We start from the raw sequence: 57,671 nt of genomic DNA on the forward strand, positions 1-57,671 counted from the left end.
GTCAATGATTCTGCAAGGGCTATACACTTAATTATATGAAAAAATATAAGCCTTTAGACTGCCAAGAGACATCTCCCTCACATAAAAATGAGGGATACGCCTTAGTATATTCCATTTCAGCCGAAACTTACATGTGCATGCTTATCAATAACCCTTTTTGGAATCAATTAAATTGATATACTTTTTTCCTTCTCCCATATATTCGTGGAGGTTTTTTTCAAAAATGTCAAAGGATCTTGGCAGGTATTTGTCTGATTTGCTTGATAGATGTGGTGTCACTGTCACATTGTCCATTCTCCAGAAGTCATGATCCTCCGGAAGAGGTTCGGTGTTAAAAACATCAAGAATGCTATGGGCGATTTCTTTATTTTTCATAGCCTCTAAAAGAATATTGTCTTCCACAAGGTCACCGCGGCCTATGTTGATAAAAACGGCCGTTTCCTTCATCTTTCTGAAGTGCTCTTTCCCAAGCATTCCCTTTGTTTCGGGAGTGCTAGGCAAAATAGCCGTTATATAATCAGCACGCGCGATCACATTTAATAAGTCACTGTTTTTATAGAGCTCATCAATATAAGCAGCCTGTTTGCCTCCCCTGTTGATTCCCAGGGTCTTCATATAAAATGCTTTAGCCAGTCTGGCAATTTCCCCGCCTATCGCTCCTGTGCCCATGATGAGTATCGTTTTGCCGCTAAGCTCGCCAGTCATAATTCTGCGTTCCCATAATGCTTTTTCTTCCTGTTCCAGCAATAGCTTATTCTTTTTTTCATATTGAAGCAGCATCCCTATTGTATACTCTGCCATCGGAATGCTATGTATCCCCCTTGCATTTGTCACCATGATGTTTTTCCGGGTAATCTCCTGAAAGGGCATTTTCTCAAGTCCTGCAGACATGACCATTATCCACTTCAGCTGTTTGGCCGCTTCTATATGTTTTTCTGTTAAATCCTCACCATAGGTTATGAGGATTTCCGCGCGCTTTAAGTGATCATCGTTCACAGGCAATTTTGTTTTATAGGTGAATTCCAGAGCTGGAAACTTTTGTTCCATCTCCATTATGACGGCATCGTCCGGAGTAATCGTTGAGAGTACAAGCATATGCAAATCCTCCAAAGGTTTTTCAATTATTTTATCATGTTAAAAATCTTCCCGGCTGATATCCGGCACAAGAATTTTCTGCATTTTCATTCACAGGCAGCAAACCGCACCTTTTTCCGGGCATAAAAAAACGCGGATACTAGATCCGCGAAACAATCTTTGAGGAGGTATTCCCATGATTTATACTATTCTAAAACAGCATATTGGAGTTGGACAGTAGCCCTTGTCTAATAAAATAGGCTTTACATTACCACTTCAAGCTTTCAGGATTCAGCCCTGCAAGCTGCGGCAGGACAAACATGCCGTCTTTCCTGACTAAGACATCATCGAAATATATTTCTCCCCCGCCATATTCTGGACGCTGGATGAGAACCATATCCCAATGAATTGATGACCGGTTGCCATTGTCAGCTTCTTCATAGGCCTCTCCGGGAGTAAAATGCAGACTTCCGCATATTTTTTCATCGAATAATATATCGCCTATCGGTTCCGTAATCAGCGGGTTGACTCCAAGTGCAAACTCTCCGATAAAGCGTGAACCGCTGTCTGTATCGAGGATTGCATGGAGTTTTTCCAGCTGATCCGCAGTGCAGTCAGTAATTTTACCTTCTTTAAATGTTAATGAAACTCCCCTGAAAACCGATCCCTGATATGGGCATGGAGTATTGAAGGTTATGGTTCCGTTGACACTTTCTTTAACAGGAGCTGTGAAGACTTCACCATCCGGTACATTATTGGAGCCTGCACAGATTACTGCAGGTATGTCTTTGATGGAAAAGGATAAATCTGTTCCAGGCGAGACAATACGGACCTTATCTGTTGCTTCCATTAATTCTTTAAGCGGCTGCATGGCTTGTTCCATTTTTTCATAATCAACCGTGCAGACGTCAAGCAGGTAGTCTTCAAACCGGCTCAAGCTCATGCCAGCTTTTTGGGCAAGGCCGACTGTAGGATAGTTCAGCAATACCCATTTCCGGTTGTTCACATAAAAAAACGTTGAAGGTTTCATGGCTTCTCCGCGAAGCCGGTGCTTTTCTGCAGGCACTTCAGAAAACTCGGCATCATTTTCTTCACCATACACAATGATGACCGCATCTGTATCTTCATATTTCTTCATCATCCATGAAGAAAATGTATCAAGCTGTTCCTTTTCATACCCCATTAATAAATGCCGGCTGATTTCATCATCCATTAAATCAACATACGGATAACCGCCCATTTTATAGGTTTCATCAATCAGTTCTTTTAGCAAAGGCTTGCTGTTAACATGGCCTCGGATAAGCACTTTTTGTTTTTTCTGCAATTTAATTGAATGCTTCAGCAGCATTTTCGCCAGCCTGTTTAATCTCTCATCCCTCATGCCGTTGCCCCCAAATTATGCCTCTGTTTTCCTAAGATACTCTAATGCTTCTTCTGTATGTCCCTTTACCTTCACTTTTCTCCACTCTTTAATTAAAATTCCTTGTTTATCAATTAAAAAAGTAGAGCGTTCGATGCCCATATATTCTTTGCCGAAGTTTTTCTTCAGCTTCCATACATCATACGCTTCCGCTGCCTCATGATGTTCATCTGCCAGCAGCAGGAAAGGCAGGCCGTGCTTTTCGATAAATTTCATATGACGGTCAACCGGATCCGGGCTAACCCCCAAAATGACTGCATCCAGCTCCTTGAATTGTTCATGCTGATCACGAAAATCACACGCTTCCGTGGTACAGCCGGGTGTCATATCCTTAGGATAGAAATACAAAATGATATGTTTGCCTGCAAAATCTGATAAAGAAATAACTTCTCCATTACTCGCATTCAATTTAAAATCCGGAGCTTTTTCACCGATTTTCACTGTCAATGCACTCCCTCCATTTCTTGCCTTTGGAGTAAGAGTACCCAATTTTCTCCCCAATTACAAATTTCTCACTTTCTCCTATTAATCTGCTCAAAATCAAAAACAGTCCGGATTACGAATGCAGCCGGCAGAGTGTATCCGATAAAGGCCTGAACAGCTGCGATTGTACGGCCAACCCCAATTGGCGCTACATCGCCGTAGCCAACAGAAAACATCGTCATTGCACTGAAATAAAAGGAGGTTTCCAGATGACTGATATAATCCCCCTCCACCCGGAAACCGTTGTCCAAAAAAACTGCATGGTTATCCAGCTCAAACAGTAAATAAATAAGTGCAAATCCTATTAATATGGTTCCATAAAGGTTGGTCACCCAAATCAGGCTTTCTATGGAAAATCTTTTCTCACTGCTTTGTTCTATAAATAAAGTGCGGAGGCTCATAAACATGCAGACCAGGATGGCTGCAATCAACAGATAAAAGGTCATGGATCCTCCTCACCTCCTAAAATATAATATTAGATATTCTATTACTACTCCCTGTTTCCATGTTATATGTAAAGAATTCTATTTCTCTTTTATACAGGCAGTACAGAAGGTAAGGATGATCGGCTATTATAAACATTGGAACCAAAAGCTTCCTACTTAACTTCGGAGGACTGAGATAGAAAAAACAGCCGCTTTCCCGATTGGAAAAGCGGCTGTTTTTTAATTTCCTGCACCTCTATATTTCTTCACACCCTGGTTCCATAGCAGAACAGAAAGAGTGAAGAAGACAATGCCGATTACAGGAGTGGCAAATGAGAACATGTACCATTCTTTTTTGCCCAGAAAATAGGCGGCAGGATAGACGCCTACAAAGGCAAAGGGCAATACCCATGTCAATACAAACCGGATGGCTTTATTGTAAATATCGACCGGATAGCGGCCGTAATTTCCGATATTATACATCATCGGCATAATCGATGTTTTGGCATCCGACCAGAAGCCAATGCTTGCAAGGGCAATAAAAATAGCGGCATATGCAAGGGCACCCCCGATGGCAAACAGGATAAACAGCACGGGGTCATACCAGTGAATGTCAAGATGCAGGGATGATCCCGCATAAAAAATAACAATCAGGCCTGTTATCAGCCCGAATAGCGATTCCAGTTCCATCCTTTCCAGAATGACCTGAAAAAGGCTGTGAATCGGCCTTGTCAGAATTCTGTCCATCTCTCCTTTGACTATATAACGGTCATTAAAATCCCATATATTAAAGAATGAAGAAAATAGAGCAAACGGAATAAGGAAGAAGCCATAGATAAAAATGATTTCATCGCGGTTCCAGCCGCTCAACAGCTGAGTATGGCCGAATACAACGAAGATGAAGATCAAATTGACCGCTTGATTCAGCAGATCAGAAAAAATCTCAACAAATAAATCAGCCCTGTACTGAAGCCTTGTTTTCATATACTGGCTTACATATTGAAAAAACATATTTACATAAAACACTTGCTTTAGCCTCCCTGAATGATGAGCTGTTTTTTAGCGGTAACCCAGAGAAGCTGGATTGGCACCATTAATATCAGCACCCAGATTAATTGCTGCAGCATCGCCTGCAGGATTTCCCCGGTACTGAAGCCATTTGTGAAAATCATGCTCGGGATATAGCTAATGCCCTGAAAAGGAAGGTATTTCATGATGTCCTGTGCCCACAACGGATAAAAGCTGATAGGAAGAAGCAATCCGGAAAATAAATCAATGATCACTCTTTTTGCCCTGATCAGCCCAGCGTTGTTGTAAAAGAAAAATGTTGTGATTCCTGTGAGCAGATTGATTTGTGTATTGATAATAAAGCTAAGGATAAGAGATAAAACAAAATAACCCCAAACTGCAGCATCATGCGGAAGTTTGATTGGAAAAATTAAAGCTACTACTATCATGCCGGGTATCGAGAAGAAGAAGAAACGGAAGATCCCCTCACCAAGCCCCTGCATCGTTTTCATGCCAAGATAGCTGTATGGCCTTATCAATTCAATGGCCACTTTTCCCTCTTTGATTTCCTGGGATATTTCCCTGTCGATATTATTGAAGTAAAAAGCGCGTGCCATCCAGGCAATGGCCACATATGTAGTCATTTGTGTGCTAGTCAATCCCTGCATCGACCCTTTTCCGCCATAAATGGCATTCCAAAGGAAATAGTATGCCCCGATGTTGATGCTGTAAATTAAAATCCCAGTGTAATAATCAGATCTATAAGCCAGCATCATTAAAAATCTGATGCGTATCATTTCTGTGTACTTTCCCACCGTACTGCTCCTTTCCCGCCTTTTCCTGGTTTTATTTTTGTAATAACTGACGAGAAATCATACGATGCCTTTATCATAAATATTCCGGACGATTTCTTCTATCGATGTTTCATGAATCTTGATGTCCTTAATTTTATAATGAGCAATGACTGCCGCGATCAACTGTGAAATATGATCCTTTTCTTCTTTAATAAATGCAATATATGTTTGATCTTTTTCGTCATATTCCCAGGAAGCATCAAAAGGAAGCGGCAATGACTGCAGCTCATTAAGAGATACTTGCTCCATGAATTGAAAATGTATTTCCTTGCCTTCAGCCCAGTTGTTTTTCAGGCTGTTTAAAGCGCCATCATAAATGATCTGGCCTTCATCAAGCATAATCACCCGATCGCATAGTGCTTCAATATCTGCAAGATCATGGGTGGTCAATAAAATGGTCGTATTGTACTTTTGGTTGATCTCCTTTAAAAATTCCCGGATCTTGAGCTTTACAAGTACGTCAAGCCCGATTGTCGGCTCGTCAAGGAACAAAAGCGGCGGATTATGGATCAGTGCAGCCGCTAGCTCACACCTCATACGCTGGCCGAGCGATAGCTTACGGACCGGTTTGTCAAGCAAGGGTTCCAGGTCAAGCGTCTTAATGATGTGTCCCATATGCTCTTCGTATTGCTGATCAGACACCTTGTAAACCTTTTTCAATAGGCGGAAGGATTCCTGCACAGCGATATCCCACCAAAGCTGTGAGCGCTGGCCGAATACGACGCCAATTGTTGGCGTGAAACTCTCTCTTTCTTTATGAGGATTCATTCCATTCACACGAATATGCCCCGAGGTTGGGGTTAGGATGCCTGTCAGCATTTTGATTGTCGTTGACTTTCCTGCCCCATTCTCTCCGATGTAAGCCACCATTTCCCCCTGTTTCACATTGAAATTAATATCGTTCACAGCAGGAACAACTTTATAATTTCTAGTAAGCAGGTCACGAAAGGCCCCTTTTAACCCCGAACGGCTGGAATACGCCTTAAACTCTTTTCTAAGATGCTCCACTTCAATTGCAAAACTCATAACATCATTTCCTCCAATAGTCATCTTGCCCTAATGAGATAGTTTATCCAAACCAGCCCGCTAAAACAACAAAAATGCCCAAACAATGGGGTCAGACCCCATTTCCCGAACCTCCCACCCGCTGCAGGATGTGTGATACAAAGGCTTTCCTGTATATGCTGATGGGGGTCAGACCCCATTTCCCAAACCACAATTCCGGGTGGTTTTGTGCTAGAATAGATTGTTGTAGTTTGGTTTAGAGGAGGATATGTGATGAAGTTTACGAATTCAGAGAGTTTACATAGGGAAGCGCAGGAGCATATTGTCGGGGGTGTGAATAGCCCTTCACGTTCTTATAAGGCTGTTGGAGGCGGTTCTCCGGTTGTGATGGAACGGGGACAGGGTGCTTATTTTTGGGATGTTGACGGCAATAAGTATATTGATTATTTAGCCGCTTATGGCCCGATCATTACCGGCCATGCCCACCCCCATATAACGGAAGCCATCAAAAAGGCTGCAGAATCAGGGGTTTTGTTCGGTACACCAACTCCCTATGAAGTGAAATTTGCAAAGATGCTGAAAGAAGCCATGCCATACATGGACAAAGTCCGTTTCGTCAATTCCGGAACAGAAGCAGTCATGACAACGATCCGTGTAGCACGGGCATACACAGGAAGAGATAAAATCATTAAATTCGCAGGAAGCTATCATGGCCACTCCGATCTTGTGCTTGTAGCAGCGGGGTCTGGGCCTTCTACTCTCGGCACGCCAGATTCAGCCGGCGTCCCGAAAAGCATTGCACAAGAGGTTATTACTGTTCCATTCAATGATATTGAACCATTTAAAGAAGCCCTTGAAAAATGGGGAGATCAAATTGCCGGTGTTCTGGTCGAACCGATTGTAGGAAATTTCGGCATTGTCGAACCTAATCCAGGTTTCTTGGAAGCTGTCCTGGAACATAGCCACAATGCAGGTGCACTTGTTATCTTTGACGAAGTCATTACGGCTTTCCGCTTTATGTACGGCGGAGCCCAGGATCTTCTCGGCGTGCAGCCTGATTTAACTGCTCTAGGGAAAATCATCGGCGGCGGCCTTCCGATTGGCGCTTACGGCGGAAAGAAAGAAATCATGGAGACAGTCGCTCCCCTTGGACCTGCATATCAAGCTGGTACAATGGCAGGAAACCCCGCATCCATGCTTTCAGGAATCGCCTGTTTAGAGGTACTGAAGCAGGAGGGCCTTTATGAGAAGCTTGACCATCTTGGCGCTATACTCGAAAAAGGGATTCTTGCAGCAGCAAAACGCTATCAGGTCCCGATTACCATCAACCGCCTGAAAGGTGCACTTACAATTTTCTTCACCAAAGAAAAAGTGGAAAATTATGTCCAAGCAGAAAACACAGACGGCGAAATGTTTGCCAAGTTCTTTAAACTGATGCTTCATCAGGGCATCAACCTTGCTCCATCAAAATATGAAGCCTGGTTTTTAACAACCGAGCATACCGAAGAAGATATAACTTATACTTTAAAAGCTGTTGAACATGCATTTAAAACACTTGGTTCTTCTTCAGGAAACGAATAATTATTCATAAAACATACAATCCTGCAAAGAATTCGGCTTTGCAGGATTTTTTACATCCGCAAAAGAAATCATTTGCATATATGCTGAACAGTTTATTTTCCTTCCTTCTTGTAAAAAAACCATATCCACTGCCCTGTATAAAAAATTGATTTATCCTCTCTTGTTTAGTATCATTATAATAATATTCAGAAAATTATCCACTTTCCTTAGAGGCTTTGTTTATGCACCGGAACTGAAAGCGCGCCGAAGATGCTCCGAAGGCCGCGGTGCCTGAAGCAGAAATAGCTGGCAAAGCTAACAGAGCCCCTTTAAAAATCCCCTTTCTTATTAGAGCATCATTATATAAAACCAGGAGGTGAAGGCAAAATAAGGCTCCCCCTTATAGACGCCGAACTCATGAATCAAAAGCAATGGAATCCAGGGTTATTTAAAGAGTTTTACCGCGAGGAGCATGATGCCTGCGGAATTGTAGCAAGCATTGAGAAAAAAAGAATCCCTGCAAGGGAAAACATTTTCACCTGCATAGATGCCTTAGTAAAAATGAATCACCGGGCCGGCTTCATTAATGGTGAAGGAGACGGAGTTGGCATCCACATCGATATCCCAAGAGCCCTTTGGAAAAAAAAGCTTGAATCAGCAAATGCTGACGGCAATCTTGCTGATGACCCAAGCTTTGCAGTCGGGCATCTTTTCCTGAGCAGAAAGGGAGATATTTCCTCCCTAATGAGTGAAGTAAAGGAAAAGCTTAACACTGCCGGTTTGAGGCTTGTATTTGAAACAGATAAAGCCTGCAATCCATCCGCACTTGGTCCGATTGCAATTCAGGAAAATCCGGTGTTCTGGCAATTTGCCTGCCTTTCTTCCTTTACAGAGCAAACAGAGATAACCCAATCTCTATTTGAACTTACACACGATATAGAAAAAAATGATTTTATACATGTAGCTTCCCTAAGCCAATATCATGCAGTTTATAAGGTGATGGGCGCTGGTGATATTCTCCCAAACTATTATCCTGACCTTGCTGATCCGCTGGCTGCCTCCACCATGACACTTGGCCACAACCGTTTTTCAACAAATACTTTATCAAGCTTTTTCAGGGTTCAGCCATTCAGCATCCTGGGCCATAACGGAGAAATCAATACCATTGCCAAGCTTCGTGAAGAAGCACAAATGATCGGCGTCCCGCTCGTGAAGGAGGGCAGTGACTCTCAGGATCTGAACAGGACCATTGAAACGCTGATCTGCAGGCATGGCTTTTCACTATTCGAAGCTATTGATATGCTCTTCCCTCCTATCATTAATGAAATAAAGGCCTATCCCGGGCATTTGCAAAACTTATATACCTATCTCAGGGAGGCTTGGGGACACTTTGCACAAGGGCCTGCGGGAATTATCTCCAGGTTTGGGGATGAAGCTGTATTTTCCGTTGACTCATTAGGCTTGCGGCCTTTATGGAATTTAGAAACAGAAACTTCATACCTATTTTCATCAGAGCCTGGAATTATACCTTCCTCTGAATATACCGGTGACCCGAAGCCCCTCGGACCTGGTGAAAAAATTGGCCTAAAATGGGAGGGAGATTCAATTGTACTCTTGGATTATACCTCCTATCAGACTGAAGTCTATGAACGCTTTTCCAGTCGGCTCATCCTTTCCAGTGACAGCATCCGCCTCAAGCCCCCGGTGTTTGCAAGGCCGGCAGAGAGCACCCAATCCGCCGGTATCCAAAATGGGCAATATAAGGCATTTGGCTGGGAAAGGGATCATGTGCAGCTGGTTGAGCAAATGGCGGAAAAAGGGGCAGAGCCTATCCGTTCATTAGGCCATGATGCACCATTGGCAGCTCTCAATCCCCAGAGGAAAAATATAGCTGATTTTATAAAAGAAAGCGTAGCTGTTGTAACAAACCCAGCCATTGACCGGGACAGGGAAACCGAGCATTTTTCTACACGCACGATCATAGGGAAACGTCCCGCTTTATTCAAGGCTGAAAAAGCAGAAAAAGTAATGGAGCTTCTGACACCTATTTTTATAGAAGGAAAAAGCGGAATTGAATGTTCCGATATCCTGGATCAGCCAAGCTATGACAATTTCATCAACTACCATCAGGAGCAAAAATCCTGCAGCAGCATTTCCGCTGTTTTTATGCGGGATGAATCCATACCGTCCGCATTATCCCGAATAGCCGATGAAGCAGTCTCTGCTGTTAAAGATGGAAAAACACTGATCATATTGGATGACGCAGATGCCCATCATGATGAATATCTGTGGCTTGATCCCCATCTGGCGGTCTCTGCTGTTGACCAGGCTCTACTGAGTTCAGGCCAAAGAAGAAATTGCTCATTATTGGTCAGGTCTGCAGCAATCCGTTCCCTGCATGATATTATTACCGCATACGGACTAGGTGCCGATGCGATCAGCCCTTATTACATGTTTTTGACACTGCCTGCAGAAACACCGGAACCTGCCGTTAATTTGTACAATGCCCTGACAAAAGGGCTTGAGAAAGTGATTTCCACTATAGGGATACATGAGCTTCGGGGATATGGCCGCCTATTTTCAAGCATAGGGCTGAATGATGAAGTCGGTCAGCATTTAAACATCGTGAACTTCTTCGGTTCTTCTGAACTGCAATATAATTTTGACAGCATGAAAGAAGACGCTCTGCAAAGGGCTCAGGATTATCATAGCACCGACGGGCGAATAGGAAAAACCTTCCACCTGTTCCCCCGGATCTGGAAATCGATTGGAGATGTTGCGTCTACAGGAGATTATGAAGCGTACCGGGAGAAAATATCTGAACAGGAAGAAGCGAATCCAACAGCAATCAGGCATTTAACCTCCCTGATTCCAGGGAAAGAACCCCTTTCCCCTGAAGAAGTCAGCATATCTATCGGTGAGCATAGCCTTCCGTTTGTCATTGCCTCCATGTCATTCGGATCGCAAAACGAAATTGCCTTCAGGGCGTACGCTGAAGCGGCTGACCGTTTGAAGATGATCAGTATGAATGGCGAAGGCGGGGAAATCAAAGATATGCTCGGCAAATATCCGAAATCCCGCGGCCAGCAGATTGCTTCCGGCCGTTTCGGGGTGAATGCTGAGCTGCTTAATTCATCCAACCTGCTGGAAATTAAAATCGGCCAGGGAGCCAAACCAGGTGAAGGCGGCCATCTTCCAGGCTCTAAGGTAACAGCCAAGATTGCCCAGGCACGTAATGCAACCATCGGCTCCGATCTTATATCACCATCAAATAATCATGATATTTATTCAATTGAAGACCTTGCGCAAATGATACACGAGCTTAAAACAGCGAATGATAATGCAAAAGTGGCGGTAAAGGTTCCAGTCGTCCCTAATATCGGGACGATAGCGGTCGGGATAGCCAAATCCGGCGCAGACATCATTACACTTTCCGGTTTTGACGGAGGAACAGGCGCTGCCCGTATCCATGCCCTTCAGCATGTAGGGCTTCCTGTTGAGATTGGCGTCAAGGCCGCCCATAATGCCCTTTTGGAAGCAGGAATCAGGCAGAATGTAGAAATCTGGGCTGACGGAGGCTTAAAAAGCTCGCTGGATGTATTGAAAGTCATGCTCCTTGGAGCGAATCGGGTTGGATTTGGCACCCTTTCGATGATTGCCGTTGGATGCACTACCTGCAGGGGCTGCCATTTAGATACATGCCATGTGGGTATTGCCACCCAGATAGAATCTGAAGCAGAAGCAAAAGAACATGGGCTGCGCCGCTTTGTGCCACGCAAATTTGACTTGGCTGTACAGGGGCTGACCAATATGTTTACTGCTTTTGGAAATGAACTTAAAGCACTTACTGCTTCTCTTGGAGCAAGAAGCCTGCAGGATATTGTCGGCAGATCTGATCTGCTTCTGCAGGTCAAGGGGAAGGAACTTCTTGATTTAACATATTTGCTGAAAACTCTCGAAATCAGCCAGTTTCCCAGCCTGGAAACAGCAGCCAGCCTAAATGAAGGCGCACTGCAGGCCGCTGTAGGAGCAGAATATCTGGACTCAGCGGTGGATGACCTCAATGAATCCAGAGCGTATGACAGAATCACCTCCGACCAGCGCGTGCTCGGAAGCAGGGTTTCCTGCCATCGTGTCAGGGGAAGATTGGATGGATCATATAAATCACTCCCTTCTGTACAGCTCATTTACAAAAATGGTTCCATACCAGGAAATGGACTTGGCGCTTATAACACAGAGGGAATTGAGATACAGGTCAGCGGAGGAGCACAGGATGGCATCGGCAAGACTGCCATCGGCGGGAACATATGGATTTTCAAATCCCGCGGCAAGGATGGAAACTTCTATAATGGCTCTGTTGGAAAAGGTTTCGGATATGGTGCACAGCACGGGCTTCTTGTTGCACAGGGAGATGCAGATGCCAGGGCAGGAATCAGGCTTTCTGGAGCAGATATGATCATTGGCGGGCAGTTAAAGCAGCCAATTGGAAAAACGGAAAGCGGAAATATCTCAGTACATGCTAATATAAAAGGATTTGCCTTTGAGTACATGACAAATGGCAGGGGCTTGGTTCTTGGAGATCCAGGACCATGGATTTGTGCAGGCATGACAGGTGGTGTCGTTTATCTAAGGCTGCAGCCGCAGTCCGGCTTTACGAAGGAAGCAGCCGAAAGAAGGATTGCAAAGGGTGCGAACGTCACGATACAAACACTCTCCACAAAAGGAATCCAGGACATTTCCGAGCTTTTGGGGGCGTATACAGCCATGCTTAAAGAACAGGACCAGGAAGAAGAAGCATTATCCCTTTCCCCCCTTCTGTCTAATCCGGCTGAGCATTTTATTATGGTTGTCCCAGTCAAACAGCAAGCCGATCCCTCTGTTTCAACAGAATGATGTAATTGCACAGCAATGTTGAATTTGCAAAGAAGCCGGCACTGGATCCAGGGCCGGCTTTCTTAACCTGCAAAACTGGCTACCCTCTTTGCATTTTGACCATAAACCTTCTTATTATTATAGGTTTTTATAAACAATTGTAAAAACTGGCTATTTACCCTTGAAACTTAACGTTAAACCCTGTATATTACATTATTGTTTACTTAAATATGTTTTAGTGTAAAGTATTTAAAAGGGAGTTTTTATTTATCCGGAATTACATCGCAAACATTATAAAAAATTATACTCATAGCTGGATTTTACCCATGAGAAAGGAAAACGGACTTATATGAAGCTTGGTGCCCGCATTTTAAAAACGGGAATTGCAATTGTTTTAGCGCTTTATCTATCAAAGCTGCTTCACATGCCTGTACCGGTATTAGCAGGGATATCTGCCATATTTGCCATACAGCCTACCATTTACCGTTCGTACAGGACTATTGTGGAACAGCTTCAAGGAAACCTTATAGGAGCTTGTGTCGCTGTTGTATTCGTTCTCTTTTTTGGCAATCATATTTTTATTATCGGTTTAGCTGTTATCGTGGTCATTTCAATCAACCTTAAACTTAAGATGGGCAATACCATTACCCTATCAATCGTAACCACTTTATCGATTATGGAAGCGCAGCAGGGGAATTTCTACACCTTTGCCTTCATTCGTTTATCATCAGTGTTATTAGGTATCCTGAGCTCATTCCTGGTTAACCTTGTATTTATTCCTCCCAAATATGAAACAAAGCTGTATGTGCGGATTTCAAATGTCACGGAGGATATCCTCAAGTGGATCAGGATGAGCACACGCCATGTCTCGGAACGGACATTGTTAAAAAAGGACATCGGCGATCTAAAGAACGACCTTTCTCAAATCGAACAGCTTTATCATATGTTTAAAGAAGAACGCGGTTATTTACTGAAAGAAAACCATGTAAAGGCCAGAAAGAAAGTCGTGTACCGGCAAATGCTCATCACCACAAGAAAAGCTTTTGAAACACTTAAACGCATCCATAAATTTGAGCATGAAATAAGCATTATGCCTGAGGGTTTTCAGGTAAAGCTCCTTTATCAGCTGGACTGCCTGATCCGCAAGCATGAGCAATTGCTGTTAAAATATATTGGCAAGGTGAAATTCAGCGATGTATATTCCGACTGTGTTTCCGATGAATGTATAAGCCGCGAAGAACTGCTGGCACTATTTTACGGCAGTGATTCAGAAATTAACGATCAGGAATTAGCGGCACGACTTGTCCCTCTGCTCTCTGCCATTATGGAGTATGATGAGCAAATGGAGCACTTAGAAAAATTAATCAGCAGTTTTCAGACTTTCCATAAAGATGATAATGAAGTATATCTTCCTCCAGAAGATGAAGATTAATTGCTTGAACCTTGTCCAAATCCTTGTGATTTGGACTTGAAGAAGGGCCTTTCTCTTACTTAGAGAAAGGCCCTTTTTTATTTTTTCACCCGCCCGTCATGAAAGCGTTCCAATTTTATTTGGCATAAATAATTTTTTATTATTTATCAAATACTCATAATAATGGAATTCCCCTTTATTCATATCAAACATGAAATATTACATTTATTACCTGAAAAAATTAATGAAAAATAAAGGATTAAATTGATGACAATTCAAAAAATCTCTGTTAGAATAATTCCTTGTTAAGAAATATATTTACATTGGTTAACATTTAATGTTCTTAAATATTAGTATGATTGGGGAGTGAAGTGTTGAATGAAGAAAGCCGTATTATCGCTGCGGTAGAGCACATTCATGACAAATTATTACTGCTTGGGAAAATACGTACTTTGTTTCTTGAGAAAAGCATAGAACCTTATGACATCACTTTGCTTCAGGTTCATATTCTTTATAAAGTCGGACAAAACAGCAACATCCGGGTCAGCAAGCTGGCGGAAATGGTTCATATCCACCTAAGTTCCCTCACAAGGCTGATTGACCGTCTTGTAGAGCAAACTTTAATATGCCGTTTCAATGATGACAAAGACAGGCGTGTTGTCAGAGTACAACTGTCCGAAAAAGGATCTGAAGTTCTTGAATGTGTTACAAAGAGCTTTAAGGAATTAATCATCCAAACTATTAAACAAATGGATGAAACAGAACTGGAAGGCTTTTATCAGTTTTCAGCATTGCTGGATAAAATAACGGAACCAATTTCTATTGAAAATGACGACGTAAAAATTATCCGCCAATTTAATACTTCAAAAATATAAAATACTTCGCTGGATTGAAAGGAGAAAGATTAATGGGTAGAGGTCGTTTAGTCCTAGTTAATATCGTAGGAATTATCATTATTTTTGCATTAGTAGCCGGAGGTGCTTATTACTACTATCAAAGCACAAATTTCGTTAAGACAGACGAAGCAAAAGTAGCCGGAGATCTTAATACAATTGTTGCCCCAACAGCAGGCAAGCTAAAAGGCTGGAATCTGCAGGAAGGCGATAATGTTTCAAAAGGAAATACACTTGGCAAAATCTCTGATGGCAAACATTCTGTGACTGTTTCTTCTGCACAAGACGGAACAGTAGTTAAAAAACAAGTTTCATCTGATCAACTGGTTCAAGCAGGACAGGTATTGGCCCAAACAATCGATATGAGCAAAATTTATATTACAGCAAACATTAAAGAAACAGAATTAAGCGATATCGAAAAAGGCGATTCAGTTGATATCACAGTTGACGGAGATCCAGGCACTACTTTCGAAGGTACACTAGAAGATATCGGATATGCTACAAACTCAGTGTTCTCTATCATGCCAGCTCAAAATTCAAGCGGTAACTACACTAAAGTAACTCAAAAGGTTCCTGTTAAAATCTCAATTAAAGCACCATCTGATAAAGTACTTCCTGGTATGAACGCAGAAGTTAAGATTTCCACAAAATAATTTGATTTGTTTACTTTACAAGAAAGGAGGCTGGTTTAATGGCTGCCCAAGGTATCGAAAATAACGACCAGGGAGTAAGACAGCATGTTCCCCTGCTTGTTATATTAATGCTTGGCTTATTCTTAGTTATCTTAAACCAAACCCTTCTAAGCGTGGCTATGCCGCGCATGATGACAGAGTTTAACGTAACAGCCACAACCATCCAGTGGCTTTCCACAGGGTTCATGCTTGTCAATGGTGCGTTAATTCCTCTTTCAGCGTTCCTTATTGAGCGCTTTGGCACAAGGATACTTTTTATTTTGGCTATGATACTTTTCACTATTGGTACTTTCATTTGCGGAATTGCACCGACATTCTCCGTAATTTTGATTGGCCGCTTAATTCAGGCTGCAGGCGGGGGTGTTCTTCAGCCGCTTGTTATGACCATGATCATGTTTATTTTCCCGCCGCATATGCGCGGTAAAGGGATGGGAATCTTTGGTCTTGCGATGATGTTCGCACCGGCTATCGGCCCTACATTATCCGGTTTGATCATAGAACACTATACATGGCGTTTAATGTTCTACGGAATGGTTCCGCTTGGAGCGATTATTGTAATCGTCGCTTTCATCACATTGCGTAATGTAATTGAGCCAAAAAAAATCAAACTCGATGCATTCGGCGCGTTTCTTTCCCTTTTCGGTGTGGCTGCCCTTCTATATGGAGTCAGTGAAGCCGGTTCAAAAGGATGGTCAGACTCAATTGTCGTGGTTATGATTGTACTTGGCCTTCTGTCCATTGCCGGATTTGTTATTCAGCAGCTAAAGTCAGAAAAACCTTTGCTGGATTTCAGGGTTTTCAAGTATGATATATTCACACTATCCAATATCATTTCAGTTATCATCACTGTATCAATGTTCACAGGGCTGTTCCTTCTTCCGATTTATCTGCAGAACCTAAGAGGCTTTACGCCTGTTCAATCAGGTGTTCTAATGCTTCCAGGCGCCCTTGTTATGATGGTCATGTCCCCTATCTCAGGGATATTGTTTGATAAAATAGGACCTCGTCCGCTTGGTATAGTCGGATTGCTGGTCACTATTTTAACAACGTTTGAATTTACTAAAATTACGCCTGATACTGCTTATACAACATTATTAGGTGTTTACATGATCCGTTCATTCGGAATGTCGCTATTGATGATGCCGATTATGACAGCAGGCATGAACCAGCTGCCACGCCATTTAAATAGCCACGGAACCGCCATGACAAATACAATCCGCCAGGTAACCGGCGCAATCGGAACAAGCTTGGTCACTACCATTTATACAAACAGGACCATCTTCCATGCAACTACAATCGGAAACCAGATGAGCACAACTGATCCGGAATTCTCGCAAAATCTGCAAAATCTGGTTCAAAATATCATGGCTTCCACGCACCAAACAGCAGCATCAGCCCAGCAGACAGCCATATCGCTGCTGTCCGGCCAAATTCAGCTGCAATCCAATGTTATGGGAATCAATGATGCCTTCTTCTGGGCAACAGGATTTACTGTTATCGGATTAATACTAAGCTTCTTCCTGCGTGATGTAAGAAAAGATAAAAAGAGACAAGAAGCGAAAAAGAAAAACGAAATTCAGTTGCTTCCTTCTCCAGTGAATGAAACGAAATAAAGAAATAAGAAACCTCCCCTTATCGGGAGGTTTACTATTATCACAGAAGGCTACATTTAATTAACAGGAGGTTTTTCTTATGAAGATTTATGTTGTGTATGATAGCGAAGGAGAACATACTAAAGCTCTTGCGGAATCTATCGCAGAGGGAGCAGATGGAGTAAGCGGTGCTGAGGTATTTATTGATCATGTCAGCCAGGCAGATGTGTATAAGCTTTCTGAAATGGATGCCATTATCTGGGGCTGCCCAGGGCATTTCGGAACCATCAGTTCCGGATTGAAATCATGGATCGACAAATTGGGATATCTTTGGGCAGAAGGAAAGCTTCAGGATAAGATCGGTGCCGTCTTCTGTACTACAGCCACTGTCCACGGCGGACTTGAAGCAACCATGCTTAACTTAATCACCCCAATGCTGCACCAGGGAATGATTATTACTGGCATGCCAAGCAACATCCGTGAAAATGCCCTTTATGGCTCTTATTATGGAGTAGGTGTAACCTGTCCTCCTGATAGTCCAGAAGCAATTTCTGCAGATGGCCTTACACTCGGCAGGATATTAGGAGCACGTGTAGCGAATGTCGCAAAATCATTTAAAAATGAGCGATAAGGAGGACTGATATAAGATGGCAATGATTATTTTTATAATTGTAGCGATCTTGGTAGCAGCCGGCTTAGTTACCATGAATATAAGGTCATCATCCCGCAGCCGTGCACATGTTGAACAAGAACCGGCCCTTCATGAAGAAACGCCTTCTTCCATGCCTCCTGTTCCAGCTGAAGAAGCCCATGAAACTGCTGTACAGCCAATTCCTGATGTGCGGGCAGAAGAAGAAACGTTAAAAATGGATGATAATGCATACAGGAATGCCCTGCAAAGCATGAAAACCCATATCGAATCTCCTAAGGCAGAAACAGAAGAAGAAGAACCTTCTGTCCAGCCTAAAATGGATTCCAAAATGAACGATAACATGTTCCGTGAAACATTAAAATCCATGAGAAATCAGGATACAAATAAATAAACAAACGCCCCCAATTGACTTGGGGGCGTTTGTTTGCGGCTTTATGAATCAAGCTGCTGAACCTGAAACAGGTTATAATAGCCGCCCTGTTTTCTCATAAGCTCTTCGTGGCTTCCCATTTCTGTTATTTCTCCATGCTCGATAAGAATTATCCGGTCAGCATGCGTAATCGTGGACAGCCGATGGGCAACAATAAAGGTAGTCCTCTCTTTTGCAAGCTCCTCCAGTGCTTCCTGGATCAAGTGCTCACTTTCCAGATCAAGAGCTGAAGTTGCTTCGTCCAGCACGAGGATCGGAGGGTTTTTCAGGAACACCCTTGCAATGGCAACACGCTGTTTTTGCCCTCCGGATAATTTAACACCGCGCTCTCCTACCTTCGTTTCATAACCTTCTGACAGGTTTTCTATAAAGTCATGGGCATTTGCTGCCTTTGCTGCCTCTATTACCTCTTCCATGGATGCATCGGGCTTGCCCATCCTGATATTCGAGACAACCGACTCACTGAATAAGATGTTATCCTGCAGCACCATCCCAATTTTATCGCGCAGGCTGCGGACCTTGAAATCCCGCAAATCTATGCCGTCCAGTAAAATCCTTCCGCTGCTGACATCATAAAACCTTGGAATCAGGCTGACAAGCGAAGACTTTCCTCCTCCGCTCATCCCAACCAATGCAATGGTTTCACCCTTACGGACATGAAGGTTCAAATTCTTTAAAACTGGCTCTTCTGATTCATCATAAGCAAACGAAATATTCTCAAAATCAAGATTGCCTTCTACACGGTTCAGTGATATAGAATCTGGTTTATCCTCAATGTCATATTTTTCATCAATGAACTCAAACATACGGTCCATTGAGGCTAGTGTCTGTGTCATAGTAGTTGAGGAGTTGACTACCCTTCTCAAGGGATTATACAGTCTATCGATGAACCCTATGAAGGCCACCATCGTTCCTACTGACAGCGGGCCATTAATCACCTGATAACCTGCATAGCCAATAACCAGCAAAGGTGAAATATCGGTGATGGTATTAACAACAGCAAAAGACTTGGCATTCCAGCTTGTGTGCGCCAGCGCCTTGTCCAAAAAGTTCTGATTTTGTTTTTTAAACAGCTCTGATTCGTGATCTTCTATGGCAAAGCTCTTAATAACAGGCATTCCAGAAACACGTTCACCCAAATGGCTTTGAACATCTGCAAGAGCCTGCGAGCGCGTTCTTGTATAATCCCGGAGCTTTCCAAAGAAATGCTTAACGGAAAATGCGTAAAATGGAAGCATCACCAAGGAGACAATGGTGAGCTTCACATCCATGGTAAACATGATTATGATGGCGATAATAATGGTTGCTATATCAAGCCAGAGATTCATAAGCCCCGTGATTACAAAGTTCTTTGTCTGCTCTACATCTGTTATGACCCTGGAGATGACTTCTCCTGCCCGGGTATTGGCATAATATTTAAAGCTTAATTTTTGGATATGGCTGAATAGCTCATTCCGGATATCAAATAAAATCTTCGTGCCGGTCCATTGAGCATAGTATTGCCGGTAATATTCCACAGGCGGCCGGACCACAACGAATATCACCAGCATAATTCCCATAACCCAGAATAGTTTTTCCGTTTTTACAGATGACGTTAAGTGTTTATTGGCAATAATATCATCCAGAACATATTTTGTAAGAACAGGAATTAAAAGCGGTATACCAAATTTCAGAAGTCCTATGATGACTGTTCCTGCAATTTGCCACTTGTATGGTTTGACAAACCGCAGATATCTTTTTACGCTATCCACAAAAATCCTCCGTAAGTAAGTTTTGTCTCAAAAAAAACCTGTTGTTTATGCAACAGGCTTTTGGCTCTAGCGGTATGTTAAAAACCGTTCGTACCAGGAATCAATAAATTCTGCAGAAAAAGGTCCTTTCCTCTGCCGTATCATGTAAATTAAATAATCGACATTTCTTTTTAAGATAGCATCAATTGCATCAGGGTAATTCATTTCCCTGCGGTGCCTTTCATACTCATCTTCATCCAGTAAATTAAAAGTCATATCCGGAAACACCTTAATATCCAGGTCATAATCAATGTACTTAAGCGCTTCCGTATCGCAAGTGAACGGAGAACTGATATTGCAATAATAGTACACACCGTCTTCTCTAAGCATCCCAATAACATTGAACCAATATTTAGAATGAAAATAGCATATTGCCGGTTCTCTCGTTATCCAGGTTCTTCCGTCGGATTCCGTTACCATCGTACGATCATTTGCCGCTATGACAAGATTTTGCGTCCCTTTTAAAACGGTGGTTTCTTCCCAGATCCGGTGGATATGCCCATTATGCTTATAACTTTGAATTTGGATTTTTCCTCCCTCGGTGGGAATCCCCATAATTATTCTCCCCTGCCTTCCTTAAACACATTACAAAACTTTTCTAATGGCGGTTATACTGTATCTTATTCGATTTCCTATATTCCTTTATTATAGCGATTTATTCAAAAATTTAAAACAAAAGGGGCTATCTATCAGTAAAAATGTGCCATAAAGCCAATAATACTTAAAAAATCCGCAAAAAAGCTGCAAAATTCCCGCATTATCGGCAAAAAGACAATTACTGAATAAGATAGCCCCTTAGGACTTGTTTTTCGTATACTTTGAACAAGGCTGATTTCCGCTCCAGGAGTCTCTCACCATTCGCTCCAGTCAACTTCATTTAAGCTGAGCCTGGATATTAGATAATTGCTTCCTGCCCTTCCTGATAGTACCTGATGACCTCTTCTGTCTGCTGCTCAAACATATCATGAATTGCAGATAATTCCTGCTTCATCCGTAAAATCTCATCCTGAATGCAATCTAACTCGGTCAATTCCTGCAAGGTTTGGAGCTGTTGTTCGATTTCCTGGCATCTTTCAATTTCAGATTGTATAAACAAGAGCTTCTCCATCGTTTTTAGCTGCTCATTAATCAGCCGGTCAAACTCTTTCATATCCATGCACCGCCCTATTATTTATATAATGATTTCCCCTCCTCCAAATATTCTTGCTTCCACCTGATTGTCCTTTGACTTAAAATGTAGACCAAACAGAACTTTTGTCGAAGGATGCGAAAGCGCCCTGTTCAGCTTCAATGTATATTATTAATTTCTGAATTTGTAAACTTTGGAATAAGGTGGCTGATTTAACGATAGGATCCCCTCGCAGAACAAAAATAAACGAATAAACAAAAAAAGACATTCTTCTGAAGAGAAGAATGCCCTTTTCTTGTGCTTATGCTTTGGAAGATTTTCCAGATTGAGACTGCTGGTTTTGTCTTTTTACTTCTTGTACATTAGTTTGGCTTGCAAACTCAGTACCGTATTGGCTTTGGCTAGATTGGCTTTGGCCAGATTGGCTTTTTCCTGCAGATGCTTGCTGGTTTTGCTGCTTCACTTCTTGCACATTAGTTTGGCTTGCAAATTCAGTGCCATATTGGCCCTGTCCAGATTGGCTCTTTCCTGCAGAAGCTTGCTGGTTTTGCTGTTGAACCTTCTGTACGTTAGTTCCAGCTTGTGTTGTTTTGTTGTTCTCCATTCGTAATCACCTCCACGATAATAGAATAACCAGGAGTACGGGGTGATATCCGAACAAATTTCAGTTAAATTTATCCAATTACACAAGCAGTGAAACTCCTCCATCGACAATAATGGTTTGTCCGCAGATCATGCTTGTTTTGTCACTTATTAAAAAGAGAATGGCATTTACCATATCCGATACTTCCACCATTCGTCCAGCAGGAGTGTTTTTTGCAGCATCTGCCAATAATTCTTCTCGGTTAGGGAAATGTTTAAGGGCATCTGTATCAATCACTCCGCCAGAAACAGCATTTACCGTAATATTTTTTGGAGCCAGTTCAACTGCAAGATAGCGTGTCAGTGCTTCAAGTGCGGCTTTGGAAACGCCAACAACCGTATAATTTTCAAGGTATCTGATAGAACCCAGTGAACTGATGCTGACAATTTTTCCTCCGCCATTTTTCTCCATTAATTTGGCAGCTTCCTGTGCGCAAAATAACAGTGCTTTGCTGTTGATATCCATGGTCCAGTTCCAGTGTGATTCTTCAAGCTCCATCAGTGGACGCTGAACGCCAGATGCAGCATTTGATACGAATACATCCAGCCTGCCATAATATTCTTCAATTTCGGCAAACATAGATTTTATTTTCGCCACATCACCAACGTTGGCCTTTACAACTAGAGCTTTCCGGCCCATTGCTTCAACTAAAGCCGCAACCTCAAGCGCTTTGGATTTGCTTCTGGCATAGTTAATGACAAGGTCATATCCCTCTTCAGCCAGCTTTAGGGCTGTCGCCTTTCCAAGCCCTTTACTGCTTCCTGTTACCAATGCTACTTTATTTGTCATTTGTTTATCGTCCCTTCTATTTGGAAAAATAAGAATAAAGATGTTTATTTTCAAGAAAAATATAAAGAAAAAGGAGTGGTATTATGTACGTTGGCCGTGACATGACAGAATTATCATTATTGCCAAAATCCGATTGGGAAAAAAGCGAGCTAGTTTACTTTCATCATTCCCTGCAGCAAATGGTACCTTACCTGAACCAGGAAGGCCAGTCAATCCACAAGGAGATTGTGGAGGAAATTGAAAAGCGCGGCGGCCTTCAAAGAAGTGAAGCCGATTATACACATGGCACCAATGAAAGCTATGATTGAGCTATGATGAAAGTAAGGGGAGCGGAATATTCCGCTTCCTTTTTCATTGGGAACTCCTATAACCCGCCATAATTTTCTGATGTGATACCGAAAATGCATATTGTTCTATTTCCTTTTCAGAAACCCATTTATACTGCTGACTTTCTAACAGCGTACTATCAATATGCCTGCTTATTGTGCCTTTAAATGCATCGATTTTCCAGACAAGGTGAGAAAAAACATGATCAATTTCAGCTACCAATTCTCCAATATCAGCCGCTGCTTCAAAGAGCCTGCGGAATTCCTCTGCGAAGTATTCCCTTTTTGTCATAAGCTCAGTGTGTATTTCAAAGTTAGGGAATTCCCACAAATTTGCAAGCAGCCCCTCAGAAGGTCTCTTATGAATCAGGATTTCACCTTTTTCATTTGTCAGCACTGCAGCAACAATCGGCACATTGCGTGTTTTTTTCTTTTTAATCTTGATGGGAAGCTCAGACTGTATGCCTTCCTGAAATGCCTGACAATGGCTGCGTACAGGACATAATAAGCATGCGGGTGTTCCAGGCGTACATATTAAGGCACCCAGTTCCATTAAAGCCTGGTTAAAGAAAGATGGATGATCATGGTCAATCAGGCCCCTGACAGCCCTTTCGAATAATACCCTTGTTTTAGGCTTTGCAATATCTTCTTTAATCTTAAGAATGCGCGACAGTACACGCATTACATTCCCGTCTACTGCCGGTTCAGCTTTTCCATAAGCAATGCTTAATATTGCGCCTGCCGTATAGGGGCCCACACCTTTTAATTTTGAAATTTCTTCCGGTTTATCAGGAACAATGCCGCCGTAGGCTTCTCTTACTTCCTTCGCGGCACTATGCAGGTTTCTGACACGGGAATAATATCCAAGCCCCTCCCAGGACTTAAGCACCTTTTCTTCATCTGCATCAGCGAAATCCTCAATTGTAGGGAACCAATCCATAAATCGGTTATAAAAAGGGATAACAGTATCTACCCTTGTCTGCTGCAGCATAATTTCTGAAACCCATACCCTGTATGGATCGCTATTTTGTCTCCATGGCAAATCTCTTTGTTCCTTTTCAAACCAGGAAAGCAAATCCTGCTGAAATTCAGTGATATTAATTTCTGACAAACCCTGCAATTCGTTTTCTTTCATATTTGTTCCTCCGCGATGTTAAACTTCTTTAGAAAATGGGAATATATATATGAAATACTTTAAAGCATATAAAAGATGTACTTTTCTTTTATTGTAATATGTGTAATGAATATGTCAAAATAAATTCTTTTGGCGAATACTAATAATATGAGCTATGATTACTCTTAACAATAATATCAGACCGCTATTAAGCAGGGAGGTTACTTAGTTGGATACTGGCACTCACCTGGTCATGGGGATCGCTTTAGGAGGTCTTGCAACATTGGACCCAGCCTTAGGCGACACGTCAACAGCACATGCTATTATGGCTGGAACTATTATAGGCTCCCAGGCTCCGGATATTGACACGGTTTTAAAGCTTAGAAACAATGCTGTATATATACGAAATCACCGGGGAATTACTCATTCGATTCCCGCTGTGCTGCTTTGGCCCATATTAATTACATTTACGATTTTTGCAGCCGTTCCTTCAGCAAATTTGCTGCATTTGTGGCTTTGGACCTTTCTTGCCGTTTTCCTGCATGTTTTTGTAGATATTTTCAACTCTTATGGCACCCAGGCTTTACGGCCAATTTCATCCAGATGGCTTGCACTTGGGGTTATTAACACCTTTGATCCCTTTATTTTCGGCATTCATGCTGCAGCCCTCGTCCTGTGGGGATTAGGCTTCCCGCCGGGCTATACATTTCTTGCCATGTACGGCATTATAGTCATTTACTATTTTGCCCGATTCAAGGAGCAGCGATATATTAAAAGAGCTGTAAAACAGCAGATTCCTGATGCTAAAAAAGTCATCCTTTCACCGACAATGAAATATCACCGCTGGAAAATTGCCGTCATTACAGGAAACAAATTCTATGTGGCGCGTGCAGAAAACGGATATGTTACGGTTCTTGACAAGTTTGACCGCCTCCCTCTGCCTGAAAGCGATGTGCTTGACGCTGCAAAGCATGATAAAAATCTTGCGGCATTCCTTTCTTTTTCACCGGTTTATCGATGGGAAATCACGGCAGTGAAGGATTATTACGAGGTCCGCTTTATTGATTTGCGCTACCGCAGCAATGGCTTTTACCCATTTGTCGCCGTCGTCCATCTGGACCGGGACTTAAATATCCTTAACTCTTATACAGGCTGGATATTCAGTGAAGCAAAGCTCAGGAAAAAACTGAATTTAATTCCTTTTTAAATTTCGAGAATTCCGAAACAGAAAAATCCTCCCTTAGAAGGGGGGATTTTTCTAATGCAGGTTATTTTTTTTGATTCAATAAATGCTCATATTTAGGATTTCTTGCAATGAATTCATGCAGCCTGTCCCCGTAGTTGTCAATCCATTGCTTTACGACTCTTGCTGTCATTTCTTCTCCTGCATATTCATGCCCGGCCTTTGCATAGGTTGCTTCAAAATCCTCCCAAAGAAGCTCAACCCATGTCAAAGCCTGATTGAACGTAATCTGATTGTTTTTCTCTAAAAGAGACTGAGTCAATCGTTCTTGGTATTCCTTCACTTTCCTCACCTCTGCCCATTTATTTCTGCCCAGAAAAAATCATAATTTGAATTTCTTTACCCATACTAAGTGTACGCGGAAAACGCGATTCTTTACATTGTGTTTGGAGGGGAAAAACCATGAGAAATAAAGCCAGAAATTTCCCGAATCAAAACAATAATAAATTCGAGGGAGAGCCGAGGGCCAAAGCAGAGTATGCTTCTAAACGCCCGGATGGCAGCATTAATACCCATCCGCAGGAGCGGATGAGAGCCTCGAATGAAAGAACGTCGGATACACTTCGCTGACAAGATGTATAACAGTCCAGAGGCTCAGCTGCCTCTGGATTTTTAAATTTTTTTGGCAGGTACAAGCATTGAAATCGGCAGGGCTTCTTCTTCGCCGCTGCCGCTCATCCTATACCCCCATGCAAAAACCCCATTCAAGTAATCCACTTTAAAGTATGTTCCGGGATCGCCTTCGATTTGATAAATTTCCCCAGGCAAGAAGTCTTCGGGATTTAATAAATATGCCTGTGCCATAACAGCCTTTCTTTCCAGCACTGCAAATTCGCTCACCATGCCAAGCTGCTCCGCTTTTCTTGCTTTTTCTTTTAAGGCTCCTATTTCCTGCCGCAGCTCATGCTCTGTCATTTGGCTATATCTTACTTCACTCACTGAATAACACCTCTGCTTTTAAATGTGCTTGATAAGATTTTTAATCCATGTCTTCGGATTCATTCAGATACCGGTCAATTAACCCGATATCGAACCCCTTTCTATATAAAGCCTGCTTCATTCTCTGCCTGTACTCCAAGCCTGTGTATTTTTGATTCCGCCGGCTGATTTTTTCAGCCTGAAGGCTCATGGCTTCCCATTCTTCCCCTTGGCTTTTCTCAACCTTAACGTCTCTTAAAGCTTCCATAATAATATCCCGAGAAAACCCTTTGCGCAACAGGTTTTGTTCAATCTTTAGCGAGAGAGCAGTCTTAGAAAGATTCTTTTCTTTTTTTAACGATTTTTCAGCCAAACTCCGGGCATGTTCTATCTGCAGATCGATTGGGTATTCGTTCATTGCCTGCACTCTTACAGAGTCTGCTATTCCTTTTTCCTTTAACTCCATATCTATCGTAAATGGCCCTTTATTTCCGCCATTTGCATATGTCCGGACAAATGCTTTCGCAAATTCAAGCTCATCTAAATATTTATATTGATACAATTTATGGATGGCTTCCTGGATGATTGGCTCCTCTGCTTCTTTCTTTTTCAGATAAAGCCGGACTTCCTTTTCAGACCTCATCCGGTGAGATAAATAATTCAGTGCCATAGTAAACGTTTTCTGTATTTCATCATGGTACTGGATATCTGCTAAATCAAACTCTTCCAGTTCCCTGCCCTTCTTAAGCTGAAACTTAATGAGTACTTCCTCGTCCACGCTAAAGGCATACTGTTCTCCTTTGCCATGGTCTATATATACATTATAACGGTCGGCCCGTTTTTTTTGAGTAGTGATTTTGGTGATTTTCGGCATAATTTTACCCCCTGCTATAACTGTAACACATTCTATAGAAGGTTTACTTTTTTAAAAACTTCAATAACATGATACAGTTTTGTTAATCGGAAAATCGATATCCAATACAGTCATGAAGGAGTGTTTTTATGAAGATTGCCATTGCCGGCGGCAGCGGTTTTATTGGACGGGCAATAACTGAAGAACTGCGCGCCCATAAGCATGACATCTGCATTCTGACAAGAAACCCTGATAATCATAAGCAAGCACAGGGAATCCGCTATATCAGATGGCTGCAAGAGGATGCCCATCCTGAAAAACAACTGGAAGGCATCGATGCCTTCATTAATCTTGCAGGAGAATCATTAAACAGCGGACGATGGACACAGAAACGAAAACGGGAAATCGTTGAAAGCAGAATTGAAACTGCAGCAGAAATGACGAAGATTCTATCCCTCCTTAAAAAAAAGCCGGAATGTGTCATCAATGCGAGTGCAATCGGCTATTATCCAGTCTCCGAGAGCCGCACATACACAGAAAAAGAAACAAAAAGCGGGAATGGCTTCCTTGCAAGGACCGTTGTTCTCTGGGAAAAAGAAGCGAAAAAAGCCAAGACATACTGCGGCAGGATGGTTATAGCCCGTTTTGGGGTCATACTGGGAATGGATGCAGGTGCCCTGCCAAGTATTATTATGCCATATAAGGTTTTTGCAGGAGGTACATTAGGAAGCGGCAGACAATGGCTTTCTTGGATTCATATCCATGATGCGGCAAGGGCCATTCATTATTGTTTGCAAAATGAAAGCATTTCAGGCCCAATTAATCTGACAGCGCCTGCTCCCGTCAGAATGAAAGAGTTCGGTCAGACAGCCGCGGAAGTCCTGCACAGGCCACATTGGCTCCCTGTTCCTTCCATTGCCCTAAAAACCGTGATGGGAGAAATGAGCAGCATGGTGTTAGAAGGACAATGCGTCATGCCAGATGTATTACTTTCGCATTCTTTCACATTTGACTATCCCCTATTAAAAGGAGCACTTGAACAGTTACTTGATAAATGATCATATTCAGGTATCGGATTTCATTTCTATGGAAAAAATACAGGTAATGAACAGGAGATGATATCATTGGAAGCTAAAAAAAAGGATAGAACAAAAAGCACTTTAACAAGCACACAGGCAGTATTGTACGCCAGAGAGTTCAAACACGCAGACCGAGCTGGCGGATTTGATGTTAAAAGGGGAAAACGCTAAAGAAATTTTGGAGGCAATTACCTGACATTTAAACAGCCATCCCGCTAACAATAACATTGAAGGGATATTAATATCACTTCAAAAAGATTTTCTCTATGGGAGGCTGCTTAATATGGGAAGAAACAGCATTCATAAAAACCGCGATAAAAACAAGCAAAAACTTCCGCAGGTGCCTGCAGAAATGAAGCATGATGGTTTAGATGTTGAATTTTCACAAGAGCTTGCTGATCAAAATGATCTGGAAGCCCAAAAGCGGTCAGATGCCGCAGATATGCGGGCAAAAAAGAGAAAACAGAAGTAAACTTGCAGGGAGCATTTAATTGCTCCCTGTTTGTTAAATGGGATTCCAAAATACTCCCCCTTGTAACATTTACTTATTGCTTCCGCTAATGATTTCCCCAATTTCCTTGCGCAGCATAAATTTTTGTACTTTTCCGCTCGCATTTCTTGGCAATGCTTCACAGAATATATATTTTCGGGGACGTTTATAATTTGCCAGGCTGCGGCTGTTCTTGCACCAGTCTTCCAGCTCTTCTTCTGTCAGCGCAGAGTCTTTAGCCACTACAAAGGCAGTGACCGTTTCGCCCCACTTGTCATCAGGCTGCCCGATTACTGCACAATCCAGTACACCTTTGTGTCCAAACAGAGTATCCTCCACTTCTCTTGGATAGATATTTTCCCCGCCGGAGATGATCATATCATCCACTCTGTCCTTTACCCACAAATATCCTTCATCGTCCAAGTAACCAATGTCTCCCGAATGGTACCACCCCTTATAAAGGGCTTTTTCATTAGCTTCATCACGCTGATAATATCCGCTCATCATACATGGCCCTTTGACAAGTATCTCTCCCGTTTCAAAAGCTGGCAGCACATCATCTGGATCAGAAGGTCCGTCCTCAGACGGCCGGACTATGATAATTTCATGGCCAGAGCATGCCTTGCCGGCTGATCCTGCTTTCCTTATTTGATCTTCTTCCGCAAGAAGTGTAATGGCTGGCCCCATTTCGGTCATCCCATATGCCTGAACCAGCTCGATTCCCAATTTTTCACGGCAGGCCATAATTAAAGCGGGAGCCATAGGTGCGGCACCGTACAGTCCCAGCTTCAAGCTTTTTAGAGAATATTTGCCGAGGTCCTCTTGAAGGAGCATATTCCACATAGCTGGAGCTGCAAATAGCTTTGTGATTCCTTCACTTTCGATTAAACGCAGCACTTCCTTCGGCTGAAATCCATGCACCACAATATTTCCTGCACCAGACTGTACACGGGGAAGGAAGGCACAATGAAGTTCAGCACAATGAAACATGGGAGCTGCAATTAAGCCCACATCATGCTGATCCAATTTCGTCGCCTCTTTCAAAATTTTGCTTTGCTCTGCCATTTCCCTGTGCCTGTGAAGGACCCCTTTAGGCCGGCCAGTGGTGCCGCTAGTATACATAATGGCGTAAATATCATCTTCTGTAACACCACCTGTTATGGGGGATGTTTTTGTTTCCTTTATTTTCTGCTGAAAGTCTGCTGCATAGGAAGGGGGATTATCATCGATGTACCAGAAACTTGTATCAGGAAACCGGCCTTCAATATCGTCAATGACCTGTCTCAGGGCACTTTCAAATAGCAGGACTTTGGGATTGGCATCCTTCAAAATATATGAAACCTCTTCAGGCATCAGCCGGAAATTTATCGGATTAAATACCGCTCCAATCTTAGCGCAGGCAAAAAAGGCTGCTGCAAGCTCCTCGTTATTGTATAAAAAGACAGAAACCCGATCGCCCTTCTGTATACCCTCTGCTATAAATGCATGTGCCAGGGCATGGATTCTTTCACTCCACTCCCTGTAGGTGTAACGGACATTTCTCCTTACATCATATATGGCCTCTTTATCCGGAAATCGTTCTGCTGCCCCGTCAAAAATTTCTCCAATAGTAGCCTCCATGATATTCCCCCATTTTCCTTTTTATAGGTCTAACCGTTCAATAATGGTCGCATTTGCCATCCCGTTTCCTTCACACATGGTCTGCAGCCCGTACCTGCCGTTTGTCCGTTCAAGTTCATGCATAAGCGAGACAAGCAGCCTTGCTCCGCTTCCTCCTAAGGGATGGCCAAGAGCTATCGCTCCTCCGTTTGGATTCAGTTTGTCCGGATCTGCCCCAATTTCTTTCAGCCATGCCAGAGGGACAGGGGCAAAAGCTTCATTCACTTCAAAAATATCTATGTCCTCAAGCTTCAGTCCTGACTTTTCAAGCACTTTCTTTGTAGCAGGTATAGGCCCTGTCAGCATCAGTGTCGGATCGGAACCTACTACGGCCCGTGTGTGAATCTTAAAGCGAGGCTTTAGCCCAAGCTCCAATGCTTTATTTTTTTCCATGAGCAAAACGGCTGCTGCCCCGTCACTGATTTGGCTTGAATTTCCTGCATGAATCAGGCCATCTTCTTTAAAAACTGTTTTTAAACCTGATAATGCCTCTAATGTCGTTTCGCTCCGCGGACCTGAATCTTCCTTCAAAATTGACCTTTCACCATAATCATCCAATACCTCTATCGGAAGGATTTCTCTTTCAAAATAGCCGGCATTTCTGGCTTTAATCGCTTTTTCATGGCTTTGAAGTGCAAACAGGTCACATTCTTCGCGGGTCAGGCCATACTTTTCGGCAATGAGCTCTGCTGATATACCTTGATGAACCATTTCAAAGCTGTTTTTTAAGCTTTCGCTGAGTCCTGCACCCTGATAATTGCTGCCCATAGGAACTCTCGACATACTTTCCACTCCGCCAGCAGCCACCACATCCATGTCACCGGATAAAATGGCCTGTGAGGCAAAATGGACAGCCTGCTGGCTTGAGCCGCATTGCCTGTCGATTGTTGTTCCGGGAACTTCGATCGGAAAGCCTGCTATCAAAGCGGCTGTCCGCGCAATATTACCTGCCTGCTCGCCCGTTTGGGTTACGCATCCCAGAATGACGTCTTCTATGATATGAGGACTAATCTCGGCTCTTTTAGCAAGATTCTTCAAAACCAGGGCGGCCAGATCATCAGGCCTTACATTCTTAAGCAGGCCATTACGTCTTCCAACAGGTGTGCGGATTCCTTCTATAATAACAACTTCACGCATTGAACACCCTTCCTTTCATATTTATAAACCGAGTCTTTTAGCAATGATGCCTTTCATGACTTCATTGGTTCCTGCATAAATACTGGCAACAGGAATATCCCGGTATCTCCTGGCAATTTTATATTCTTCCATATAGCCGTAACCGCCATGAAGCTGCATGCATTCCATGGAAATCCGTCTCGCTGTTTCCGTTAATTTCCACTTAGCCATGGAAACCTTGGTTACGATATCTTCTCCGGCAAGATGGCTTGCAATCAGGCTATCAAGGAATGTTCGCCCCATTTCTATTTCTGTTGCCATCTCAGCCATTTTAAATTGGGTATTCTGAAATTTCCCGATTGCTTTTCCAAAGGCTTCACGGCTCTTCACATATTCCAGGGTGTCAGCAACCATCTCCTCTGCTGCGACTTGGGCTGCGATCGCTACAATTAGCCGTTCCTGCTGGAGCTTTTCCATTAAATATAAAAAGCCTTTGCCTTCTTCGCCAATCAGATTCTCTTTTGGCACCGCACAGTCCTCGAAGATTAGCTCCGCCGTATCCTGGCAGTGAAGGCCGACCTTGTTCAATTTCCTTCCCCTTGTAAACCCGGGATTATTCCGCTCGACAGCAAGCAGGCTGATTCCTTTATGCTTTGGCACTGCCTTTGAATTCGTTTTACAAGCCACGATGACTAAATCAGCGTGAATTCCATTTGTGATAAAGGTTTTCTGCCCATTCAATATATAGCGGTCTCCATCAAGAAAAGCAGTAGTAGAGATATTAGCAAGATCTGAACCGGTCCCTGGCTCTGTCATGGCTATCGCTGTAATGATTTCACCCTTTGTACACCCTGGGAGCCATTTCTCTTTTTGATCTGCTGTTCCGTAGCTGGCAATATAGGGAACCGCGATATCACTGTGAAGTCCGACTCCAACTAACCCTGAACCGACACGTTCAAGTTCTTCATTAATGATGACGGAATATCCCCAATCCGTTTCTGAGCCTCCATATTCTTCAGGAAGATCCGGACATAGAAATCCTTGCTTGCCCATCTTTTCCCAAAACGAACGGGGGATGATCCTATTATTTTCCCATTCATCATAGAAGGGATATGCCTCTTTTTCCAGAAATCTCCGAATTGACTTGCGAAAGATTTCATGTTCATCAAACAGATAAGGATGCTTCATCATATCAACTCCCTGGCAAAATGCAAACGCTTACCAATATTAGTTATTTAGGCTGCATCCTGATGGCCCCGTCCAGCCTGATTGTCTCGCCATTTAACATGGGGTTCTCTATAATGCTTTCAGCGAGTTTGGCAAATTCAGCAGGCATTCCCAATCTTTTGGGGAACGGCACCGTTTTGCCAAGTGCAGTGCGGGCTTCCTCGGGCAGCCCGTCAAACATTGGAGTAGAAAATAAACCAGGGGCAATCGACATTACCCTGATTCCGTATGGTGCCAATTCCCGGGCAATCGGAAGGGTCATACTGACAATTCCTCCCTTAGAAGCGCTATAAGCCGCCTGGCCAATTTGCCCTTCAAAGGCTGCTGCAGATGCTGTATTAATAATGACTCCCCGTTCTCCCCATTTATTTTCTTCATTATGTATCATCTTCTCCGCTGCAAGGCGGATCACATTAAAGGTTCCAATTAAGTTTATTTCAATGACTTTTGAGAAGTCTGCAAGATTATGTGCTCCCCTTTTCCCCACCGTTTTCTGGCCAATTGCTATACCTGCACAATTGATAACAGCTTGAAATGAAGAGAACTTATCTATAGCTGCTCCTATTGCTGCGGTCACTTTCTGTTCATTTGTAACATCCGTTTCTATGAAAAATACAGCATCCCCCAATTCTTTCTGCAATCTTTCTCCCTTCTCAATGGAAAGATCAAGAATGGCTGCTTTCCCGCCCTTTTCAACAATCTTCCTGACTGCCGCTTCACCAAGGCCAGAAGCACCGCCGGTTACAAGCGCCGAGCATCCTGCTATCTCCATCACTGCCTCCTTGAATATTAAATTTTCTAAATCTTTAGAATACATCTTTATTTTAACTCAATCCAAACATACCTGCATAGAATAAAGTTTTTAAATTTTAATTACAGCTAATCAATAGCTAATTGATATCCCTGTAATCCTTTTGAACTAAAAAAAGACACAAAAATAAGCAAGACAGGCTACTCTTCCCGCTTGCTTTCAATCTTTCCTTCTTCTATAAGCACCTTTTCCAAGGCATCAACTATTTCAGGGTCATAATGAGTGCCTGCCATGCTCTTAATTTCGTCCATGGCGTATTGTGCAGTATGGGCCTTCCTATACGCCCTATCCTCTGTCATTGCATCAAAAGTATCACTTACCGCAATGATCTTAGCCTGAAGAAGAATATCATCACCTTTTAAACCATGTGGATAACCTGATCCGTTTAACCTCTCATGATGCTGTTCAATGATCTTCGCAAGATGCTTATAGCTGGTTTTCATCACCATATCTGCACCATCACCCGGATGCTTTTTAATAACATCAAATTCTTCTTTTGTGAGCTTGCCAGGTTTATTGAGGATCTCAATCGGAATGTTGACCTTGCCGATATCATGAAGTTCTGCGGCTAGGTATAACATCTTAAGCTGTTTATTTTGCATATTTAGGACCTTTGCAATTTTCACAGAATATTGTGCTACCCTTTCGCTATGTTTAAATGTATATGGATCTCTATTTTCTGCATCATCAATTAGCTTTCTCAAATTAGCTATATCTGAACTAACTTCATAAAAAGCAGGCTCTGTTATTACCCAAAGATAAGTTACATCTGTTTTTGCCTCAAAGTAAACGACCCGTTCCAATCCTTGTGCTGAATAGGAATCTTTCGGACCAAGTGGAACCTTAATCCCATCTTCGTCAAGTTCAATATTACCGCTTAATATATAAATAAATTCCATAACTTCTGGATTATCTGAAGGGTATAAATAGAACATTTTATCCTTTTTTATACTTTGAAGCATTATTTCTACTCCGTCTCCTTGCTCTAATAAGCTTAGTTCAGTGGAGTTTTTTTTTACCTTTTCTAAATAAGAGCCTTTTTTTATTACTTTTAAACCTTTCATATCAGCTCTCCCTTTCGAGCAAAAGTAAAATGGGTTCCGAAAACAGAACCCATTTTTACTTAATCTTACCTTATTCAGCTATTCATTCACAAGAACATTTTAGTGGCCGACTACCTGAATCGGGTCAATCCATACTAATTTGTGGGCAATTTTCACCAGTTTAAGTTCACATTGTGCAGATACGCCTAATTCAGCTGCTTCTTGGATGGCATTTGCAGTGATATCTGAAGTAAGTGTGTCCAAGGCAGAAATCAATGCATTCAAATTGCTGTTATATTTTTCAGTTAGGCCAGCAAAATCACTTGATTTTTGCTTAAGGCTGTTTTCAGATAAAGCAAGTTCATTATCAATAGGAGCAAGTTCTGCTCTGATAGAATCAGCTTTTGCTGAATCAGTTTCAGCAACCAATGCAGCTTCTAGCTTAGTTTGTTCATTTCTCAGCGAGATAAAAGCGTCTGCGCCTTCAATGCCTTTGATATCTTCAAAATAGTTGCTTTGAAGTTCGTCAGCTGCCGCTGAGGCTTTTTGTATTTCATTATCGATTTGGGCATTTTTTGCATCAATCAGACTCAAGGCCTTTTGTGTGTCGGTATTCTCTGCAGCAAATGCTCCTGAGCCAAAAGCCAATGTTAGAAAAACGGTAAATAAAAGCAAAGCACTCTTTTTAAACATTCTATTCCCTCCATGTCTGCATAACAAAATCCTATCCAAGTTTATCATTCTATCAAAAGGAAGAAAGCGCCTGCAGATTTTCTAGTATTTTTTACCATTATATCCTTATTTCCACTGTTTTTCTACATAATTTTACTTTCTCCAAAACAGACAGAATTATCTATTTTTTTAAAGCAATCAGAATCTAGCAAGATACTTATTATTGCCGGGTGCTTAAAACAATTTCCTCAAAATATTCTACAGTCCTTAAGTTATCCTTTAAAGTAAATGAATTCTCCCAGGTTTCTTCTATAAAGACCTCCATCACTTTTATAGCGCGTCCTCCATTTTTATGAGCATATTCAAGGGCTATGATGCTTTCAAAGATTTCTGTCATCCGTTTAGCTATTTTCTTTGCATGAAAGGTTTTTTGATCATGTGTGGCGCTGCTTAACGCATCCAGCTGTTGTCTCAGCTCTGAAATTGCGGATGACACTGGAATGGTCCATTTCTGCGATATTGAGGATACAGCTTCAAGCCTTCGCTCCATTTCTGCAATAAATATGGTATGTGCCCCGGATTTTTCAATGAGCCGAAGCACTTCAAGGCCCAAAATATTGGCCGTTCCCTCCCAAACAGTAAGCACTTGGGCATCGCGAAGCAGCCTGGGGGTCACAAAGTCTTCAATAAAGCCGTTTCCTCCGTGCATTTCAATGGCTTCGTGTGCGAAATGAATAGCCTGCTCTGCTGTTTCCTTTTTTAATAAAGCAATATATAAACGGTTAAGCACCCTTGCTTCCTGGCCGGTTTGATTTTTTCCGCCCATGACTTCATCAAACAGCGGCAAGTAAGTAAAGACTGCCCGCATTTCTATCTCATGCTTCACAGCCAGCTTCACAAGTGAATCCTTCACCATTGGAAAGTCAGTGAGAGTCTGGCCGAATGCCCGCCTGTTCAGGCTATACCGCACAGCCTCCTGGTAAGCACGGCGCATAATTCCAAGTGATGCAACTGCATTGCAGACTCTTGATAGATTAAGAGCCTCCATCATATAATAGAAGCCCTTTGAAGGATCTCCCACAACAAAAGCCTTCGCTCCATTAAATTCAACCTCGGCAGAAGGAACAGCCCGGACACCAAGCTTGTCTTTCAGCCTCCGGATAGATATCCCATTCAATGTGCCATCTTCTTTTCTCCAGGGAACCGCAAAAAGGGTCAGTCCCCTGCTTCCGGAAGGTGCTCCCTCTTTCCTTGCAAGCACCATCGCTACCCCGCACATTCCTGCATTTGAGGCAAAATACTTTTCCCCGTAAAGCAAATATTCATCACCGTTTCTGATTGCTTTCGTTTCATTTGCGCCTACATCCGAACCTCCCTGCCGTTCTGTCAAAAAGGTAGCCCCTTCATACAAAGGCGCCTCCCCTGTAGACAGCACATGGGGCAAAAAGCGGCTTTTCAGCTGTTCACTTCCGTAATGGCTAAGCAGGTAAGCAGTCGCCATGCTTAAGGTTACAGGGCAATAAAAGCCCGGTTCTGTCTGTGACAGGAGATATCCCTGGGCATAAGAATAGATATAGTTCCCTTTTTTCTGCAGCTCAGGCACGGGTTTATGGACATACCCCACGATGCCGGTTTTATAGGTGTCTTCCACAGTTTTTTTATACCCCTCATTTACCCGCACTTCAGAGATATCCTCTCCGTAAGCGTCATATTTAATTAACTGCGGCTGTCCTTCACGATCTGTATAACGGGCACGTTCATCAATTTCATTGGCACATATCCGTCCAAAATCTGATAATTGCTCATTGGCATAGGCATAGAAGTCAGGGGCAAGCAGCTCCCTCAGCAAATCTTGGAATATAGGGTCATCAGTATAGAAGTTCATCCATCATACCTCCAATTGCTTTTTTCTTAATACCTGCTTCAGTACCTTGCCAGTCGCGTTTCTTGGCAGAGCCTCACAAGTTTCATACAGCCTTGGCAGCTTAAAGGCAGCAAGCTTTCCATATAAAAATTCCTGAAATTCCTCCTGGAGGTTTTCCGGTTTTTCCGACATCACCATAACCGCTTTCACCGTTTCTCCCCATTCAGGATGAGGCACACCAATGACTGCAGCCTCTATAACAGACGGATGCTTTAGCAGCTCTTCTTCAATTTCCTTTGGATACACATTTACTCCGCCTGAGATGATGACATCCTTTTTTCGGTCGATAATCCACACATACCCGTCCCGGTCCATCCTTCCAATGTCGCCTGTACGGATCCACTTTCCAAAATAAGCATGGTTCGTCTCAGCTGGATCACCATAATATCCTTTCATATTACCTTCACTGTATAAGAGTATTTCCCCCGCTTCACCCACACTGACATCATATCCTGAATGATCAGCGATACGGAACTCCGTGCCCAGTGCCCCCCGTTTCCCTATGCTTCCCGCCTTCTTATCGTGATCTTCGGGCAGCAGAAGCATCCCTGTAGGGCCAGACTCCGTTAATCCATACACACAGTAGAGATCCTTGGTCTGCAGCTTATCTTGAATGAATCTAACATCCTTTTCAGGAAGCGGTGCACCTCCGTATACCCAGCACTTCATCGATGCAAGGTTATATTCTGCAAGCCCCGGCTGTTTTGCCGTAAGCAGATAGGCTACAGGAGCGCCGAAAAAGTGAGTGATTCTTTCTTTTTGAACCAAATTCAAAAGAAGTTCCGGGGTAAAGACTTCAGATAAAACATGAGCAGCGCCTGCATAGGTTCCTGCTACAAGAAATAAATGCAAAGGAGCAGAGTGACTGAGTGGCATCATGTGCAGGATTCTGCTTTCTGGTTTATAACTCATTTCCACACACATCATTATGGCGGCAGCTAAGATATTGCGGTTTGTAAACAGCACTCCCTTTGGTTTGCCGGTTGTACCGGAAGTATACAGGATGGCAGCTTCATCATCTTCAGAAAGAGTGCATGCTATTTCGGAGGTATCTCCCTGCTTAAGAAGACAGTCAAAAGAGCGCCACCCTTCCTCCTGTTTTCCTGTTTTTATAGAAATCAGCGTTGGATGGCCGGCAAATGCCGCTGATTCTTTCACGCTATCGTGAATGATTACAGCACTGGCATTACAATTGGAAATAATATATTCAAGCTCGATTACAGACAATTTGGCATGCACCGGGACAACGATAGCCCCCAGCCGCTGAACTGCAAAATAACTTATGACAAATTCAAGGCAGTTAGGCAGAATAAGGACCACTTTATCCCCAGCGGCAATTTTCAGCTCCCTTAAGGAAGAGGCGAGACGATTAGAGTATTCATTAAGCTGTTTATAGCTGATTCTTTCTTTATTTATTATGACTGCTTCCTGATGCGGGTATTTCCTTGCATTCCTTGACAGCAATTCAGAAACATTCATATATTTTCTCCCCTTAGCATCATAAGTTTTTCTTTGAAATCAACCATAAGAAGGCTGATTTCTTCTTTTATTTCCTCTAGCTCCTTAATCCGCTGAGTCACCTCCTCCAATTTTTGCTCACCATAAACAACCGTCCTTTCAAGCTGCTGTATTCCAGTCCTGTCCTTATCAAACAGCAGCACCATGTCCTTAATTTCTTCAAGCGAAAAACCAAAGCGCTTTCCCCTAAGGATCAATCTTAGAAGCGCATATTCCTTATTCGTGTAGATTCTGTTTCCATTAGATGAACGCTTGGGCTGAAGCAATCCAAGCTCTTCATAATAGCGTATTGTCCGCGAAGTCAGTTTAAATTCCCTTGCAAGGTTTGTAATTGTATACATGGAAATACCACTCTTTATCCAAATTTTGTTATAAATATCATAGCATTAACGTTAACGTAAATATCAATAGGCGAAATCAATTAATTTCTAAAAATTCATGAAAATTTGTTTGTTTTATAAAAGAGGGATTACAAGGTAGAATAAGTACAGATATTAATGAAAGAATTTAAGCGGGTGAAAGCATTGGATATCAAGCATTTGCAATATTTTATTGAAGTCAGCAATTATAGAAGCTTTACTCGTGCTGCCGATCATTTGTTCATCACACAGCCGACAATCAGCAAAATGATTAAAAACCTGGAAAACGAACTTGGTGTAGAGCTTTTTGACCGCTCAAAGAAAACCCTGACTCTGACAGACGCAGGGCGTGTTGTGCTCGAACAGGCTAAGCTGATCGATAAAGCTTTCCGAAACCTGGAAGTCGAAATGGAAAATTTGCTGGAACTGAAGAAAGGCCATATTCGAATCGGGCTTCCGCCTATCATTGATCCTTCCTTCTTTCCGGAAATCATGGGCAAATTTCATGATAAATACCCAAGCATTACCTTTCAGCTAGTTGAAGAGGGCTCAAAAAAAATCGAAGAATCCATAACAAATGATGTCCTGGACATTGGTGTCATTGTTCTTCCGGCTAAAAACAATCAACTTCATTCTTTTTCCTTTTTAAAAGAAGATATTAAACTGATCCTTCATCCCTCGCATCCTCTCGCAAATGAAGCAGAAATCAATCTTTCACAGCTCAGCGAGGATTCATTTATCTTATTTAATAAAGATTTTGTCCTGCGCGACTTGATAATTTCCTCCTGTAATCGTGCCGGATTCAATCCATCTATACTTTCAGAAAGTTCCCGATGGGATTTTATTGAAGAAATGGTTGCATGCAAGCTTGGTGTTGCACTTCTTCCGGAAAGCATCTGCCGGAACCTTCATCAAAACGTGCGTGCCGTTAAAATATCCGAGCCATCAATCAGCTGGAACCTTGGTTTTATCTGGAGAAATGGACAGTATCTTTCCTACGCAGCAAAAGAATGGCTAAGATTCACCCAGGAGCTTCTTGAGAATAACTGATATGGGCGATTTCCAAAAGAAATCGCTTTTTTCAGGTATTCTCATTTTTTATAATTGAAAGCATTTTCATAGATAAAAGCTATGGAGACAATAAATATTAACCATTTTACTTCCCGATTGCCTGAGCGTACACTTTAGTAGTGAAAGCCCTGTCTTTACGGGTTTATTTACCTTTTCATTTATGTATTTCACCAGGAAAGGATGTTTGAACATGGAAAAAAAGAAAGCAAGAGAAAGCCGCATTGTAAATACTGACCAGGTACTGTCCTGCGATTTAAATAACTATAATACCCTTTTTGGCGGAGTGCTTATGAAAAAGCTCGACACTGTTGCGACTTTATCTGCCAGAAGACATTCAAGAGTAAAAGAATGCGTGACAGCGTCTACTGATTCTATTGACTTTTTATGCCCGATTCACCAAACTGATTCTGTTTGTGTAGAATCCTTCGTTTCTTATACGGGTACAAGTTCAATGGAAATTTTCTGCAAAGTCATTGCTGAAGATATGATTACTGGCGAACGCCGTATCGCAGCAACAGCATTTTTAACTTTTGTAGCTCTTGATGAGAATAAACGGCCAGTGCCTGTTCCGCAGGTTGAGCCAGAAACAGAAGAAGAATGGCTTGTTTTCAATACAGGAAGCGAAAGAGCAGAAGTCCGTAAAGCAAGAAAGAAAAAAAGCAAAGAATTAGCGGCGTTAATTCCTTTAAACAAGCCTTGGGATTGATAGCTGAATCTGAAAGGAGCAGATATTATGATCTCATTATCAAGTGTTAATGAACTTGAGACAGCAAATGATGCCCTTCAATCGTTTAAAATGCAAAGCCCAGCTTTTTTCGAAAAGCTTCTTCATGTCGTGAGCCTGACGCGTGCGCTGCATTTTAAATATCAATATATGGGAAGTTTAATTGTGGATGGCGAAAAGACAGTAAGCTCACCGGAATTTGTGAGACCCTCTGTTATACAACTGTATCAAAATGAAGTTCAGCAGCTTAAAAAGGATGCAGAGTTTCAGACCTTAAAAGAAATATTCACCCGCTATCAGACAATTGGGTTTGCTAAACTCAGTTTATTGATATTGGGCAATAAACCAGAGTCTTTATCAGGGGCTGTGGTCATCAAATAAAAACACGCTTCGGCTGGCTGCAGCTGCTGGCGTGTTTTTTTAATAGTATTTATAGCACCTTGCTCAAAAACGCTTGTGTCCTTTTTTCTGCCGGACTGCCAAAAAGGTTTTCTGGAGTATCTGCTTCTATCAGGCGGCCTTCATCCATAAAGATGACTCTGTCTCCGACTTCTCTTGCAAAACCCATTTCATGTGTAACAACCACCATTGTCATCCCTTCTATTGCAAGCTGCTTCATCACGTCCAGAACCTCCCCGACCATCTCAGGATCAAGAGCAGAGGTCGGTTCATCAAACAGCATGATTTTCGGCTTCATTGCCAGGGCCCTTGCGATGGCTGCACGCTGCTTTTGCCCTCCAGATAAAGAATCAGGGTAGGCTTCTGCTTTATCGGAAAGCCCGACCTTCTTTAATAATTCCAGCCCAATTCTTTTTGCTTCCTCTTTCTTCAGCTTCCTTACCTTTACCGGTGCCAGCATAATATTTTCCAGAATTGTTTTATGCGGAAATAGGTTAAAGTGCTGAAATACCATTCCAACCTCTGTTCTTATTTCATTGATATTCACTTTTTTGCCTGCTATATCTATTCCTTCTATGTATATATGTCCATCTGTAATGGTTTCAAGCTGGTTGATGCATCTTAGGAATGTTGACTTTCCTGAACCAGACGGGCCAATAACTACTGCCACCTCTTTATGGGCTATGCTTGCCGTAATTCCCTTCAGCACTTCATGATTACCAAATGATTTCTTTAGATTTTCTACCGTTATCATGCTGTCTTTAACCTTCTTTCAAGGTAATGTAATATAACACTCATCAGCAGTGTTAAAACAAGGTAAATAAGCGCGGATGTCAGGTAGGGCTCCCAAACCTTGAAATATTGGCTGCCCATGGCCCTTCCCCAGTACATAAGCTCTGGTGCAGCAATGACAGAAGCCAGCGAAGAATCCTTAATCAGTACAACAAATTCATTTCCAAGCGGCGGGATCATCCGTTTAAAGGCCTGAGGCAGAATGACAAATTTCATTGTCTGCGCATGTGTCAGCCCCAAAGAACGTGCTCCCTCCGTTTGTCCTTTGTCTATTGATTGAATCCCTGCCCGGAATATTTCAGCTATATACGCGGCAGAGTTCAAGGTGAGGGCAAGAATGGCTGCGGCGACAGCATGTGTTTCACCTGTAAATAATGGTACAACACCGAAGTGTATCAATAACAGCTGCACCAGCAGGGGTGTGCCTCTAAAGAAAGTGACATAGCATTGAAACGGAAATGCCAAAATGCGGCTGCGCAGCATTTTACCGAGGCCGATCAATAAGCCAAGAATTGTTCCAAGTATAATCGAAGCCAATGACAGACCGACTGTCAGCAGCGTGCCCTGCCAAAATAACGGGGCGTACTCCATAATAATATCCCAGCGAAAATTGCTCATTTTAATCCTCCTATATGAAAAACTGCGTAACCTGTCTCAACAGTTACGCAGAGCTAGCGTTTTACTTTTTCTGCTGAGCTTTTAGCGTTTCCATATCCGGTTCGCTGCCAAGCCATTTTTTATAAATTTCCTTGTACTTCCCATTTTCAAAAACTTTATTAAGAGCTTTATCAAAATCCGGCTTTAATTTGCTTCCTTTTGGAAACATCATTCCGTAAAACTCCTTGGAAAAGTTAGAGCTATCTTCAATGACAGCCAGGTTTTTGCCGGGATTATTCTTGGCATATGCTTCAATGACAGCATTATCAGCCACTACCGCTGCTGCCCCTCCGCTATTCAGTTCCATGATGGCCAGGTTGTTATTATCGAATTTTTTAATATCTTTATTATTTTTTCCAAGCAGCTTTTCTGTAGCTTCTGCCCCTGTTGTTCCGCTTTGGACAGCCACTTTCTTCCCTTTTAAATCGAGCGCGTTTTTGATGGTGCTCTTTTCAGGGACAAGTATTTTGTTGGTCGATAAGAAATATGGATTGGAAAAATCATAGGTTTGCTCCCTGTCAGAGTTGATGGTAATAGCAGATAGACCGATGTCCGCGCGTTTAGAATCGATTTCTACAAATAATGGATCCCATCCGACGTTCTCCACCTTTACTTTGTAACCTGCTTCCTTTGCAACGGCCTGAATCAAGTCCACATCAAAACCTACTATCTTGTCTTTATCCAGATACTCGAACGGTGAATAAGCAGCATCTGTCACGACCCGCAAAGTTTTTCCCTTAGTATCTTTTCCGTCGCCGCTGACATCAGACGACCCGCAGCCTGCTGCGAGAAATAGTAATGAAGAAATAATAAGCAGTGCTGTAATCCGTTTTTTCAACGTATTGCCCCCTTTTTTTCTGAGTATATGCTTTAAAGCCTCTGTTTTAACATTGAAGTTATAAAATTCAGTATTTTCTATTAATGGTAATTATACGTTAACGGGTTTTTAGATACAATCTAAATTTAATAGGTTTATATGAGGAAAAAGAGGAATTCTGATATTTAATAGAGGGATTCTGCAATTGAATGGACTCACACTCAAAAGGTGAAATACTGGATCGAAGATGGAGATTCATTTGCCTGAAACCTGCCAAAAAGGCCTTCCATTAGTTTGGAAGGCCTTCTGCTGCGGTTAATCTTCATCCTTTATATCAGGATCTTCAGGCAATGGTTCACTGTTCCACTCTGCCAGCTGTTTTTTATATTTCTCAAGCTGTTCAAAGTGTGTTTTAAATTGCTCTTTGTATACCAAATGCTGTTCACCATCAAAAACGGTACGTATTTTGTTTTGATGAATCAGTTTTTCTATCATCACTTCTGTCATTGAAAGGTATTCTGCTGTTTCTTTGACGGTAAGATACACTCTATTCCCACCTCTTTGGTTTTTGCCTATGTTAATCTATCGTCTGTAACCTCAAGCATATCCAGTATGAAAATAAAAATCGGAATACCAATAATCAGCCCCCATGTTCCAAGGAAATGCTCAGAAAAGATGAGCACGATAAATGTAAAGAAAGATGGAAGATTTGTTTTTGCCGACATGAACTTCGGATTAAGGATGTAGCTTTCCAGAGCATGCAGCACAATGATCATAATAATTACCGCAACGACTTTTGTAATCCCGCCGATGCTATAGGCAATGACTAAAAGCGGAACAAGTGAAATCAGGACGCCGGCAACAGGCACAAGCCCAAGGAAAAAAATCATGAGGCCCAGCCCGATCAGCTGCGGAAATCCTAAAATCCATAGAACAATGGTAGAAACAATGGCATTTGTGGCAGCGATGATAAACTGCACTTCAATCACTTTGCCAAAGGAATTAACAAACTTGCTTCCAAAGTGGGCAATGTTAATGAAGAAGTCACTAAATTTTCCATGCTTGAATTTTGTTGTAAAAGCGATGATTTTATTCTTCTCAAGCAGGAAGAACAAACTCAGCAAAATTGCTAAAAAGATCTGCAAAGCCAGCTTCCCGATATCGGATAAATATATGTATAGTGCATTGACTTGCTTTTGTACGTCAAGAGGAGATTTGAGCCTGTTGATATTATCAATGATCCATCTGATCGCCCTGATATCCGGAGGATGCTGATAAAAGTGCAGCATCTGCTTGACAAGCTCTGTAATCTGCAAAGTAATGACCGGAAGATATTTATATAGAACGATTCCAACCGTGGCGACAACAATTATATATAAGGTACTGATGACAAATTTCGGGCTTATATTGATGATTTTTTTTAAATGCCGTGTTATAAAGCTTTGCATCCTTCCCATAAGAAAGGTGAAAATGAACGTAAATAGAAGCAAATTCAGCATTTTGCCTATGCTAAATAAAAAAACCACCAGTATAAACAGCGTAATCAGCCTTGAAAATCCTTTACTTTGCAAATAATCTTTAACTGCACTCATTTTTCTACTTTATCTCCTTCTGACATATCACTTTTAAAAAAAATTTCCCTATTTACATCTTACACATAATCAGCCCTAAGCACTACATTAAGTATGAAAATACATTAAAATTTTTTCAATGTTCAAAGAAAAAGTAACCCGAAGAAATCGTCGCCTGGTTTATTGCACCAAGGAGACTTGCTGCCTGTGACGGGATATAATGCATAAAAAAGAGAGGCTCAAAAATCCGCTAATTGATGGAGTTTAAGAGCCACCCTATTAAAAGCTGAAATGATCTCCTGTTTTCCTGGTTCCTGATTTCCTTGGAAATGAACTTGTACTCTTTTGAGATGCAGGTTTATATTTCTTCATGTGGCCGCGTTCGAGTACTTCTTTTAGATAGGGGATGCCGCTCGGATTTTGCTGTTTAAGAAGCTCAAGCAGGTAGGTGATATCGTCAAGGGCCCTATGTGTCTGATGATTTGCTATTTTATGGAATTGAAGAAGTGTCAGCAGCTTGCTGTTAAGAAATCCGTATTCCTTCCAAGGCACCCCTCTCATCGTACAATGCCACTTCATCTCATTTATTTCTGGGTACATATGATAAAGGAAGCTGCGGTCAAACGATGCATTATGGGCAAAAACCGTATCTGCCTTAGCAAACAAACCGGAAATTTCTTCATCATAAAAGCTCTTTCCTTCCACTGATTCAAAAGGAATTCCATGTATCTTATAAGCACTGCTGTAATTTTGTCTTGCAGAATATGATAATGGCTCTCTTAAATACGAAGCCTCTTGGACTATATCCAGAACCTCACCGCTATTTGCATCATACGAAAACAGCTTTAAGGCAAGCTCAATGATTTCATCGCTTTTTGGGCTTAAGCCAGTTGTTTCGACATCGACCACCAAACCAAGATTTTTTTGCAGTGTCAAATTCATCATCCCTATTTCATAATATTTCGCGGGGCAGGCCGGCATGAATCAAAGTTTATTCTACTATACTAAAATTTCCGGATTCATTTCTACTTTTTAGCCTAAAATTAATTTCAATCAAACATTTCCTATGCAATTATAACCAATGTATTGACGGAAACATTCATTTTACTATACTATTACACTTTGAGTGTTAATAAACTAACGTGGTTCGTGACCCTCCCACGCAAAAAAACTAAGGAGAATAAGAGATTATGAACATTAAGCCCATGGTCGCCAACAGCATCCTGGCCGCCTTGTATATTGCCGTCTCATTGGCCATTGCGCCATTTGGATATGGCAGCATCCAATTCCGAATTTCCGAGATGTTTAATCATCTTGTTGTGTTCAATAAGAAATTCTTCCTGGGAATCATCCTGGGTGTTATCATAACCGACTTCTTTTCGCCAACGGCTGCCTATGACTTGATTTTTGGAGTCGGGCAATCAGTGATAAGTTTGCTGATTGCGATACTGACTGCACGATTTGTTAAAAATGTGCTGCTCCGCATGTTTATAAATACCATTGTTTTCACGATTACAATGTTCCTTATCGCACTGGAGCTTCACCTGGCCATTGGCCTGCCGTTCCTGCTGACCTGGCTGACAACTGCGGCGGGAGAATTTGCAGTCATGCTCGCGGGTATACCCGTTATGCTATCGCTTAACAGTAAGGTGAATTTTAATAAGCTTATTGAGCGCAATTAAGCCGAAGTGCATTTAGTGATAAGTCATGATAAAGAAGCAGGAATCAAAATGATTCCTGCTTCTTTGTTCATTATTTCCATTTACTGAACCAGTTTTTTATCTTCATTTTATTCTTATCAAGAAGTTCTTTCGAGGTTGTATGCTCCCTTTGCTTTTTCCATTCCAGAAAACTCGCGGCAGCTATCATCAAAATACCGCCAATAATCAGATACAGCCACCACGGGAGATTGCCCCACATAGACTTTGTATTCATATATACATTGAATACAAGAACTGCTCCCCCTGACAAAAAATACGATTTATACTTCATGAAAAATCCGGTTAAAATGGAGGCAAGAGAAATGGCGCCAATTACAATGGCATCATTTACTGTATTGCCTGCCATACTATCTGCCACTAAAATCAAAAAGACGAATGCAACAATCAGCAGCTCAATCAGCTGCGAGGTTTTTCCATAATAGAATATCTTCCTGAGCAGAATCGAGGAAATCACCATGACCGGTATTAATAGTACTTCCATGGATAGTATCTCAGGAACAGGTATTTGTTCCATAACAAGATAATAAGGATAGAGGCTTGCAGTAAATAATGCCGCCATATAAATTTTTCTTTCCATTTGTCCTTCTGTCCACATTCTGATAATCCCAAAGTAAGCCGCTATCAGACAAGCTGCTAGAATTTCCAATGTGGTGTATCGGAATACAGATGATACTAGTCTAACCTGAAGGCTCAACAAAAACAGCCAGCCAAATATACGGTACGCATCAACAAATGTTTTTGATGCTTCTCTTTTTATCAATCCCTTAAAGCGGCTTCTGCTCAAAAGCAGCATGATTGCTGTTAAGCTTAAAGTAAGGCCAATCCCCCCGCTGACCGGCAAGCTGCTGCCATAATTCGAAAAGAATATAAGAGCCAGCAATAAAGGAAGCGAAGCAAGGTTTTCCCACTTTCTCTTCATCAGGAGATACAGCGTAAAGGCCAGGAAAACAGCTGCACCCCCTGTCCAGACAACTTCCATCTCCTGCGGAAAGCCTGCTGTATAAGATTCCATCATGTACGCTGCACTTGTCAGCAACAGAAATGGAATTAAATACCACTCGATTATATTCTTCCATGTTTTAAACACAAACCATAAAACGATAATGATTGCCGCTGTAATGGACATTGTAACCGAAGTAAAATAATCCATTTTTTGAACTTCCCTGAAAAATAAGCATACCTGCAAGTAAAGGGCTGCAAATCCCGCATACGCAAAAATAAACCTTTCGCGATTGATCACTGTCCTTGCTGCACACAACGGGTAAAGCACCAGTACAAACAGATATAAAAACGGTGAAGCACCAGTCACAATGATCATCAGGCAGCCTGCTGGAATAGCTGCTAGATTGAGCAGATGGCTGTACCAGAAGAAATACAGCTTTCCGCTTCGTGAATACCTGCCTGCAATTTCACTGATAAGATAAAAAAACAATGGAGCTGCAAGGCAGCATGCAATTGTGTAATTCTGATTTTTGAAGTCAAGGGCGTCCAATATATATCCATAGGCCCCAGATCCCGTAAATAAAACAGCCAGCCATAGATAGTGCCTTTGATATTGACGGACGGATAAAATATTTATCATCGTTGCGGCAAGCATTAAACCTGCAGAGCCATACGGATTTAAGCCATCTGTATAAATCAAAAGATGTGAGATGAACGAAAGAACTTGCCCGCTGATAAAAAATACCGAAAAATAGCCGCTGTATGGTTTTCTCAGCAAAAACCCTGCGCTAATGGCTATTAGGGCCGTCATCATTAAATGCATACTTGCAGCAATATGGCCATCATACCAGGCGCTTTTCTCCGTTAAGTACAAATAAGACAGAAGCAGAGATAAACAAGCACTGACTGGAAAACCATATCGGCAAACTTCGCGAGCTGCCTTCTGTTCCTTTCCATAGGCAATAAAGAATAGTGCAGAAATCACTAAAAGGAACAGACAAGCTGTTAGCCACTCTTCACCCGCCACTTTTGCCAAAGTGAGAAGGAAGATGAGGCTTCCTTCAATATATAAGGTGCTTTCCCTGAATAAGCGCCATCTATTACTTGTATTAAACAGATAGCCGCCAGCAAATAAGACTGCTGAAAAGGCAAACATCATAGTCAATGTTTGTGAAATGGTAAAGTGATTAGCCATAGCCAAGTCATAGAGTGCAAGATTAATAAGCACTGCTGCCGGATAAGTGAACACCTTGTTTGCTGTTAAAAGCGCAATTGAAACAAACTGTGCCATCATGATAAAGAGTGCAATTGCCATTTGAGCATAGTTTTCTTGAAAAAAAAGACCATTCATATAGATGAAAACCAATGCTGATGCAATCATGCTTGTGTAAAGAAAATCTGTTGATAAAGGATGCTTGTTCCTTGACAGCAGCAGCCAAATTACCGCAAAAATGACTGGAAGCAGCCCTATTGCAACAATGTCTGCCTGTTCAAGGAAAGACGTGTAAACTAAGTGGAAATATCCATAGCTAAATAATGCACTGAAAACATAATCATAATATTTGCCTTTGTATTTCAAAGATAATATCAAGAATACGAGTGAAGATAATAGTACAGACATGGAATACAGCCAGTTGCCTTCAAATAAAGTTAAGATCACAAAGGTTTCAGCTATAATCTTAAATTGGATAAATTGAAATATATATGACCGGAATATTTGCAGGACTTTTCTTGTTTTAAGACTACTCACATTCCAAACCAGGAGCAGATTGAATACTGCTAATAGGAGAAATAACATCTCCATCGAAGGTGTAATGAAGGATAATCCAAAATAACTTGTTGCTGCAAATGTCGCAAGCGAAATAAAAATAAACACTTTCGACTTAAAAAAAGCGGCGATTTTATAGTAGATAAACAAACACACCAGACCGCCCATAAATCCAAGAAGCCCTCTTCCTTCTCCCTGAAGCGATAAGTACTCTCCGAAAATTTTATAATAGGAAGCTGACAAAATAGCGATTGGGATAAACATCCCGGCCAATGTCAAAAACGCAAAAGCAGTTTGTCTGATTTTCAGCTTCGCAGAGATAAATGCCATAACAGCAAAGAAAACCGATACCAGACTTATAAGTGAAACCTTAAGAACAGAATTTAAAGCCCCCCATGTGGAAGTGGCCAAAATAAGCCCGCCAAATAGAAGAAAAACCACTCCAGCTATCAAAACTGCTGCAATGTTTCTTTCCCTGATTTGTTCAGCCGTTTTTGCAGGCTTAGCAGGTGCCTGCTTGCTGAGGGCTGCAGAATCAGGTACCGCTGTTGGATTCTTCTCTTTTTCGTTTATCTCGGGATATTTCCGTGTTTCTGCCGCGATATTTACCTGCGGCGTTTTGGCGGCCAGATTGACGGGCTGTTCACTGTCAGCTCGATTTGTATCAGTGCTGCTTGCAGGCACATCCTGACTATAGTTTTCGGCCTTTTGGCTGTCCTCCTGCATCGCCTGATGTAGTACCTGATTATAATGCCTTTCATATGCGCTGCCGATTCTTATGTAATCTGTTTTCGGTATAAGTCTTTTTTCTCTTAGAATATCCAGCTCTTTATGAAACACTTCTCTTTTCTCGGCTAATGAAATTTTTGATCTTGATAAATCGCTCATGGAGGACCCCTTTCACCTGCTAATTAATGGAAGAAATTCACTGCTTTAATTCTACCATATCAAATCATAATGATGTGCGGGATTTCTGTATCCAAGAAATCCCATACTCACTTGCGGCTAATTAGGCTTACTTCATTTTATCTCCATCAAGAAAGATTTTAGAATCTAAAGGTATCACTCATTTGCAGGACTTGGCGGGATATTCATTTCAATTTGTCTTTGTGTGTCAATGGGTGTTCTATTTGGAACCTGGCTTGGATAGTTTACATCATTAGGGACGTTTTGTTTGCCTCGATCATTGTCATCAATCCCCTTGTTTTGGCTGCATCCACCTGCAGCTATTAAAAACATCATACACATGCCCAGTAACTTTCTCTTCATTCCTTCTCACTCCTTTCTAAAAAGCCCATTTATCCGTTTATTATCGTCTCCAAAGTTCTTCTTTATTATCATTCCGTAAAAGTCATTATCGGGTAATTAGGCAAAAAAAAGAGCCCAGCCAAAAGGCGGGCAAACTGTAACTGTTCTTAGCATGCTGATGGCTGGTCAACCACACTCGAATTTTCCCCATTTGTAATGCTGAAAAGATTATTATTGGTTATGAAGCCCCCGGAGTTGTTGGAGCCTGAGCCGTGAAAATTTTTGGAAGTGGATTTGGGTGAATTGTTAATCGAGTTCCCGAATTGAACTGTTGCTGAACCGCCAACGTTAATAATCTGAATAGGCATATTGCACATATAGGTCACTTCCTTCGATGTATGTGCGGGTTAATGTAGGGTATGCTTTTTGTACAGTTTTGGGAACATGCGGATTATATTGACATATATTAAACGTAGTTATAAAATATTTGCTATATAACAAACAAATTTATTTTTTGTTTATTTAATCTTAAAGAAGGTGATATCTTGGAATTATCCGATTTATTTTGGAATGCTTCGCTGCAAGAGCTTAAGCAGGGGTATATCCCAAAAAATGGTTCGTATATTTGCCTGTTATGCGGCGAAAGGACTGAAAACGGAGTCATATATCAGCACGAAAGCATTTTTTATGAAGCACAAAGATATATACGTGTTCATATCGAGATGGAACATGGTTCGGTTTTCAATTATTTAATACATCTTGATAAGAAGCTGACAGGGCTGACCGATCACCAAAATCATTTGCTCGGCCTTTTTTATCAGGGGAAAAATGATAAAGATATTCAGCAAGAAGCAGGCATTGGAAGTACATCGACAATCCGGCATCACCGCTTTGCCTTAAAGGAAAAGGAACGCCAGGCAAAAATATTTCTGGCCATGATGGAATTGCTGAAAGAAAAAGACCAGCATGCCCCTGCTTTTGTCTCCCCCCACAAAACGGCGAAAATGATTGATAGCAGGTACGATATTACACAGGAAGAACAAGCTGATATTATCCGCAAATTCTTTCCTGATGGAACGGACAGGAGATTAAAAAGGTTCCCTTCCAAAGAAAAGCAGCGTTTAGCCGTTTTACGGGAAATCGCGAACAGGCTCCAAGCGGAAAAGGTATATGATGAAAGGAATTTAAATCAGATTCTCAAGGAAATGTATGATGATTATGCAACAATCAGAAGATACCTGATTGAATATGGATTTATTGACCGCCATCCTGATGGAAGCGAGTATTGGCTGAAAAAGTAGACTTCCGGATGGGGCTTACCTTTTACTGGGAGTTCCCTCTCTCGAAACATTAAACCCCGGTTATACTTCCGGTCGATGCCGGTTAAGCAAGAGTACAGGAGGAAAAAGTATGGACCGCAAAAAGGAACTGAAACAGCAGTATAAAGAAATAACCATTGAAGCCGGTGTATACCAAATTAAGAATACAGGAAACCAGAAAATTTTCGTGGGCAGCACCCGCAATTTAAAAACTCTTAATGGTGTTTTATTCAGTCTCGAAAATGGCGTGAATTTCAATAAAAAACTGCAGGCAGAATGGAAGGAATTCGGCAGGAATGCCTTCACAATTGAGGTGCTGGAGGTATTGAAAAAGAAAGACGTCCCTTATTATAACGAGAAGGAAGCACTGGGTGATCTTGAGAAGAAATGGCTGGAAGAGCTGCAGCCATTCGGTGAACGGGGATACAACTAACATATAATAATGAGTATATGAAATACGCCGTACACTGCAGATTTAAGTTTCAATGCTAAAGTGAAATATTTAAAAGGCGCCTGGCCAAGGGCCGGCGCCTTTTTAAATCATGATTTAAATGTTCATGTTCCAGCGTTCTTGTTCTGTTTTCTTCAGCTGTTTTTCCGTTTCCCCGGGATAGACGGTACGGAATTTATGTTCATCAGCCGGAATGATTTCAATCATTTTTTTAATCATATCTTCTGGATCAAATTGATTCTTCAGCTGCTCATCTTGTTTTTTCATATCTTCTTTGTTTGTAAAGTTTTTTTCTTCATCATACCATTTATATTTTTCCTCTGCGCTTCGATCATTAAAACCAGTATTGAATGCTCCTGGATTAATTGTAGCCACTTTCACCCCAAACCCTTCAAGCTCTGCCTTTAAGGTCTGGGCAATACCTTCAATCGCATGCTTTGTGGCTGTGTAAGGCCCAACATATGGTGTTGCAGAAATGCCTGCCATCGAGCTCATGAAGATGATTTTTCCGTTTCCTTTCTTCACAAGCTTTCTTGCAGCTATCTGTACTGTTTCAAGCGTCCCAAAAACATTCACTTCGAAAAGTGCACGAAATCTGTCCATTGGCACCTCTCCAAGAGGTCCTCCTTCATTGATCGCAGCATTCGCTACAAAGACGTCAAAATCATAGTTTTCAATCTGCTCTAGATCCCGCGGATTGGTAATATCAAGTTTAAAAACATCCATGTCCAGGCCCTTTTCCTCTGCTTCCCTGAGGAGATCCGTTTTCTGGGAAGTCAATTCTGTAGTGGCAATTACATGATGCCCCTCACTGGCAAGTCCCAGCGCAGCCCCTCTTCCAAGCCCTGTACCTGCACCAGTAATGAAAATTGTTTTAACCATCTGGCATTCCTCCTGTTGAAATCATCTACCAGATTCTTTTTTCCCTTTAGGCAGCAGCATAAACCTTTAAAACCTAGTGGTCCCCTTTTGTTCTGGGTATTACAGGTGAATTTTATTACACTATTGATAGATCCCGAAAAATGAAAAACACCCGGTTTCTCAACCTGAGTGTTCAGTGATTATTTAAATGATACCGCGAACATATTCTTCCTGCTTACTTGGACCAAAAGCGCTTAAAATGCTTGAAGAATGGTAACTAAATTCAGACTACACAACTTTTGAAATTTCAGCTAAACGGCGAAATTTAGTTTCACTTTTTTGCAATGCTTCTTCCTTGCATTTTCTGCATGTAATATCGTGATACATCATCAAAAATGAGAGATTTCCCTCATTCATAATGGTAATACCAGTCACCTCAATATCAATAATTGATCCATCCGGACGTTTAATTTTTTCTTCAGTCGGCGGAATTGCAATACCTATCTTGTTCATTTCATGAATTCTCTTTTCAATCAACGCGGCAGAATCAGGATGAAAATATTCCATAATGGACTTTCCGGCCAGCTCTTCAAAGGATGCGGCCCCTAATAATTTTGTGCAAGCCGGGTTGGCATATTGAATGATTCCCTGCTGGTACACTATGATTGGTTCTGGGTTTAACTCGACAAATCTTTTATACTTATCTTCGTGCATTTTTCTTTCCGTTATATCCGCACACGACCCTATAACCTCAATAACTTGGCCATCCTTCCAGATAGGGCGCAACGAGGCAATATACCAAATCCCATTGATATGCCCTTCGTATGTGAGGTTATTTTCTCCTCTCCAGGCTCTTTCATAATAAGTATGCTTAATGACAGCTTCTTCGTATAAAAGAAAATCAAAAACCTCTTTTCCAATGATTTGTTCCGGCAATATCTTTGCATGTGATAGTAATTCACCTGCACACAGGGTGTAAATGTATCGATTATCCCTCTTAATAAATTTAAAAATCAGCCCCTGCTGCTGGTTTACAGTATCCTGCAGATCTTGGCGGGATTTCTCCAATTCTGTCTCCAGCCATCTTTGCCGGCATATTTCATGAGTATTTCCGGCGATTTGAATCATTTTTTCAATTTTAGATATGTTTGCCGCAAATTCCTTTGGGGGCAACGGCTTGCTGAAAAAGTATCCTTGTCCCATATCGCAAAGATTGCTCTGAAGAAATGCCAGCTGCTCCTTTGTTTCCACCCCTTCAGCCACTACTTCCAAGTCAAGCTGATGGGACATCGCAATTATTGCTTTTACGATTGTTGCATCCTTGGGTTCTTCTGTACAGCTGCGGACAAAGCTTTGATCAATCTTAATTTTATCTATAGGAAATTCTTTTAAATAAGAAAGAGAACTATAGCCTGTTCCGAAGTCATCTAAACTGATCTTCACACCGGACTGTTTTAAATCTCTTAATACAGGGAGAGCAGCAGTTACATTCATTGTCATACTTTCAGTAATTTCAATCTCTAAAAACTCAGGAGCTAGTCCAGTTTCTTTGATAATAACAGTAATCGTCTCCACCAGGTTTGCCTGGGCAAATTGAAGCGCAGACAAATTCACCGAAATGACCATGGAAGGATAGCCCTTTTCCTGCCACTCCTTCATTTGCCTGCACGCTGTACGGATTACCCATTTCCCAATTTCAACAATTAATCCTGTTTCTTCTGCCAGAGGAATGAATTCTAAAGGCGAAACAATGCCTCTTATGGGACATGCCCAGCGGATAAGTGCCTCCGCACCTGTAATTTTCCCGGAAAACAAGTTAACTTTAGGCTGATAGTAAAGAAGAAATTCTTCGTTTTCCAATGCCCTTCGTAAATCATCTTCTGTAAAGTCATAAATATGTTCCATGATATATCATTCCACCCCCAATATAGTGAACTACTTTTTATTCACTGGTCATTTTGTATTTTTTTATTCTATCCGCACATATATGAAGGTTTTCTTCTTTGTTTATGCTCCTCTATCCATTGCTCTGCAGCCAATAACTACTATCTGGATGCTATTGCAGCATCTTTCATTATGGAAAATTATGCTGTGAACCATACTTCATTCGCTATATTCTGTACTCAAAGTTGTTCCCTATAGATCTCTGTATTTACCCGCTGCTTTCCAAAAGGCTTTCGCTGATTTTAAAAATATCGTCTAACTCCTGTAACCTATGCTTTTTTGCACACAAAAAAGAGACCTATCACTCGACCGATAAATCTCACGTTTACTGCTTACCGGCAACTGGCTGACATAGCTTTTACGCCTTAGTCCCTCTAGCTTTGCGTCTCCATTTTTCAATGAATTTGCCTTTTTTAATTCAATTAGGAAAATATACTCATTACTATTATAGTAGATATTTATTCCATTTCAAGAAATAATGGTTAAAAAGTAACCCCTGCGTTATTAATCATGCAAATTTCCTGATAATGACACTTATACACCGAAATCAGTAGTATGCATCTATTTAAGAACTCACCTCTAACAAAATCACCTGTACATATAGAAAATAATTTGTCAAAGCTCCGAAGTTTGTCAACTTTATGAAGTTTAATTTTTCATTTCACAAAATTGTATAATTGCCTGCGCAAACTCACCAGGAGTTTCAATAAATGGGTGATGTCCGCTATCCAATACACAATTAATACCTTCCCTAAAGTTAAAAGAGAGATGGTGTTCTGGTCCTATAGCATCATCGTATAGCCCGGATAAAATTAAAGCGGGCTTTTTAATCTCCTTCGTAAGCAAAGTAAAGTCTTTAAAATATTCCTCCTCCGATAATATATATTGCTGAAAATATGGGTGAGGCATTAATTCTTTATCAATTTCATCTATTATTGTTTTATTTTTTATGTTTTTATATTGAAGAGAAAAGTAAATATCCCGTTTTAATAATTCACTTTGAATGCCATAGAACGTACTCATAAGATCATTACCTTCCACTTCCATTTGTTCTATGTCTAAAATTTTTGAACCCTTTTTTATTTGATGGCGAAAGGATGCCTCCATGTTTAGGGTTACATTTGATAATATTAATCCTTTTGTATATTGACTAAAATAATAAGCGTAGTTTACAGCGAGAATCCCCCCGAATGAATGACCCATTAAGTAACATTCATCAATATTTAATTTCAATCTGACAGTATCAATGTCCTTCAGTAATCTTTTCAAAGAATAATTTTTCGTATTAGATGAAGATCGCCCGCACCCTCTTTGATCCATATAAATCATTTCCATGTGATCTTCTAAAAGACTCCCTGCTGTTTCACTAAACGATTTACTCCAATATCCAGGCCCTCCGTGGAGAAATATACATGGTATTCCTTTCCCCTTCACTTCTATATATAAATCAATTTCATCATCCGTCTTTATTAACATATATTCACCCCAATCTTTTTATATATAAAAATCCTCGAATATACAAAATTAAAACCGCACTAGCAGGTATCACTTTATCACCATAAATAAAAAGTAATTGCTTTGCCATGTTCCTGCCCTTTAGTTAAGTTTGATGCATTAATGCTGAGAAACTGGCTATGGTTTTTTTCCAGTTAGTCGGGTCCCCGTCCTTCTCAATAAATCTCCGCCAATACTCCCCGCTTTTTTTATCAAATGGCTCAGTTAAAGGTTATTTGTGCATAGTCGTAGTAACAAAAGCACTAAACAACATATTAGAGAATTCTTACTCTAATCATTTGTTTTTGAAATGACGGATACCCTAGGATAGTTTACGCCAATCAAAGATTAGTATATAGTCCTCTTTTAGTGTGCTGTTTACTAAAATATCCTTTATGGTTTATTATGGAAGATAAGGTTATGAGGAGTGTTGCTGAATTGAAGACTATTATTCAATCATTAGTTATTTCCTTTATAATTCATTTAGTCTATATAGTTGGAACAATGGTAGTTGGCTATATAAAAACAAGGAATTATAAGCCCGATATTGAGAACTCTTGGGAAAATATTAAAACACTTCAAAAAGAAGTGGCTTTCGGGGTAGTAGGTTCTCCGCTGTTCTTTCTATTTACCTTCATCGGGGTAGCATTGATTTGTGGATTAATAATCATTTCCTATGGGAAAATTGTCGGCTGAAATAAATCAAGCCTATTTAGAAACAAGATAGAGAAGCCTCCATTTTTTAATCTTTCCCATTATTTTGTTTATTTTTCAACATTCAATATTAACAGAGCCTATCAAATAAAATGATGTTGCTT

At 41.5% G+C, this 57,671-nt stretch carries 58 protein-coding genes, 1 pseudogene and 2 riboswitches; of the genes and pseudogenes, 22 read left to right on the forward strand and 37 right to left on the reverse strand.

The features are described 5' to 3' along the window. Positions 1-144 precede the first annotated feature (144 nt). The 7 genes from BIV59_RS11050 to BIV59_RS11080 form a co-directional block, all read right to left on the reverse strand. Entirely contained in the window at positions 145-1,095 is a 951-nt protein-coding gene (locus tag BIV59_RS11050) for a D-2-hydroxyacid dehydrogenase (RefSeq protein WP_071351542.1), read from the reverse strand. A gap of 247 nt (positions 1,096-1,342) precedes the next feature. Then, the gene (locus BIV59_RS11055; protein WP_071351543.1) at positions 1,343-2,455 is read right to left on the reverse strand and encodes an aminopeptidase; all 1,113 of its coding nucleotides are present in this window, start codon (positions 2,453-2,455) and stop codon (positions 1,343-1,345) included. A gap of 15 nt (positions 2,456-2,470) precedes the next feature. Further along, positions 2,471-2,941 carry a thioredoxin-dependent thiol peroxidase gene (gene bcp, locus BIV59_RS11060; RefSeq protein ID WP_071351544.1) on the reverse strand — a complete coding sequence of 157 codons (471 nt, stop codon included), beginning with the start codon at positions 2,939-2,941 and terminating at the stop codon, positions 2,471-2,473. Between the two features lie 65 nt (positions 2,942-3,006). Next, positions 3,007-3,423 (reverse strand): ion channel, encoded by a 417-nt coding sequence (locus tag BIV59_RS11065; RefSeq protein WP_071351545.1) that lies wholly within the window; start codon positions 3,421-3,423, stop codon positions 3,007-3,009. A 219-nt stretch (positions 3,424-3,642) separates the two neighbouring features. Continuing rightward, the gene (locus BIV59_RS11070; protein WP_071351546.1) at positions 3,643-4,428 is read right to left on the reverse strand and encodes an ABC transporter permease; all 786 of its coding nucleotides are present in this window, start codon (positions 4,426-4,428) and stop codon (positions 3,643-3,645) included. Between the two features lie 5 nt (positions 4,429-4,433). Further along, complete coding sequence (locus BIV59_RS11075; protein WP_071351547.1) at positions 4,434-5,225, reverse strand: ABC transporter permease; 792 nt, start codon at positions 5,223-5,225, stop codon at positions 4,434-4,436. 57 nt (positions 5,226-5,282) lie between these two features. Next, the gene (locus BIV59_RS11080) at positions 5,283-6,290 is read right to left on the reverse strand and encodes an ABC transporter ATP-binding protein (RefSeq protein WP_071351548.1); all 1,008 of its coding nucleotides are present in this window, start codon (positions 6,288-6,290) and stop codon (positions 5,283-5,285) included. A gap of 252 nt (positions 6,291-6,542) precedes the next feature. On the opposite strand from BIV59_RS11080, the gene BIV59_RS11085 reads away from it, so the two are divergent. The 8 genes from BIV59_RS11085 to BIV59_RS11120 all read left to right on the forward strand — a co-directional run bounded on the left by BIV59_RS11085 (position 6,543) and on the right by BIV59_RS11120 (position 18,332). Next, entirely contained in the window at positions 6,543-7,850 is a 1,308-nt protein-coding gene (locus BIV59_RS11085) for a glutamate-1-semialdehyde 2,1-aminomutase (RefSeq protein WP_071351549.1), read from the forward strand. 396 nt (positions 7,851-8,246) lie between these two features. Then, the gene (locus BIV59_RS11090; RefSeq protein WP_071351550.1) at positions 8,247-12,722 is read left to right on the forward strand and encodes a glutamate synthase-related protein; all 4,476 of its coding nucleotides are present in this window, start codon (positions 8,247-8,249) and stop codon (positions 12,720-12,722) included. Between the two features lie 328 nt (positions 12,723-13,050). After that, positions 13,051-14,133: an FUSC family protein gene (locus tag BIV59_RS11095; protein WP_071351551.1), complete on the forward strand. Its 1,083-nt coding sequence runs from the start codon at positions 13,051-13,053 to the stop codon at positions 14,131-14,133. Positions 14,134-14,486: 353 nt separating this feature from the next. Then, positions 14,487-14,987, forward strand: coding sequence for a MarR family winged helix-turn-helix transcriptional regulator (locus tag BIV59_RS11100; RefSeq protein ID WP_071351552.1), 501 nt, complete (start codon positions 14,487-14,489; stop codon positions 14,985-14,987). Positions 14,988-15,019: 32 nt separating this feature from the next. After that, positions 15,020-15,658, forward strand: a complete 639-nt coding sequence (locus BIV59_RS11105) for a biotin/lipoyl-containing protein (RefSeq protein WP_071351553.1) — start codon at positions 15,020-15,022, stop codon at positions 15,656-15,658. A gap of 38 nt (positions 15,659-15,696) precedes the next feature. After that, positions 15,697-17,310: a DHA2 family efflux MFS transporter permease subunit gene (locus tag BIV59_RS11110; protein WP_071351554.1), complete on the forward strand. Its 1,614-nt coding sequence runs from the start codon at positions 15,697-15,699 to the stop codon at positions 17,308-17,310. Between the two features lie 79 nt (positions 17,311-17,389). Beyond that, positions 17,390-17,920 (forward strand): NAD(P)H-dependent oxidoreductase, encoded by a 531-nt coding sequence (locus BIV59_RS11115; protein ID WP_071351555.1) that lies wholly within the window; start codon positions 17,390-17,392, stop codon positions 17,918-17,920. Between the two features lie 16 nt (positions 17,921-17,936). After that, positions 17,937-18,332: a superantigen-like protein SSL4 gene (locus tag BIV59_RS11120; protein ID WP_071351556.1), complete on the forward strand. Its 396-nt coding sequence runs from the start codon at positions 17,937-17,939 to the stop codon at positions 18,330-18,332. 41 nt (positions 18,333-18,373) lie between these two features. Here the strand turns inward: BIV59_RS11120 and BIV59_RS11125 are convergent, their stop codons facing one another. The 5 genes from BIV59_RS11125 to fabL all read right to left on the reverse strand — a co-directional run bounded on the left by BIV59_RS11125 (position 18,374) and on the right by fabL (position 22,722). Continuing rightward, complete coding sequence (locus tag BIV59_RS11125; protein WP_071351557.1) at positions 18,374-20,122, reverse strand: ABC transporter ATP-binding protein; 1,749 nt, start codon at positions 20,120-20,122, stop codon at positions 18,374-18,376. Between the two features lie 66 nt (positions 20,123-20,188). Further along, positions 20,189-20,716: a nucleoside tri-diphosphate phosphatase gene (ntdP, locus tag BIV59_RS11130; RefSeq protein ID WP_071351558.1), complete on the reverse strand. Its 528-nt coding sequence runs from the start codon at positions 20,714-20,716 to the stop codon at positions 20,189-20,191. Positions 20,717-21,056: 340 nt separating this feature from the next. After that, entirely contained in the window at positions 21,057-21,311 is a 255-nt protein-coding gene (locus tag BIV59_RS11135) for a YgaB family protein (RefSeq protein ID WP_071351673.1), read from the reverse strand. A gap of 280 nt (positions 21,312-21,591) precedes the next feature. Continuing rightward, entirely contained in the window at positions 21,592-21,894 is a 303-nt protein-coding gene (locus tag BIV59_RS11140) for a gamma-type small acid-soluble spore protein (protein ID WP_071351559.1), read from the reverse strand. 78 nt (positions 21,895-21,972) lie between these two features. Then, positions 21,973-22,722 carry an enoyl-[acyl-carrier-protein] reductase FabL gene (gene fabL / locus BIV59_RS11145; RefSeq protein WP_071351560.1) on the reverse strand — a complete coding sequence of 250 codons (750 nt, stop codon included), beginning with the start codon at positions 22,720-22,722 and terminating at the stop codon, positions 21,973-21,975. 83 nt (positions 22,723-22,805) lie between these two features. Here fabL and BIV59_RS11150 point away from each other — a divergent pair, with 83 nt between their 5' ends. Next, positions 22,806-23,030 (forward strand): hypothetical protein, encoded by a 225-nt coding sequence (locus BIV59_RS11150; protein WP_071351561.1) that lies wholly within the window; start codon positions 22,806-22,808, stop codon positions 23,028-23,030. Between the two features lie 43 nt (positions 23,031-23,073). Here BIV59_RS11150 and mutY read toward each other — a convergent pair whose 3' ends face one another. Further along, complete coding sequence (gene mutY / locus BIV59_RS11155) at positions 23,074-24,183, reverse strand: A/G-specific adenine glycosylase (protein ID WP_071351562.1); 1,110 nt, start codon at positions 24,181-24,183, stop codon at positions 23,074-23,076. A 208-nt stretch (positions 24,184-24,391) separates the two neighbouring features. Here mutY and BIV59_RS11160 point away from each other — a divergent pair, with 208 nt between their 5' ends. Further along, entirely contained in the window at positions 24,392-25,369 is a 978-nt protein-coding gene (locus BIV59_RS11160; RefSeq protein ID WP_071351563.1) for a metal-dependent hydrolase, read from the forward strand. A 61-nt stretch (positions 25,370-25,430) separates the two neighbouring features. Here BIV59_RS11160 and BIV59_RS11165 read toward each other — a convergent pair whose 3' ends face one another. Beyond that, positions 25,431-25,688, reverse strand: coding sequence for a YfhJ family protein (locus tag BIV59_RS11165; RefSeq protein WP_071351564.1), 258 nt, complete (start codon positions 25,686-25,688; stop codon positions 25,431-25,433). Positions 25,689-25,807: 119 nt separating this feature from the next. Between BIV59_RS11165 and BIV59_RS11170 the strand changes: the two genes are divergently transcribed. Beyond that, positions 25,808-25,975 carry a small, acid-soluble spore protein K gene (locus tag BIV59_RS11170; RefSeq protein WP_071351565.1) on the forward strand — a complete coding sequence of 56 codons (168 nt, stop codon included), beginning with the start codon at positions 25,808-25,810 and terminating at the stop codon, positions 25,973-25,975. A gap of 42 nt (positions 25,976-26,017) precedes the next feature. Here BIV59_RS11170 and BIV59_RS11175 read toward each other — a convergent pair whose 3' ends face one another. Together BIV59_RS11175 and recX are read right to left on the reverse strand one after the other, a co-directional pair. Continuing rightward, the gene (locus tag BIV59_RS11175) at positions 26,018-26,344 is read right to left on the reverse strand and encodes a YfhH family protein (protein ID WP_071351566.1); all 327 of its coding nucleotides are present in this window, start codon (positions 26,342-26,344) and stop codon (positions 26,018-26,020) included. Positions 26,345-26,384: 40 nt separating this feature from the next. After that, positions 26,385-27,197, reverse strand: coding sequence for a recombination regulator RecX (gene recX / locus BIV59_RS11180; protein ID WP_071351567.1), 813 nt, complete (start codon positions 27,195-27,197; stop codon positions 26,385-26,387). A gap of 128 nt (positions 27,198-27,325) precedes the next feature. On the opposite strand from recX, the gene BIV59_RS11185 reads away from it, so the two are divergent. The 3 genes from BIV59_RS11185 (at position 27,326) to BIV59_RS11190 (ending at position 28,727) form a co-directional block, all read left to right on the forward strand. Further along, positions 27,326-28,234 carry a TIGR01777 family oxidoreductase gene (locus tag BIV59_RS11185; protein ID WP_071351568.1) on the forward strand — a complete coding sequence of 303 codons (909 nt, stop codon included), beginning with the start codon at positions 27,326-27,328 and terminating at the stop codon, positions 28,232-28,234. Positions 28,235-28,291: 57 nt separating this feature from the next. Beyond that, positions 28,292-28,426: a YfhE family protein gene (locus tag BIV59_RS22815; protein ID WP_083392138.1), complete on the forward strand. Its 135-nt coding sequence runs from the start codon at positions 28,292-28,294 to the stop codon at positions 28,424-28,426. Positions 28,427-28,538: 112 nt separating this feature from the next. After that, positions 28,539-28,727: a YfhD family protein gene (locus tag BIV59_RS11190; RefSeq protein WP_071351569.1), complete on the forward strand. Its 189-nt coding sequence runs from the start codon at positions 28,539-28,541 to the stop codon at positions 28,725-28,727. A gap of 69 nt (positions 28,728-28,796) precedes the next feature. Here BIV59_RS11190 and BIV59_RS11195 read toward each other — a convergent pair whose 3' ends face one another. From BIV59_RS11195 to BIV59_RS11235, 9 genes are all read right to left on the reverse strand, one after another. Next, on the reverse strand, positions 28,797-30,365 hold the full coding sequence (locus BIV59_RS11195; RefSeq protein WP_071351570.1) for a fatty acid--CoA ligase: 1,569 nt from the start codon (positions 30,363-30,365) through the stop codon (positions 28,797-28,799). Between the two features lie 21 nt (positions 30,366-30,386). After that, positions 30,387-31,541, reverse strand: a complete 1,155-nt coding sequence (locus tag BIV59_RS11200) for a thiolase family protein (protein ID WP_071351571.1) — start codon at positions 31,539-31,541, stop codon at positions 30,387-30,389. Between the two features lie 21 nt (positions 31,542-31,562). Continuing rightward, a complete protein-coding gene (locus tag BIV59_RS11205) occupies positions 31,563-32,708 on the reverse strand; it encodes an acyl-CoA dehydrogenase family protein (protein ID WP_071351572.1) in 1,146 nt (381 codons plus the stop codon). Between the two features lie 43 nt (positions 32,709-32,751). Then, on the reverse strand, positions 32,752-33,519 hold the full coding sequence (locus tag BIV59_RS11210) for a 3-hydroxyacyl-CoA dehydrogenase (RefSeq protein WP_071351573.1): 768 nt from the start codon (positions 33,517-33,519) through the stop codon (positions 32,752-32,754). 179 nt (positions 33,520-33,698) lie between these two features. After that, positions 33,699-34,622 carry an HD domain-containing phosphohydrolase gene (locus BIV59_RS11215; protein WP_071351574.1) on the reverse strand — a complete coding sequence of 308 codons (924 nt, stop codon included), beginning with the start codon at positions 34,620-34,622 and terminating at the stop codon, positions 33,699-33,701. Positions 34,623-34,721: 99 nt separating this feature from the next. Continuing rightward, entirely contained in the window at positions 34,722-35,294 is a 573-nt protein-coding gene (locus BIV59_RS11220) for a hypothetical protein (RefSeq protein ID WP_071351575.1), read from the reverse strand. Positions 35,295-35,493: 199 nt separating this feature from the next. Beyond that, a complete protein-coding gene (locus BIV59_RS11225) occupies positions 35,494-37,158 on the reverse strand; it encodes an acyl-CoA dehydrogenase family protein (protein ID WP_071351576.1) in 1,665 nt (554 codons plus the stop codon). A 3-nt stretch (positions 37,159-37,161) separates the two neighbouring features. Beyond that, positions 37,162-38,676 carry a class I adenylate-forming enzyme family protein gene (locus BIV59_RS11230; RefSeq protein ID WP_071351577.1) on the reverse strand — a complete coding sequence of 505 codons (1,515 nt, stop codon included), beginning with the start codon at positions 38,674-38,676 and terminating at the stop codon, positions 37,162-37,164. Then, positions 38,673-39,056: a MerR family transcriptional regulator gene (locus BIV59_RS11235; RefSeq protein ID WP_071351578.1), complete on the reverse strand. Its 384-nt coding sequence runs from the start codon at positions 39,054-39,056 to the stop codon at positions 38,673-38,675. The genes BIV59_RS11230 and BIV59_RS11235 overlap by 4 nt, the downstream gene beginning before the upstream one ends. A 183-nt stretch (positions 39,057-39,239) precedes the next feature. On the opposite strand from BIV59_RS11235, the gene cidR reads away from it, so the two are divergent. The 3 genes from cidR (at position 39,240) to BIV59_RS11250 (ending at position 41,250) form a co-directional block, all read left to right on the forward strand. After that, positions 39,240-40,124, forward strand: coding sequence for a cidABC operon transcriptional activator CidR (gene cidR / locus BIV59_RS11240; protein WP_170846137.1), 885 nt, complete (start codon positions 39,240-39,242; stop codon positions 40,122-40,124). Between the two features lie 211 nt (positions 40,125-40,335). Continuing rightward, on the forward strand, positions 40,336-40,851 hold the full coding sequence (locus BIV59_RS11245) for an acyl-CoA thioesterase (RefSeq protein WP_071351580.1): 516 nt from the start codon (positions 40,336-40,338) through the stop codon (positions 40,849-40,851). Positions 40,852-40,878: 27 nt separating this feature from the next. Further along, entirely contained in the window at positions 40,879-41,250 is a 372-nt protein-coding gene (locus tag BIV59_RS11250) for a hypothetical protein (RefSeq protein WP_071351581.1), read from the forward strand. A gap of 49 nt (positions 41,251-41,299) precedes the next feature. On the opposite strand, the gene BIV59_RS11255 is transcribed toward BIV59_RS11250, so the two are convergent. The 6 genes from BIV59_RS11255 to BIV59_RS11280 form a co-directional block, all read right to left on the reverse strand. Then, the gene (locus BIV59_RS11255; protein ID WP_071351582.1) at positions 41,300-42,022 is read right to left on the reverse strand and encodes an amino acid ABC transporter ATP-binding protein; all 723 of its coding nucleotides are present in this window, start codon (positions 42,020-42,022) and stop codon (positions 41,300-41,302) included. Further along, positions 42,019-42,678 (reverse strand): amino acid ABC transporter permease, encoded by a 660-nt coding sequence (locus tag BIV59_RS11260; protein ID WP_071351583.1) that lies wholly within the window; start codon positions 42,676-42,678, stop codon positions 42,019-42,021. The genes BIV59_RS11255 and BIV59_RS11260 overlap by 4 nt, the downstream gene beginning before the upstream one ends. A gap of 61 nt (positions 42,679-42,739) precedes the next feature. Next, the gene (locus BIV59_RS11265) at positions 42,740-43,555 is read right to left on the reverse strand and encodes a basic amino acid ABC transporter substrate-binding protein (RefSeq protein ID WP_071351584.1); all 816 of its coding nucleotides are present in this window, start codon (positions 43,553-43,555) and stop codon (positions 42,740-42,742) included. A 294-nt stretch (positions 43,556-43,849) separates the two neighbouring features. Beyond that, entirely contained in the window at positions 43,850-44,080 is a 231-nt protein-coding gene (locus BIV59_RS11270; protein WP_071351585.1) for an excisionase family DNA-binding protein, read from the reverse strand. Between the two features lie 26 nt (positions 44,081-44,106). Then, positions 44,107-45,126, reverse strand: a complete 1,020-nt coding sequence (locus BIV59_RS11275; RefSeq protein ID WP_071351586.1) for an AI-2E family transporter — start codon at positions 45,124-45,126, stop codon at positions 44,107-44,109. Positions 45,127-45,384: 258 nt separating this feature from the next. Further along, a complete protein-coding gene (locus tag BIV59_RS11280; protein WP_139194354.1) occupies positions 45,385-46,041 on the reverse strand; it encodes an exonuclease domain-containing protein in 657 nt (218 codons plus the stop codon). 200 nt (positions 46,042-46,241) lie between these two features. Further along, a riboswitch (PreQ1 riboswitch) is annotated at positions 46,242-46,286 on the forward strand. Between the two features lie 9 nt (positions 46,287-46,295). Between BIV59_RS11280 and BIV59_RS11285 the strand changes: the two genes are divergently transcribed. Further along, positions 46,296-46,787 (forward strand): QueT transporter family protein, encoded by a 492-nt coding sequence (locus BIV59_RS11285; RefSeq protein WP_071351587.1) that lies wholly within the window; start codon positions 46,296-46,298, stop codon positions 46,785-46,787. 70 nt (positions 46,788-46,857) lie between these two features. Here BIV59_RS11285 and BIV59_RS11290 read toward each other — a convergent pair whose 3' ends face one another. The 3 genes from BIV59_RS11290 to BIV59_RS11300 form a co-directional block, all read right to left on the reverse strand. Then, positions 46,858-50,424, reverse strand: coding sequence for a hypothetical protein (locus BIV59_RS11290; RefSeq protein ID WP_071351588.1), 3,567 nt, complete (start codon positions 50,422-50,424; stop codon positions 46,858-46,860). 174 nt (positions 50,425-50,598) lie between these two features. Further along, complete coding sequence (locus BIV59_RS11295; protein ID WP_071351589.1) at positions 50,599-50,805, reverse strand: hypothetical protein; 207 nt, start codon at positions 50,803-50,805, stop codon at positions 50,599-50,601. A gap of 146 nt (positions 50,806-50,951) precedes the next feature. Further along, the gene (locus BIV59_RS11300) at positions 50,952-51,161 is read right to left on the reverse strand and encodes a spore germination protein (RefSeq protein WP_139194355.1); all 210 of its coding nucleotides are present in this window, start codon (positions 51,159-51,161) and stop codon (positions 50,952-50,954) included. A 168-nt stretch (positions 51,162-51,329) separates the two neighbouring features. On the opposite strand from BIV59_RS11300, the gene BIV59_RS11305 reads away from it, so the two are divergent. After that, on the forward strand, positions 51,330-52,085 hold the full coding sequence (locus BIV59_RS11305; RefSeq protein ID WP_071351590.1) for a DUF2087 domain-containing protein: 756 nt from the start codon (positions 51,330-51,332) through the stop codon (positions 52,083-52,085). Positions 52,086-52,194: 109 nt separating this feature from the next. Further along, the gene (locus tag BIV59_RS11310) at positions 52,195-52,536 is read left to right on the forward strand and encodes a GIY-YIG nuclease family protein (RefSeq protein ID WP_071351591.1); all 342 of its coding nucleotides are present in this window, start codon (positions 52,195-52,197) and stop codon (positions 52,534-52,536) included. 114 nt (positions 52,537-52,650) lie between these two features. On the opposite strand, the gene BIV59_RS11315 is transcribed toward BIV59_RS11310, so the two are convergent. From BIV59_RS11315 to BIV59_RS11325, 3 genes are all read right to left on the reverse strand, one after another. Continuing rightward, positions 52,651-53,436: an SDR family oxidoreductase gene (locus BIV59_RS11315; RefSeq protein ID WP_071351592.1), complete on the reverse strand. Its 786-nt coding sequence runs from the start codon at positions 53,434-53,436 to the stop codon at positions 52,651-52,653. A 267-nt stretch (positions 53,437-53,703) separates the two neighbouring features. Further along, entirely contained in the window at positions 53,704-55,320 is a 1,617-nt protein-coding gene (locus BIV59_RS11320) for an EAL domain-containing protein (protein ID WP_071351593.1), read from the reverse strand. Between the two features lie 373 nt (positions 55,321-55,693). Beyond that, positions 55,694-55,778, reverse strand: a riboswitch (cyclic di-GMP riboswitch). Positions 55,779-56,007: 229 nt separating this feature from the next. After that, complete coding sequence (locus BIV59_RS11325; protein WP_071351594.1) at positions 56,008-56,835, reverse strand: alpha/beta fold hydrolase; 828 nt, start codon at positions 56,833-56,835, stop codon at positions 56,008-56,010. 250 nt (positions 56,836-57,085) lie between these two features. Between BIV59_RS11325 and BIV59_RS24045 the strand changes: the two are divergent. Continuing rightward, positions 57,086-57,212, forward strand: a pseudogene (locus BIV59_RS24045) (IS1595 family transposase); the annotation flags it as partial. Between the two features lie 79 nt (positions 57,213-57,291). Continuing rightward, on the forward strand, positions 57,292-57,549 hold the full coding sequence (locus tag BIV59_RS11330; protein ID WP_071351676.1) for a hypothetical protein: 258 nt from the start codon (positions 57,292-57,294) through the stop codon (positions 57,547-57,549). Positions 57,550-57,671 lie beyond the last annotated feature (122 nt).

Source organism: Bacillus sp. MUM 13 (genome assembly GCF_001866725.1).
In the GTDB taxonomy this organism is placed as follows: Bacteria; Bacillota; Bacilli; order Bacillales; family DSM-1321; genus Peribacillus.

Bases quoted from the DNA above. Each gene is read 5' to 3' on its own strand.
- BIV59_RS11220 (WP_071351575.1), bottom strand. From the start codon at position 35,294: ATGTTTAAAAAGAGTGCTTTGCTTTTATTTACCGTTTTTCTAACATTG.
- BIV59_RS11315 (WP_071351592.1), bottom strand. From the start codon at position 53,436: ATGGTTAAAACAATTTTCATTACTGGTGCAGGTACAGGGCTTGGAAGA.
- recX (WP_071351567.1), bottom strand. From the start codon at position 27,197: ATGCCGAAAATCACCAAAATCACTACTCAAAAAAAACGGGCCGACCGT.
- BIV59_RS11205 (WP_071351572.1), bottom strand. From the start codon at position 32,708: ATGAAGCATCCTTATCTGTTTGATGAACATGAAATCTTTCGCAAGTCA.
- BIV59_RS11235 (WP_071351578.1), bottom strand. From the start codon at position 39,056: ATGTATACAATTACAAACCTTGCAAGGGAATTTAAACTGACTTCGCGG.
- BIV59_RS11170 (WP_071351565.1), top strand. From the start codon at position 25,808: ATGAGAAATAAAGCCAGAAATTTCCCGAATCAAAACAATAATAAATTC.
- BIV59_RS11150 (WP_071351561.1), top strand. From the start codon at position 22,806: ATGTACGTTGGCCGTGACATGACAGAATTATCATTATTGCCAAAATCC.
- BIV59_RS11185 (WP_071351568.1), top strand. From the start codon at position 27,326: ATGAAGATTGCCATTGCCGGCGGCAGCGGTTTTATTGGACGGGCAATA.
- BIV59_RS11195 (WP_071351570.1), bottom strand. From the start codon at position 30,365: ATGGAGGCTACTATTGGAGAAATTTTTGACGGGGCAGCAGAACGATTT.
- BIV59_RS11295 (WP_071351589.1), bottom strand. From the start codon at position 50,805: ATGAAGAGAAAGTTACTGGGCATGTGTATGATGTTTTTAATAGCTGCA.
- BIV59_RS11285 (WP_071351587.1), top strand. From the start codon at position 46,296: ATGAACATTAAGCCCATGGTCGCCAACAGCATCCTGGCCGCCTTGTAT.
- BIV59_RS11250 (WP_071351581.1), top strand. From the start codon at position 40,879: ATGATCTCATTATCAAGTGTTAATGAACTTGAGACAGCAAATGATGCC.
- BIV59_RS11290 (WP_071351588.1), bottom strand. From the start codon at position 50,424: ATGAGCGATTTATCAAGATCAAAAATTTCATTAGCCGAGAAAAGAGAA.
- BIV59_RS11110 (WP_071351554.1), top strand. From the start codon at position 15,697: ATGGCTGCCCAAGGTATCGAAAATAACGACCAGGGAGTAAGACAGCAT.
- BIV59_RS11230 (WP_071351577.1), bottom strand. From the start codon at position 38,676: ATGAATGTTTCTGAATTGCTGTCAAGGAATGCAAGGAAATACCCGCAT.
- BIV59_RS11120 (WP_071351556.1), top strand. From the start codon at position 17,937: ATGGCAATGATTATTTTTATAATTGTAGCGATCTTGGTAGCAGCCGGC.
- BIV59_RS11140 (WP_071351559.1), bottom strand. From the start codon at position 21,894: ATGGAGAACAACAAAACAACACAAGCTGGAACTAACGTACAGAAGGTT.
- BIV59_RS11085 (WP_071351549.1), top strand. From the start codon at position 6,543: ATGAAGTTTACGAATTCAGAGAGTTTACATAGGGAAGCGCAGGAGCAT.
- BIV59_RS11190 (WP_071351569.1), top strand. From the start codon at position 28,539: ATGGGAAGAAACAGCATTCATAAAAACCGCGATAAAAACAAGCAAAAA.
- BIV59_RS11090 (WP_071351550.1), top strand. From the start codon at position 8,247: ATGAATCAAAAGCAATGGAATCCAGGGTTATTTAAAGAGTTTTACCGC.
- BIV59_RS22815 (WP_083392138.1), top strand. From the start codon at position 28,292: ATGATATCATTGGAAGCTAAAAAAAAGGATAGAACAAAAAGCACTTTA.
- BIV59_RS11260 (WP_071351583.1), bottom strand. From the start codon at position 42,678: ATGAGCAATTTTCGCTGGGATATTATTATGGAGTACGCCCCGTTATTT.
- BIV59_RS11325 (WP_071351594.1), bottom strand. From the start codon at position 56,835: ATGTTAATAAAGACGGATGATGAAATTGATTTATATATAGAAGTGAAG.
- BIV59_RS11050 (WP_071351542.1), bottom strand. From the start codon at position 1,095: ATGCTTGTACTCTCAACGATTACTCCGGACGATGCCGTCATAATGGAG.
- BIV59_RS11225 (WP_071351576.1), bottom strand. From the start codon at position 37,158: ATGAACTTCTATACTGATGACCCTATATTCCAAGATTTGCTGAGGGAG.
- BIV59_RS11135 (WP_071351673.1), bottom strand. From the start codon at position 21,311: ATGAAAGAGTTTGACCGGCTGATTAATGAGCAGCTAAAAACGATGGAG.
- BIV59_RS11255 (WP_071351582.1), bottom strand. From the start codon at position 42,022: ATGATAACGGTAGAAAATCTAAAGAAATCATTTGGTAATCATGAAGTG.
- BIV59_RS11115 (WP_071351555.1), top strand. From the start codon at position 17,390: ATGAAGATTTATGTTGTGTATGATAGCGAAGGAGAACATACTAAAGCT.
- BIV59_RS11215 (WP_071351574.1), bottom strand. From the start codon at position 34,622: ATGAAAGGTTTAAAAGTAATAAAAAAAGGCTCTTATTTAGAAAAGGTA.
- BIV59_RS11275 (WP_071351586.1), bottom strand. From the start codon at position 45,126: ATGAGTGCAGTTAAAGATTATTTGCAAAGTAAAGGATTTTCAAGGCTG.
- BIV59_RS11105 (WP_071351553.1), top strand. From the start codon at position 15,020: ATGGGTAGAGGTCGTTTAGTCCTAGTTAATATCGTAGGAATTATCATT.
- BIV59_RS11095 (WP_071351551.1), top strand. From the start codon at position 13,051: ATGAAGCTTGGTGCCCGCATTTTAAAAACGGGAATTGCAATTGTTTTA.
- BIV59_RS11245 (WP_071351580.1), top strand. From the start codon at position 40,336: ATGGAAAAAAAGAAAGCAAGAGAAAGCCGCATTGTAAATACTGACCAG.
- BIV59_RS11200 (WP_071351571.1), bottom strand. From the start codon at position 31,541: ATGCGTGAAGTTGTTATTATAGAAGGAATCCGCACACCTGTTGGAAGA.
- ntdP (WP_071351558.1), bottom strand. From the start codon at position 20,716: ATGGGGATTCCCACCGAGGGAGGAAAAATCCAAATTCAAAGTTATAAG.
- BIV59_RS11310 (WP_071351591.1), top strand. From the start codon at position 52,195: ATGGACCGCAAAAAGGAACTGAAACAGCAGTATAAAGAAATAACCATT.
- mutY (WP_071351562.1), bottom strand. From the start codon at position 24,183: ATGAAAGAAAACGAATTGCAGGGTTTGTCAGAAATTAATATCACTGAA.
- BIV59_RS11065 (WP_071351545.1), bottom strand. From the start codon at position 3,423: ATGACCTTTTATCTGTTGATTGCAGCCATCCTGGTCTGCATGTTTATG.
- BIV59_RS11080 (WP_071351548.1), bottom strand. From the start codon at position 6,290: ATGAGTTTTGCAATTGAAGTGGAGCATCTTAGAAAAGAGTTTAAGGCG.
- fabL (WP_071351560.1), bottom strand. From the start codon at position 22,722: ATGACAAATAAAGTAGCATTGGTAACAGGAAGCAGTAAAGGGCTTGGA.
- BIV59_RS11320 (WP_071351593.1), bottom strand. From the start codon at position 55,320: ATGGAACATATTTATGACTTTACAGAAGATGATTTACGAAGGGCATTG.
- BIV59_RS11210 (WP_071351573.1), bottom strand. From the start codon at position 33,519: ATGGAGATAGCAGGATGCTCGGCGCTTGTAACCGGCGGTGCTTCTGGC.
- BIV59_RS11055 (WP_071351543.1), bottom strand. From the start codon at position 2,455: ATGAGGGATGAGAGATTAAACAGGCTGGCGAAAATGCTGCTGAAGCAT.
- BIV59_RS11300 (WP_139194355.1), bottom strand. From the start codon at position 51,161: ATGTGCAATATGCCTATTCAGATTATTAACGTTGGCGGTTCAGCAACA.